This is a genomic window from Streptomyces sp. NPDC048734 (assembly GCF_043198675.1).
Taxonomy (GTDB): domain Bacteria; phylum Actinomycetota; class Actinomycetes; order Streptomycetales; family Streptomycetaceae; genus Streptomyces.
Genome location: NZ_JBICUZ010000004.1, coordinates 1 through 57671, shown reverse-complemented (window position 1 = coordinate 57671; position 57671 = coordinate 1). Strand labels below are relative to the sequence as shown.

The 57671-nt window shown below is 74.6% G+C and carries 48 protein-coding genes and 2 pseudogenes (1 of these 50 running past the window's edge); 27 read left to right on the top strand and 23 right to left on the bottom strand.

Annotated elements, in window-relative coordinates; all coding sequences use genetic code 11:
- From ACGFQC_RS12670 to ACGFQC_RS12655, 4 genes are all read right to left on the bottom strand, one after another.
- Window positions 1–312, bottom strand: the 5' end (the start) of a protein-coding gene (locus ACGFQC_RS12670; protein WP_363090061.1) for a hypothetical protein. It extends 2508 nt beyond the left edge of the window; the window shows 312 of its 2820 coding nt (coding positions 1–312); its start codon is at window positions 310–312; its stop codon lies beyond the left edge, outside the window.
- 210 nt (window positions 313–522) lie between these two features.
- Window positions 523–939, bottom strand: coding sequence for a zinc ribbon domain-containing protein (locus ACGFQC_RS12665; protein ID WP_363090060.1), 417 nt, complete (start codon window positions 937–939; stop codon window positions 523–525).
- A 164-nt stretch (window positions 940–1103) separates the two neighbouring features.
- Window positions 1104–1829, bottom strand: coding sequence for a TetR family transcriptional regulator (locus tag ACGFQC_RS12660; RefSeq protein WP_363090078.1), 726 nt, complete (start codon window positions 1827–1829; stop codon window positions 1104–1106).
- Window positions 1830–1959: 130 nt separating this feature from the next.
- On the bottom strand, window positions 1960–2808 hold the full coding sequence (locus ACGFQC_RS12655; protein ID WP_363090059.1) for a bifunctional methylenetetrahydrofolate dehydrogenase/methenyltetrahydrofolate cyclohydrolase: 849 nt from the start codon (window positions 2806–2808) through the stop codon (window positions 1960–1962).
- 220 nt (window positions 2809–3028) lie between these two features.
- Between ACGFQC_RS12655 and ACGFQC_RS12650 the strand changes: the two genes are divergently transcribed.
- Together ACGFQC_RS12650 and ACGFQC_RS12645 are read left to right on the top strand one after the other, a co-directional pair.
- Window positions 3029–3856 carry a hypothetical protein gene (locus ACGFQC_RS12650; protein ID WP_363090058.1) on the top strand — a complete coding sequence of 276 codons (828 nt, stop codon included), beginning with the start codon at window positions 3029–3031 and terminating at the stop codon, window positions 3854–3856.
- A gap of 80 nt (window positions 3857–3936) precedes the next feature.
- On the top strand, window positions 3937–4575 hold the full coding sequence (locus ACGFQC_RS12645) for a peptidoglycan-binding domain-containing protein (RefSeq protein WP_363090057.1): 639 nt from the start codon (window positions 3937–3939) through the stop codon (window positions 4573–4575).
- Window positions 4576–4581: 6 nt separating this feature from the next.
- Here ACGFQC_RS12645 and ACGFQC_RS12640 read toward each other — a convergent pair whose 3' ends face one another.
- From ACGFQC_RS12640 to ACGFQC_RS12620, 5 genes are all read right to left on the bottom strand, one after another.
- Entirely contained in the window at window positions 4582–7005 is a 2424-nt protein-coding gene (locus tag ACGFQC_RS12640; protein ID WP_393288143.1) for a SpoIIE family protein phosphatase, read from the bottom strand.
- A 64-nt stretch (window positions 7006–7069) separates the two neighbouring features.
- Window positions 7070–7444 carry a hypothetical protein gene (locus ACGFQC_RS12635; protein ID WP_363090055.1) on the bottom strand — a complete coding sequence of 125 codons (375 nt, stop codon included), beginning with the start codon at window positions 7442–7444 and terminating at the stop codon, window positions 7070–7072.
- 327 nt (window positions 7445–7771) lie between these two features.
- Entirely contained in the window at window positions 7772–8695 is a 924-nt protein-coding gene (locus ACGFQC_RS12630) for a MurR/RpiR family transcriptional regulator (RefSeq protein ID WP_363090054.1), read from the bottom strand.
- Between the two features lie 320 nt (window positions 8696–9015).
- A complete protein-coding gene (locus ACGFQC_RS12625; RefSeq protein ID WP_363090053.1) occupies window positions 9016–10938 on the bottom strand; it encodes a phosphatase PAP2 family protein in 1923 nt (640 codons plus the stop codon).
- Between the two features lie 379 nt (window positions 10939–11317).
- A complete protein-coding gene (locus ACGFQC_RS12620; RefSeq protein WP_363090052.1) occupies window positions 11318–12226 on the bottom strand; it encodes a BadF/BadG/BcrA/BcrD ATPase family protein in 909 nt (302 codons plus the stop codon).
- Between the two features lie 348 nt (window positions 12227–12574).
- Between ACGFQC_RS12620 and ACGFQC_RS12615 the strand changes: the two genes are divergently transcribed.
- The 5 genes from ACGFQC_RS12615 (at window position 12575) to ACGFQC_RS12595 (ending at window position 19187) form a co-directional block, all read left to right on the top strand.
- Window positions 12575–13708: an ROK family protein gene (locus ACGFQC_RS12615; protein WP_363090051.1), complete on the top strand. Its 1134-nt coding sequence runs from the start codon at window positions 12575–12577 to the stop codon at window positions 13706–13708.
- 270 nt (window positions 13709–13978) lie between these two features.
- Window positions 13979–15310: an ABC transporter substrate-binding protein gene (locus ACGFQC_RS12610; protein ID WP_363090050.1), complete on the top strand. Its 1332-nt coding sequence runs from the start codon at window positions 13979–13981 to the stop codon at window positions 15308–15310.
- A 154-nt stretch (window positions 15311–15464) separates the two neighbouring features.
- Window positions 15465–16442 (top strand): sugar ABC transporter permease, encoded by a 978-nt coding sequence (locus tag ACGFQC_RS12605; protein ID WP_363090049.1) that lies wholly within the window; start codon window positions 15465–15467, stop codon window positions 16440–16442.
- A 33-nt stretch (window positions 16443–16475) separates the two neighbouring features.
- Window positions 16476–17354, top strand: coding sequence for a carbohydrate ABC transporter permease (locus ACGFQC_RS12600; protein ID WP_363090048.1), 879 nt, complete (start codon window positions 16476–16478; stop codon window positions 17352–17354).
- Window positions 17355–17360: 6 nt separating this feature from the next.
- Window positions 17361–19187 (top strand): hypothetical protein, encoded by a 1827-nt coding sequence (locus ACGFQC_RS12595; protein WP_363090047.1) that lies wholly within the window; start codon window positions 17361–17363, stop codon window positions 19185–19187.
- A gap of 78 nt (window positions 19188–19265) precedes the next feature.
- Here the strand turns inward: ACGFQC_RS12595 and ACGFQC_RS12590 are convergent, their stop codons facing one another.
- Complete coding sequence (locus ACGFQC_RS12590; protein WP_363090046.1) at window positions 19266–19946, bottom strand: nucleoside/nucleotide kinase family protein; 681 nt, start codon at window positions 19944–19946, stop codon at window positions 19266–19268.
- 73 nt (window positions 19947–20019) lie between these two features.
- Here ACGFQC_RS12590 and ACGFQC_RS12585 point away from each other — a divergent pair, with 73 nt between their 5' ends.
- The 5 genes from ACGFQC_RS12585 (at window position 20020) to ACGFQC_RS12565 (ending at window position 26297) form a co-directional block, all read left to right on the top strand.
- A complete protein-coding gene (locus ACGFQC_RS12585) occupies window positions 20020–20415 on the top strand; it encodes an SgcJ/EcaC family oxidoreductase (protein WP_363090045.1) in 396 nt (131 codons plus the stop codon).
- A gap of 110 nt (window positions 20416–20525) precedes the next feature.
- Window positions 20526–21287, top strand: a complete 762-nt coding sequence (locus ACGFQC_RS12580; protein WP_363090044.1) for a beta-phosphoglucomutase family hydrolase — start codon at window positions 20526–20528, stop codon at window positions 21285–21287.
- Window positions 21284–23629 (top strand): glycosyl hydrolase family 65 protein, encoded by a 2346-nt coding sequence (locus ACGFQC_RS12575; protein ID WP_363090043.1) that lies wholly within the window; start codon window positions 21284–21286, stop codon window positions 23627–23629. The genes ACGFQC_RS12580 and ACGFQC_RS12575 overlap by 4 nt, the downstream gene beginning before the upstream one ends.
- Before the next feature lie 155 nt (window positions 23630–23784).
- A complete protein-coding gene (locus tag ACGFQC_RS12570) occupies window positions 23785–25290 on the top strand; it encodes a hypothetical protein (protein WP_363090042.1) in 1506 nt (501 codons plus the stop codon).
- 533 nt (window positions 25291–25823) lie between these two features.
- Window positions 25824–26297, top strand: a complete 474-nt coding sequence (locus ACGFQC_RS12565) for a DUF5709 domain-containing protein (RefSeq protein ID WP_363090041.1) — start codon at window positions 25824–25826, stop codon at window positions 26295–26297.
- A 346-nt stretch (window positions 26298–26643) separates the two neighbouring features.
- On the opposite strand, the gene ACGFQC_RS12560 is transcribed toward ACGFQC_RS12565, so the two are convergent.
- Window positions 26644–26850, bottom strand: coding sequence for a hypothetical protein (locus ACGFQC_RS12560; RefSeq protein WP_363090040.1), 207 nt, complete (start codon window positions 26848–26850; stop codon window positions 26644–26646).
- 779 nt (window positions 26851–27629) lie between these two features.
- Between ACGFQC_RS12560 and ACGFQC_RS12555 the strand changes: the two genes are divergently transcribed.
- On the top strand, window positions 27630–27908 hold the full coding sequence (locus ACGFQC_RS12555; protein WP_363090077.1) for a GlsB/YeaQ/YmgE family stress response membrane protein: 279 nt from the start codon (window positions 27630–27632) through the stop codon (window positions 27906–27908).
- A 22-nt stretch (window positions 27909–27930) separates the two neighbouring features.
- Here the strand turns inward: ACGFQC_RS12555 and ACGFQC_RS12550 are convergent, their stop codons facing one another.
- The 3 genes from ACGFQC_RS12550 to ACGFQC_RS12540 all read right to left on the bottom strand — a co-directional run bounded on the left by ACGFQC_RS12550 (window position 27931) and on the right by ACGFQC_RS12540 (window position 30644).
- Entirely contained in the window at window positions 27931–28818 is an 888-nt protein-coding gene (locus tag ACGFQC_RS12550; RefSeq protein ID WP_363090039.1) for a Gfo/Idh/MocA family oxidoreductase, read from the bottom strand.
- A 120-nt stretch (window positions 28819–28938) separates the two neighbouring features.
- Window positions 28939–29154, bottom strand: a complete 216-nt coding sequence (locus tag ACGFQC_RS12545; RefSeq protein ID WP_363090038.1) for a hypothetical protein — start codon at window positions 29152–29154, stop codon at window positions 28939–28941.
- A gap of 80 nt (window positions 29155–29234) precedes the next feature.
- Window positions 29235–30644, bottom strand: a complete 1410-nt coding sequence (locus ACGFQC_RS12540; RefSeq protein WP_363090037.1) for a diaminopimelate decarboxylase — start codon at window positions 30642–30644, stop codon at window positions 29235–29237.
- A gap of 254 nt (window positions 30645–30898) precedes the next feature.
- On the opposite strand from ACGFQC_RS12540, the gene ACGFQC_RS12535 reads away from it, so the two are divergent.
- The 11 genes and pseudogenes from ACGFQC_RS12535 (at window position 30899) to ACGFQC_RS12485 (ending at window position 45183) form a co-directional block, all read left to right on the top strand.
- A complete protein-coding gene (locus ACGFQC_RS12535) occupies window positions 30899–31831 on the top strand; it encodes a dienelactone hydrolase family protein (RefSeq protein WP_393288139.1) in 933 nt (310 codons plus the stop codon).
- A 223-nt stretch (window positions 31832–32054) separates the two neighbouring features.
- Window positions 32055–34742: a LuxR C-terminal-related transcriptional regulator gene (locus tag ACGFQC_RS12530; RefSeq protein ID WP_363090036.1), complete on the top strand. Its 2688-nt coding sequence runs from the start codon at window positions 32055–32057 to the stop codon at window positions 34740–34742.
- A 144-nt stretch (window positions 34743–34886) separates the two neighbouring features.
- Window positions 34887–36152, top strand: a complete 1266-nt coding sequence (locus ACGFQC_RS12525) for a helix-turn-helix domain-containing protein (RefSeq protein WP_363090035.1) — start codon at window positions 34887–34889, stop codon at window positions 36150–36152.
- A gap of 488 nt (window positions 36153–36640) precedes the next feature.
- Window positions 36641–37435, top strand: a complete 795-nt coding sequence (locus tag ACGFQC_RS12520; protein ID WP_363090034.1) for an ABC transporter ATP-binding protein — start codon at window positions 36641–36643, stop codon at window positions 37433–37435.
- The gene (locus tag ACGFQC_RS12515; RefSeq protein WP_393288136.1) at window positions 37432–38412 is read left to right on the top strand and encodes an ABC transporter ATP-binding protein; all 981 of its coding nucleotides are present in this window, start codon (window positions 37432–37434) and stop codon (window positions 38410–38412) included. Before ACGFQC_RS12520 ends, ACGFQC_RS12515 begins: the two co-directional genes overlap by 4 nt.
- Window positions 38409–39305 carry a branched-chain amino acid ABC transporter permease gene (locus tag ACGFQC_RS12510; RefSeq protein ID WP_363090033.1) on the top strand — a complete coding sequence of 299 codons (897 nt, stop codon included), beginning with the start codon at window positions 38409–38411 and terminating at the stop codon, window positions 39303–39305. The genes ACGFQC_RS12515 and ACGFQC_RS12510 overlap by 4 nt, the downstream gene beginning before the upstream one ends.
- Entirely contained in the window at window positions 39298–40455 is a 1158-nt protein-coding gene (locus ACGFQC_RS12505; protein ID WP_363090032.1) for a branched-chain amino acid ABC transporter permease, read from the top strand. Before ACGFQC_RS12510 ends, ACGFQC_RS12505 begins: the two co-directional genes overlap by 8 nt.
- Complete coding sequence (locus ACGFQC_RS12500; protein WP_363090031.1) at window positions 40452–41720, top strand: ABC transporter substrate-binding protein; 1269 nt, start codon at window positions 40452–40454, stop codon at window positions 41718–41720. The genes ACGFQC_RS12505 and ACGFQC_RS12500 overlap by 4 nt, the downstream gene beginning before the upstream one ends.
- 162 nt (window positions 41721–41882) lie before the next feature.
- Window positions 41883–42761, top strand: a pseudogene (locus tag ACGFQC_RS12495) (aldo/keto reductase).
- Between the two features lie 169 nt (window positions 42762–42930).
- Window positions 42931–44700, top strand: coding sequence for an ABC transporter ATP-binding protein (locus ACGFQC_RS12490; protein WP_363090030.1), 1770 nt, complete (start codon window positions 42931–42933; stop codon window positions 44698–44700).
- Between the two features lie 177 nt (window positions 44701–44877).
- The gene (locus ACGFQC_RS12485) at window positions 44878–45183 is read left to right on the top strand and encodes a DUF5133 domain-containing protein (RefSeq protein WP_363090029.1); all 306 of its coding nucleotides are present in this window, start codon (window positions 44878–44880) and stop codon (window positions 45181–45183) included.
- A 21-nt stretch (window positions 45184–45204) separates the two neighbouring features.
- Here ACGFQC_RS12485 and tgmB read toward each other — a convergent pair whose 3' ends face one another.
- The 7 genes from tgmB to ACGFQC_RS12450 form a co-directional block, all read right to left on the bottom strand.
- Window positions 45205–46191, bottom strand: a complete 987-nt coding sequence (tgmB, locus tag ACGFQC_RS12480; protein WP_363090028.1) for an ATP-grasp ribosomal peptide maturase — start codon at window positions 46189–46191, stop codon at window positions 45205–45207.
- 14 nt (window positions 46192–46205) lie between these two features.
- The gene (gene tgmA, locus ACGFQC_RS12475; RefSeq protein ID WP_363090027.1) at window positions 46206–46397 is read right to left on the bottom strand and encodes a putative ATP-grasp-modified RiPP; all 192 of its coding nucleotides are present in this window, start codon (window positions 46395–46397) and stop codon (window positions 46206–46208) included.
- A 236-nt stretch (window positions 46398–46633) separates the two neighbouring features.
- Complete coding sequence (locus ACGFQC_RS12470; RefSeq protein ID WP_363090026.1) at window positions 46634–46915, bottom strand: YkvA family protein; 282 nt, start codon at window positions 46913–46915, stop codon at window positions 46634–46636.
- Between the two features lie 461 nt (window positions 46916–47376).
- Window positions 47377–49482 carry a xanthine dehydrogenase family protein molybdopterin-binding subunit gene (locus ACGFQC_RS12465; RefSeq protein WP_363090025.1) on the bottom strand — a complete coding sequence of 702 codons (2106 nt, stop codon included), beginning with the start codon at window positions 49480–49482 and terminating at the stop codon, window positions 47377–47379.
- Window positions 49479–50489 carry a xanthine dehydrogenase family protein subunit M gene (locus tag ACGFQC_RS12460; protein ID WP_363090024.1) on the bottom strand — a complete coding sequence of 337 codons (1011 nt, stop codon included), beginning with the start codon at window positions 50487–50489 and terminating at the stop codon, window positions 49479–49481. Before ACGFQC_RS12460 ends, ACGFQC_RS12465 begins: the two co-directional genes overlap by 4 nt.
- Entirely contained in the window at window positions 50486–51046 is a 561-nt protein-coding gene (locus ACGFQC_RS12455) for a 2Fe-2S iron-sulfur cluster-binding protein (RefSeq protein WP_363090023.1), read from the bottom strand. Before ACGFQC_RS12455 ends, ACGFQC_RS12460 begins: the two co-directional genes overlap by 4 nt.
- A 223-nt stretch (window positions 51047–51269) precedes the next feature.
- The gene (locus ACGFQC_RS12450) at window positions 51270–52415 is read right to left on the bottom strand and encodes a hypothetical protein (protein WP_363090022.1); all 1146 of its coding nucleotides are present in this window, start codon (window positions 52413–52415) and stop codon (window positions 51270–51272) included.
- A gap of 764 nt (window positions 52416–53179) precedes the next feature.
- On the opposite strand from ACGFQC_RS12450, the gene ACGFQC_RS12445 reads away from it, so the two are divergent.
- Window positions 53180–53680, top strand: a complete 501-nt coding sequence (locus ACGFQC_RS12445) for a roadblock/LC7 domain-containing protein (RefSeq protein ID WP_363090021.1) — start codon at window positions 53180–53182, stop codon at window positions 53678–53680.
- A 70-nt stretch (window positions 53681–53750) separates the two neighbouring features.
- Here the strand turns inward: ACGFQC_RS12445 and ACGFQC_RS12440 are convergent, their stop codons facing one another.
- On the bottom strand, window positions 53751–54353 hold the full coding sequence (locus ACGFQC_RS12440) for a hypothetical protein (RefSeq protein WP_363090020.1): 603 nt from the start codon (window positions 54351–54353) through the stop codon (window positions 53751–53753).
- A gap of 202 nt (window positions 54354–54555) precedes the next feature.
- Between ACGFQC_RS12440 and ACGFQC_RS12435 the strand changes: the two genes are divergently transcribed.
- Both ACGFQC_RS12435 and ACGFQC_RS12430 read left to right on the top strand, forming a co-directional pair.
- Entirely contained in the window at window positions 54556–56199 is a 1644-nt protein-coding gene (locus ACGFQC_RS12435; RefSeq protein WP_363090019.1) for a serine/threonine-protein kinase, read from the top strand.
- 232 nt (window positions 56200–56431) lie between these two features.
- Complete coding sequence (locus tag ACGFQC_RS12430) at window positions 56432–56686, top strand: hypothetical protein (RefSeq protein WP_363090018.1); 255 nt, start codon at window positions 56432–56434, stop codon at window positions 56684–56686.
- A 106-nt stretch (window positions 56687–56792) separates the two neighbouring features.
- On the opposite strand, the pseudogene ACGFQC_RS12425 reads toward ACGFQC_RS12430, so the two are convergent.
- A pseudogene (locus ACGFQC_RS12425) lies at window positions 56793–57671 on the bottom strand (glucose-6-phosphate isomerase); the annotation flags it as partial.

Genomic DNA, 57671 nt, shown 5'->3' with positions numbered 1-57671 from the left:
CTCCCGCTCCGGGGCGCCGAGCACCCGCTCGCCGGCGCGGAACTCCACGCGGGCGTCGCCCATGGGCACGGGGGTGGGGGAACGCCACACCAGCTCGCGCGCGGCTCCCCCGCCGCCGATCCGCCAGCCGGGCGGCAGACCGCTGTCGGAGGACACGGTCGACGTTCTCGTCTCGGCCGTTCTCGTCTCGGCCGTTCTCGTCTCGGCCGTTCTCGTCTCGGACGGTTGCTGGGCTTGTGCCAGTCCCGGTGTCGCCGCCAGGGCCGCGAGCGCGGCCACGGCGGTGACACCTATTCGCCGGGCACGGATCAAGGGTCCACTCCTCAACGTTCGGAGCGCGGGGGCCCGTCCGTATCCGGAGCCCCTCACGCCACGAAGGAAGGGAAAGAGGACCTGTGGGTTGCCTGTGCGACCGTTGCGTGTCGCATTTTGCCCGTGCGGGGGCAGGAATCCGGTCACCCGTGACTGCCCGTGCCGTGAACGTACTTGACCGGCCCGTCCGCGAGCGGGCGCAGCGAGGGGTCAGTGCCAGGCCCGGTACGGCTCGTCGAGCAGCTGGAAGACCGGCTCCCCCCGCACCGGGTCCTTGGCCGTGGACAGCCGGACCCGGTCGCCGCTGTGGATGCCGATGAGCGGGCCCGTCACCCGGCCGCGCACCACGAAGCCCTCGGCCATCTCGACCAGGGACACGTTGCGCGCGGACGGGGTGTTGCGGTGCACCACTGTCGCGTGGCGGACCGTACCCGTGCCCTCGCTGCGTTCCGTGCGCAGGTCGCTGCCCTGGCACACCGGACACAGCAGCCGGTGGTACATGGCGGTGCCGCACCAGGTGCAGCGCTGGAAGAGGATCGCGTCCGTGTCCGTGGCGGCCCTGCGGTCGAGGAGGCTCGCCGAGGTGCCCGCCGCCTGCTGAACGGCGCTTCCTGAGTGGTGGTACACGCTGGTCAACTCCCTGCACTTCGGCCGGAATGCGCCGTGCGCGGCTCACCCGGGCACGGGCGTGCGCGGTTCGCCGTGCCACCGTGCACGCCCACAGGGTATGGCACTCAGTGCCACCCGTAAAGGCACTGCGTACCCCCAATCTGGCGGGGCCCGTTGCCGCCCTACCCGCGCCCGAGGGTCGTCTCGATCTCCTGCACCACCCGCCACAGGGGCGCTCCGCGTCGCGACACGACGACGACCACGTCCTCCGGGTGTGCGGGCCCCTCGACGCCCCCGGGGTGCCCGGGGCGCTCCGGCCGCTCCGGCGCCGTGGCGGCGGGCGAGGCGGCGGGCGGGTCGCCGAACGCGGACTGCACGTAGCCGAGGGCGTGGTCCACCGTCGTGCTCGCGTCGCCCGTGCCGTCCGAACGCAGCCAGGAGCGCAGCGCGTTGTTGTGGGCGGCGACCACGGCGGCCGCGATCACCTCGGCCCGCAGGTTTCCGTCGGGCCGGCCGGTGAAGCTGCCCCGGAGGTACTCGGCGAGGGCGCGCTCGTAGCGCCACACCACCGACAGCTCGTACGCGCGCAGTCCCGGCACCTGTTTGGTGAGCAGGTAGCGCTGCACGGAGAAGGAGGGGTTCTCGGCGTACATCCGCAGCACGAGCCGGGCGGCGTCGCACACCCGGCGCACCGGCTCGTGTCCCTCGTCGCTCGCGGCGAGGAAGGCGGTCATGTCGGCCAGGCAGCGCTCGTGGTCGGGGAAGACCACGTCCTCCTTGGAGGGGAAGTAGCGGAAGAACGACCGTCGTCCCACCCCCGCGAGGGCCACGATGTCGTCGACGGTGGTCTGTTCGTAGCCCCGCTCCAGGAAAAGCCGGAAGGCCGCCGCGACCAGGGCGTCCCGCATGGGCGGCTTGGCGCCGGCCGCCTCGGCGCTGTCACTGGAGCTCATGGCAGGGAACGTAACACCCGGTCGACAACGATGGCACTCAGTTCCCTCTTCCGGGGAACCGAGTGCAGTCGCCGGGGTGACGCCGTCAGAACCGTTCGGCCGCCTCGACCACGTTGGTCAGCAGCATCGCCCGCGTCATCGGGCCGACCCCGCCGACCGGCGGCGCGAACGACCCCGCGACACCGCTCACGTCCGGGTGGACGTCACCGAGGATGCCCTCGACGGTGCGGGTGAGACCGACGGACAGCACGGTGGCGCCCGGCTTGATCCAGTCCGGCGTCACCATGTGCGCGACCCCGGCCGCAGCGACGACCACGTCCGCCACGCGCGCGTGCGCGGCGACGTCCTGGGTGGCCTCGTGGCACAGGGTCACGGTGGCGTGCTCGGAGCTGCGGGTCAGCATCAGGCCCAGCGGCCGGCCCACCGTCACCCCGCAGCCGATGACGCAGAACTGCTGGCCGGTGATGGCCACGTGGTTGCGGCGCAGCAGATCGATGATGCCGCGCGGGGTGCAGGGCAGCGGCGCCGGTATGCCGAGCACCAGCCGGCCCAGGTTGGCCGGGTGCAGACCGTCGGCGTCCTTCACCGGGTCGATCAGCTCCAGCACGGCGTGCGTGTCGATGTGCGCGGGCAGCGGGAGCTGCACGATGAACCCGGTGCACGCCGGGTCGGCGTTCAGCCGCAGCACCGCCGCCTCCACGTCGGCCTGCGAGGCGGTGGCGGGCAGCTCGACGCGGATCGACGCGATGCCGACCTGGGCGCAGTCGCGGTGCTTGCCGCCGACGTAGGAGCGGCTGCCCGGATCGTCGCCGACGAGGATCGTGCCGAGCCCCGGGGCGATGCCGCGCTCCTTCAACGCCTGCACGCGCAGGGCGAGTTCGTTCTTGATGTCGGCCGCGGCGGCCTTGCCGTCCAGGAGTGTTGCGGTGGTCACGAAAGTCGCGAGCCCTTCAGGAGTACCGAAGACGTACAGCGGAGACGACGGGGGGAGACGACGCTGTCCCGGACCGGTTCCTACGGTCCGATACCCGACCCCGTCATCGTACGTCCCGCCCGCACCGGACCCGCCCCGACGAGGACGCCCGCCACCGGGCCCCGGGCGGAACCTCCCCCGGCCCCCGACGTACGCTGCCCGCACCGCCGAGGAGTCCCGCATGTCCGCCGTCCGCCGCCGTCTCCTCTACGTCACCGACCTCGCCTACGAGGCCCGCGGGCGCCGCTACGGCGACGAGGACGTCTTCCTCACCTCCCGGCTGCGCGCCCACTTCGACCTCGCCCTGTGCCACCCCCGGGAGGCGGCCGCGCTGATGGACGCCTTCGACGCCGTCGTCGTCCGCAACAGCGGCCCCGTCCTCGGCTACCGCGAGGAGTACGACGCCTTCCGTGAGCGGGCGCTGAGCGCCGGCACCCGCGTCTACAACCCGCTCACGGGCCGCGCGGACATGGCGGGCAAGCAGTACCTCCTCGACCTGAGCGCCGCCGGTTTCCCGGTGATCCCCACCGTCGACCGCCCCGAGGACCTGCACCTGCTGCCCGAGTCCGACCGCTACGTGGTCAAGCCCAAGCTGGGCGCCGACTCCATGGGCCTGCGGATCGTCGGCCCCGACGCCCTGCCGGCCCTCGCCGACGGCGCCACCCTCGTCCAGCCGTGCGTCGACTTCGTCCACGAGATCTCCTTCTACTTCGTCGACGACGACTTCCGGTACGCCCTGTACGCCCCGCACCCCGACCGGCGCTGGCAGCTGGAGCCGTACGACGCCACCGCGCGGGACCTGGAGTTCGCCCGCCGCTTCGTCGACTGGAACGGCCTCCCGCACGGCATCCAGCGCGTCGACGCCTGCCGCGCCCCGGACGGCGAGCTGTTGCTGGTCGAGCTGGAGGACCTCAACCCGTACCTCTCCCTGGACGTCCTGGACGACAGGACGCGGGACGCCTTCGTCGCCGCCGTGACCCGTTCCCTGCACGGCTTCCTCGCCGGCTGAACCCCGCCGCCCCCGCGCCCGTATCCCTCCCCGGGAACGCGGGGAGACCCGTACGGAACCCGGTACGGAGGGAGAGCAGCGTGCCGACAGCGGACGAGCCCGGAAAGCCGCACGAACGCCCGGTCCTGGAACCCGTCCGGGTCCTCAGACCGCGCAACACCGACGCCCTCGCGGAGCTGTTCCGCGAACTGACCGACGATCCCGACGGCGTCGGGGCCACCGCGGGCTACGAAAGCGTCCCCCTGCCGGCCGGGGAACGGACCCAGGAACTCCCGCCGGTACCGGTCGCGAAGCCGCCCGCCGCCCGCGGTCCCGGACCCCGCCGGGCCGCCGTCGCCGCGGCCGCCGTGCTCACGGCGGCGCTCGTCGGGTTCGGCTGCGCCCTCCTGCTGCCGGACGGCGGCCGGGAGACCGCCGCCCGGACCCTCCCGGGCGCCACCACGCCCGTCACCACCGTGCCCGTCACCACCGTGCCCCCGGCCGACCCCGACGGCCCCGGCACCCTGCGCGAGGGCGCCGCCGGCCCCGAGGTCGCCGACCTCCAGCAGCGCCTGCGGCGCATCCCGAACGTCTACGACGACGGCGCCACCGACGGCCGCTACGACACCGTCCTCACCGAGGCCGTGGCCCGCTTCCAGCTCTGGTACGGCATCCGCGGCGACGAGAGCGGTGTCTACGGCGACGACACCCGCCGCGACCTGGAGTCGCGCACCGGCTGACCCGCCCTATGCCGCCGGGTGTTCGTCCTCCTGGGGCACCCGGATGTCCAGCACGCACACGTCGTCCCGCCGCTCCGGCTCCAGCAGCGCCCCGAGCAGCCGGTCCGAGCCGCCCCCGTCCGGCAGTACGGCGGCGCGGGCCAGCCGCTCCAGGCCGCGGTCGATGCACTCGGAGGGCCGCTCGACGAGGCCGTCGGTGTACAGCACCAGGCGGTCGCCGGGCGCGAGGCGGCACTCGGACTCCTCGTAGCGCGCGGTGTCGGTCGCGCCGAGCAGCATCCCGAAGGGCCGGTCGAGGTAGCGGGCCTTGCCGTCCCGCACCAGCAGGGGCGGCGGATGGCCGGCCTGCGCCCACACCAGCCGCCGTTCGCGGGGGTTGTAGCGGGCCAGGACCATGGTCGCCGTGCCCTGTGGATCGCGGGAGTGCAGCAGCAGGGCGTTGAGCCGGGCGAGCGCGCCGGTCAGCGACGAGCCGGTGATGACCATGCCCTTGGCGGTGAAGCGCAGCAGGGCCATCGCGGCGACCGCGTCGACGCCGTGCCCGGCCACGTCGCCCACCACGAACAGGGCGTCGCCGTCGGGCAGTTCGATGGCGCTGAACCAGTCGCCGCCGACGTTGAGGCCCGACTGGGCGGGCAGGTACGCGATGTCGACCCGCAGTCCCGAGAGTTGTACGGGCTGCTTCGGCAGCGGCAGCAGCGCGTCCTGGAGCCGGGCCGCCATCGTGCGTTCGGCCTGCAGCACGCCGTGCTGGGTGAGGATGGCCCGTTCGCTGGCGACGAGGGCGAGTTCGGCGCTGCGTTGTGCGGTGATGTCCTGGACGAAGCCGTGGACCTCGACCGGGGTGCCCCGGTTGTCCGGCACGGCCTCGGCGACGACCCGCAGATGTCTGGTCCCGTCGCGGGTGGCGATCCGGAACTGCACGTCGCACGGCCGCCCCTCCAGCATCAGCTCCGTGACGGCGCGGGCCACCGCGGGCATGTCCTCGGGCAGCGCCAGGCTCGACAGCTGCGGCAGCGGCACGGCGCCCTGTGCGGGGTCGCGGTCGAGGATGGCGAAGACCTGGGAGGACCAGTTCACCTCGCCGGTGACCAGGTGCCAGTTGGCCCAGCCGAGGTTGCCGAGTCGCTGCACGTCCGCGAGGCGCTGTTCCTGCCGGTCCGAGGGGGCGTGCCGGATCCAGTTGAGGACCAGCCCGTCGCCCAGCCGCGCCACCCGCGCCGAGTAGGTGGCCAGCTCGCCGACCCCGGCCACGACGTGCTGCTGGGCGAACGGCTCGCTCTCGTAGGGCTGTCCGGACGTCAGGGTGTCCAGGCAGCCTTGCCACAGGGGTTCCCCGGCCGTCCCCGGCCAGCACTCCCGAAAGCGCAGACCGAGCAGTTCCCGGCCGCGGCGGCCGACGGTGTCGGAGGTGTCCGCGGTGGCGGCGTCGATGCGGAAGTCCTCGACGTCCCCGGACGGTGAGCGCAGCGGGGTGAGCAGTACCGAGGTCCCCGGGAGCCGTTCGAACACGGTCCGCACCGCGTCCGCGTCCGCGCCGATCGCGGGGTTCTGCCGGATGCCGAACATCCGCAGCGGCCCCGCGCACAGCCGGGCGGCGGCCAGCAGGTGCTGACGGACGTCGGGGGCGAACGGCTCCGCGCGGTGCCGGAACACGCCGATGGCGACGTCGGCGGACCGTGCCCCGTCGGTCACGGGCAGCCAGGCGCGGGTCGGCCACCGCTCGGCGGGTTCCCCGATCAGCTGGTAGCGCCACCGGTCCGCCTGCGCGTTCTCCAGCCAGCGCGCCTCACCGGAGTCGAGGACGTCCAGCGCGGCGATCCCGCTCAGCGGCGGCACCCGGCGCCACTGTTCGACGAGCACGTCGTCCACGCCCGCGTGCCCGACGAGTTCGAGTCCGCCCACCGGCAGCCGCGTGTAGATCATCACGGCCTCGGCCCCGGTGCCCGACGGGAGGTGGTCGAGCAGACAGCGGGCGAGGTCCTGCGGTCCGCCGACCCGGACCAGCGCCCGGGCGAAACGGGCCAGGGCCTCGCCGTCGGGTCCCGCGCCGTCCGGCGCGGGCGACGGCGGGCGGTCGGTGACGGCGTCGGCCCGGGGCGGCCGCACGGCCGTGCGGCCGGACGGGGCCAGGCTCCCGAGCGTGATCCAGCACTCCTCGAGCAGGGTCCGCCGGGAGTCCTCGGCCCGCTGCCGGAGCTCCTCGTGGGCGGCGTCCAGGGAGCAGCCGGTGCGGGCCATGAGGGCGCCCTTGGCGCGTTCCAGCACCACCGAGGTGGCGGCCGTCTCCTGGAGCCGGTCGAGCTCGGCGCGCTGGCGCGCCACGACCTTGGCCAGGGCGGCCAGATCGGGTACGGCACCGGCCTCGGGGGGCCGCGCGGCTTCGCTCGTCACGTCTTGAGGATCGCATACCGGCCGGGGTCCGGGCATGGCCTTCCGGCATCGCTCCCGCCAGCGGTGATGCCGGGCGGGGCGAGGAAGCGGAAGGTGTTCCTCAGCGTCCGGGGCCGCCCTCCACGAGCGCCTCGGAGACCGCGCGGACACTGCGGGCGATGTGCTGGAGCTGCATCACCTCGGCGGCGTACAGCTTGATCGTGTGCTCGATGACGGACTCGGGCAGACCGAGGCGCGGCAGGTCGGCGCGGGCGGTCTGGAGCGCGGTGCGGGCCACCCGGATCTCGTGCTGGACCTGGATCTGCGCATGGCGGGCGAGCAGCACCGGGTGGCGCAGCAGCGCGGGGTAGCTCGCATAGCGCGCGGGTACCAGCTCGCGCAGCCACTTGGCGGCGGAGCGTTCCCAGTCGTAGCTGCCGGGGGTCTTGACCTGGCACGGCCAGTCCGGGCTGATGCGCGTCGTCGTCAGGGGCATGGTGATCGCTTCCGGGTGTGTGTCGTCGTGACGGGTGGTCCGACGGTTCTGGGCGGCCCCGGCCCAGGGGATGACCGGGGCCGCCGCGGGCGCTCGCTCCGGCGAGGCCCCGGGCACCCTCGGCGCCGACGTGGGTAGGGGACGGCGGCTTCGGGTGCTCGTTCTGGTGCCCTTGGCGGGCGGGTGCGGCCGTCAGCAGTATTTATATATGCCGTTCGCTTTGCAAGGCGTATGAAAACATTCATACGCGATTTGTTCGCAATGATCCGCCGATGATTCCGAGGGGCGGGGGAGGCGGGGCTGGGGAAGCCGGCGGTCGGCGCCGGGTCAGTCCCGCAGGAAGAACTGGTGCTGTTCGGCGATCTGCTCGTACTCCTCCAGCCGCGCCTGGGTCCGTTCCGGACCGGCGTCCGTCATGGCCTGGAGCAGCGCCGCGGCCATCACGCCGGGGGCGGCGTAGGAGTCGAACACCAGCCGTGAGCCGGTCCCGGTGGCGAACGTGACGTCCGCCTCGTCGGCCACCGGACCCAGCGCCAGGTCGGTGACCAGCGCGACCTTGAGGCCGGCGCTGCGCGCGACCCGCACAGCGGTCAGCGTCTCCTGCGCGTGCCGGGGCATCGAGAACGCCAGCACCCACGTCCCGCCCGCCTCCCGGGACTGCAACAGGGCGTCGTACGCCACGCTGCCGCCCCGGGTCACCAGCCGTACGTCCGGGTGGATGCGGCGGGCCGCGTAGGCGAAGTACTCCGCGAGCGAGGCCGAGATGCGCAGGCCCAGGACGGTCAGCGGGGTGGAGGCCGACAGTTGCCGGCCCACGTCGATGACCCGGTCCGGGTCGGCGAAGTCACGGCGCAGGTTCTCCAGGTTCTCCAGCTCCGCGTCGACCGCCGCCTGGAGTTCGTTGCTCCGGTTCTCCTCGGCCGCCGCCGGACCGCCCGAGAGCGTGCCGAGCGCGATCGCCTGGAGCCTCTCCCGCAGCGCCGGATAACCGCTGAAGCCGACCGCCGCCGCGAACCGGGTCACCGAGGGCTGGCTGACCCCGACCCGCTCGGCCAGGTCGGTGATCGACAGGAACGCCGCCTCGGTGAGGTGCTCGATCAGGTACTGGGCGATGCGCCGCTGCCCCGGGGACAGGTGGGGCCCGTCGAAAAGCGCCCTGAGCCGGGAGGTCGCGGACACCTCCGCCTCCGGATCGGTCTTGCCCGAGGTGATCGTGGTCGCCTGTGCGCGTGCCTGCTGAGGCGATGGCACCGGTCCTCCTCCGTGTTCTCCCACGAGGCTCAACATAGCTCACGGACCGTGCCCGGCCGGGTGCGCGAGAGGGCGGGACCGGGCCCGGGAGAGGGCGGCGGACCGGAGGCGGGCGGGTCGCGCCACGAGGCAAGGCGCGCGGGCGGGAGGGGGCCGGGGGAGCGGAGCGAGAGGGTGCGGGCGGGGCGGGCGGGGGCGGTGCGGGGGAAGGGTCCGACGGCGTGCGGGCGGGAGCGATTCGCAGGTGCAGGTGCAGGTGCAGGTGCAGGTGCAGGTGCGGGCGTGGGCCCGCCGCCGGACCGCTCCCGCCCGTCAGGGCGTCAGCGCCGCTCGATGCGCACGGACAGACCGTCCGCCGTGTACACCGGCACGGCCCGCAGGTGGTCGGGGCCCGAGCTCAGCTCGACCCGGTCGAAGCGGCCGCGCAGCGCCGGGGTACCGATCACGCGGACGGTACCGCCCACGGCCGGCGGGTGTTCCTCGTCCAGGCGCAGCGACAGCACGCTGTCCGCGCCCAGCACGACCCGGCGCGTCACGGTCAGGACAGCCTTGTGCCGGCCCGCGCGCAGGGTCGGCTCCAGCGTGCCGGACTCCTGGGCGAACAGGCCGTGCACCTGGACCGGTTCGTCGACGCGGAGGGTCCCGCCCAGCACCCGGACGTCACCGTGGCCCAGTGCGTGCGCCGACGCCGACACCAGCACGCCGTCCCGCACGACGGTCCCGCCGGTGTACCGGTTGCGGCCGGTCAGGGTGAGCGTGCCGGTGCCCCCCTTCGTCAGACCGCCCCGGCCGCCGATGTCGTTGCGCCAGGCGTCGGCAGCCTGGAAGCCGCCCGCCGACGCGTCCGGGGCGACCGTCACGTCCGTGTCGAAGGAGCCGTAGCCGTCCGCGGCGGTGAACAGGTCCAGGCGGCCCCACTGCTCGAAGCCGTCCAGCAGGACGTACCCGGCGGGCAGTGCCGTCGTGCGCAGCACCTCGCGGCGCTGGGCCGCGGTCAGGTACGGCAGCCGTGTCTCCAGCAGCACCTCTGCGCCCTTGGGCACGGTGAGCGGCTCGTCGCGGCCCTCGCGGGTGAGCACGTACGTCAACCGGTCCCGCACGGCACGGTGGTTGGCGCTCCGGTCGGCGTAGCGGTCGCCGGCGTCGGAGTGCGCGTGGGCGTACAGGGTGTCGGCCGTGGTGCCGGTCCGCTGCGTGAAGTAGGCCAGGGCCTGCGCCCGCGCGGCCTTCTTCAGCTCGGCGTTGGCCGGGTCGGCCAGCGCGGCGGCGGCGAGGGCGGTGGCCATGACGCGCCCGCCGATGACGTCGACGGTGGAGTGCATGCCGGAGACGATCCGGGTGTGGCTCAGCTCGAAGGCGCGTGTGACCAGTTCCTGGAACCGCTCGGGCACCGCGTACGCGAAGGCCAGCGCGGCCAGGTGGAAGGCGTTGGTGTGCCCGCTGGGGAAGCCGCCGTCGTCGACGGGGGAGGTGCTGCGCTGGCGCAGCAGCTGGGTGACGACGACCACCTCCGAGTCGTAGACCGGGTAGCCGAGCGCGTCGGTGCGGCCGGTGTCGACGACCTCGCTGTCCTCGTTCATGCGCCACGGGCGCGGGTACTGGAAGGCGTACTTGCCGGGGTTGCCGGACGCGAACGGGCCGCGCACGGTGTCGACGAGCCTGGCCACCTGCCCGAGGTCGGAGGTGTGCGACCCGGCGCCGAGCGCGGAACCGGCCGGGGCGTCGGCGGGAACGGCGTCGCTGATCGTGGTCGGGGGAGTGGTGTCCGGGGCGGTGGTGATCGAGGTGACCGCTCTGGCACCCGCGCGGTAGAGGTCGGCGAGTGGGCCCAGGCCGCCGATCATCGCGTAGCTCTGGTGCTGACGGTCGTGGACGAACGCCTCCCTGGTCTGCGCCTCCGTGCGGGCGGCGGTGACGCGGGCGCAGTAGTGCATGTTGGCGCGCAGCACGTCGGGCCGCAACGCGGTGCCGGTGTTCCAGGCCGAGCCCGTCTTCCAGACCTGCGCCATGCCGCCGAGGACGCGCACCACGGCGTTGGTCCCGGGCGTGAGGTTCGCCATGACGTTGCTCTTGTAGTCGTCGACGAACGCCGGTGCGGCCGTGGCGGCCTTGGCGTCGGCGGCGGCGAGCCAGGAGACCAGGGTCGGGGCGGCGAGCAGCGCGGCGGAGCCGCCCAGCGACGCCTTGAGGAAGCCGCGTCGGTTCACGGCGGACGGCGTGCGGGGCCCGGCGGTTGACGGCATGGAGGTGCCTCTCTGGGATGGTTCGGCCGTGCGGCCGGGGAGGTCGGACGATCGGGTGCGGCTCTGGGCGGTCGTGTCGGTCCGTGAGCCGATCTGTGCGTACGTGTGAAGACCTACGGCCGTGTCGTGTCCCGTCGGCGAGGCTCCGGCGACCGCTGCGTGTCCCGCGGGTGAACGCGGCGCAGGGGTCCCGGGGCGTGAGCGTGCGGCGGAACGCGGTGCCGGGGTCCCCGCGCGTGAGCGTGCGGGCGGGGTGAACAGGGGGCGAACAGGGAGGCCGGGGAGACGGGGGCGCGACGAGGACTGCGGCGACCGCCGGAGCGCGGACGCCCCGTCACGACAGCCCCCGTCACGACAGCCCCCGTCACGACAGCCCCCGTCACGACAGCCCCCGGGCCAGCGCGATCGCCCCCTGCACGGGCGGTACCCGCAGCGCTCTCGCCCGGGCCCCCGGCAGGGTCTTCGCGAGTGCCGTGGTGAACGCCTCGAACAGCGCCGGTTGTGCGAGCACGGTGCCGCCCGCGACCACGACGTCGTCCACGACGACCCCGCGGGCGGCGAGCCGGGCGACCAGTGCGGCGAGCGCCCCACCGGCCCCGGTGATCACGGTGCGGGCGAGCGGGGAGCCGTCGGCGGCGGCCGCGAAGACGGCGGGGGCGTGCCCGCCCCATTCGGCGGAGAGGTCGGCGGCGGCCTCCAGCGCCGCGCCGAGCGCCGGCACCTCGGCCACCCCGAGCGAGTCGAGCAGCCCGCGCGCGAGGCGTTCGGGAGGCTCCCCGCGGTCGTGGGCGGCCAGGACCGCGCGGGCCGCCTCCCGCACCAGACCGGCGGCGCCGCCCTCGTCGCCGAGGACCGCCCCCCAGCCGCCCACCTGGACGGCGGTGCCGTCGGGCAGCCGGCCCACGGCCACCGAGCCGGTGCCGGCGACGAGGCCGACGCCCTTGTCGAGTCCGGCGGCGGGCACGAGGAGTTCGGCGTCGCCGACGATCCGTGCGGGCACGCCGAGCAGGGTGCTGACGGCGGCACCGATCGCGGCGCCCTGGCGGGGGGTCTCGCAGGCGTGGGCGCCCACGCCGAGGGCGGACGGGCGGGCGCCGGCGGGCAGTGCGTCGCGCACCAGCGCGGCCAGCCAGCCGGCGGCGGCGGCCGGGTCGTGCGGCCGCCAGCCGCCGCTGGCGCGGACGTGGTCGGCGACGAGGTCGCCGCCCGCGAGCGCGCGGAGATGTGTCTTGGTGCCGCCCACGTCGATGCCGACCAGCAGGGGGCACGCGGGAGGGGATTCCTGCACGGATCCTCTTTCGTCGTTGCGCTGGGCTGCGACGGCGGGCGAACCGTGTCCTGGGACAGGAGAAGAGCAGGAGAAGGGGAAGGTGGCGAAGCCCCGGGACGGGCCTCTGGCGGAGCACGGCAGGCGAGTACCGTGATGTTCGTTAGGAAGTTAACTAACGAAGTACAGTGCGTCAAGAGTCGTCGCGCGCTCGGGTCCGGGTGCGTTCCGGCCGGGCCGGGAACGTGCGACGCCGGCCCTTCCCCGGCCGTGTTCCGCGGGGCCGATCGCAGGGATGATCGCCTCCGTGAGCGCGGCCCGTGACCTGAGTGGCCCGTGACCTTGACTGGGGGAACCGTGGAACACGTCGTGGCAAGAGCCCCCCGCCTGACCGAGAGCGCGGGCGCGGTGTTCGCCGTGCTGGCCGAGGCGGGCAGCGCCACCCGGCCGCAGCTCGCGGCCATGGCGGGCCTGTCCAAGCCGACGGTGTCCTCCGCCGTCGCGGAGCTGGAGGGCGTCCGCCTCGCGGCCCACTCCGGCACCTCCTCCGGCGGTACGGGCCGGTCCGCGGCCGTGTACCGGCTCGGTCCCGCCGCCGGGGCCGTACTCGCCGTCGATCTCGGCCCGGCCCTGACCCGGGTGCGCGGCTGTGCCCTGGACGGCACGCCGCTAGCCGAGGCCACCGGCCCGCGGGCGGGCGCCGCCGACGTCGTACGGGAGGCGCTCGACGCGCTGCCGGCGGACGCCCCGCTGCGCACGATCGTCGTCGCCGTGGGCGATGTCACCGCGCTCGGGGAGCGGGGCGGCGGCATGCGCCCGGCGACGGCCAAGGCCGGTCCGCTCTTCGACGCCGTGGCCGTGGCGCTGCCGCCGGGGGTGCCGGTCCACCTGGAGAACAACGTGAACTGCGCCGCGCTGGCGGAGCTGCACGAGGGTGCGGCGCGGGGCCGGCACACCTTCGGCTACCTGCGGATCGGGGTCGGCATCGGCCTCGGCATCGTGGTGGGCGGACGGGTGCTGCGCGGGGCGAACGGGGCCGCCGGAGAGCTGGCCCGGCTGCCCTACCCCTGGGCCGACGGCCGCGAGCCGCGGCACGAGGCCCTGGAGGAGTACATGGGCGCCCGCGCCCTGCTGCGGCGTGCCGCCGAGGTCTGGGGCGAGGACGACGGGCCGTGTCCGCGCACCACGGACCGGCTGCTCGCCCTGGCCGGGAAGGGCAGCGCCCCGGCCCGCGCCGTCCTGGACCGGCACGCCGTGGACGTGGGGCGGCTCGCCGCCGCCGTGATCGCCGTACTGGACCCGGGGCTGGTCGTGCTCGGCGGCAGCACCGGCGCCGACCCGCGGCTGCTGCCCGGTGTGCGGGCAGAGGTGGAGCGGCTGAGCTGGCCCACCGAGGTGGTCAGCAGCACCGTCGGTGACCTGGGCACCGTCGTCGGCGCGGCCCGGCTCGCGGTGGCCCGGGGAGTCCAAACCGTGACCGAGGCGGCGCGGACGAAGGATTGACGGCCTCCGACTCGGTCTGCCAATGTCCGGACAAGCGCTTTCTAAGTCGGCCGGGACGTCGACTTGGGGGAGGCGTCCCGCCCGTACCCGAGGTACGGCAGCCGCACGAGGGCGTGCTCGTGTGACGACGGCCATGGCAGCCGGGGATCCCCACCCGTCAGGATGGCGCGGCCGGGCGAGGCCGCACTTCCGGAAGGCGTCATTCCGAGCAGCATGCCCGTGCCGCATCGACCGGTCGGGACGTCCATCACGCACCTCAGGGAGGACCCGGTGGGTCACCAGATCTCGCGCAGAACCCTCTTCCGCACCGCGAGCGGTCTCGCCGTCGCCGGCGCGCTCGGCAGCTCGCTCGCGGCCTGTTCCGGCGGCACCGGGGCCGGCAGCACCAGCAGCAAGCTGACCATGACCTGGTGGGGCAGTGACGAGCGGCACGCGGCCTACGAGAAAGCGCTTGCCGCCTTCCGGAAGGACAACCCGAAGATCGAGATCCAGGAGACCTACTCCGGGTACGACGGGTACTTCGACAAGTTCAACACCAACGTCGCCGGCGGCAGCGCGCCCGACCTCATGCAGATGGACACCGCGCTGGTCGCCCAGTACGCCCGCAAGGGAGTCCTCGCCCCGCTCGACGAGTACGTCGGCAAGGACCTGGACCTCACCGGCTTCTCCAAGACGCTCCTGGCCAACGGCACCGTCGACGGCAAGCTCTACGGCGTCCCGTCCGGCATCGGCGTCAACCAGCTCACCGTCAACCGCAGCGGCCTGGAGGCGCTCGGCCTGAAGCTGCCGGACCGCGAGTGGACCTGGGCCGACCTCAGGGAGGTCGCCCGGCAGGTCCACAAGAAGAGCGGCGGCAAGACCTACGGCGTCGACGACGGCGGCGGCGGCACCCTGCAGTGCTTCGAGATCTTCGCCCGGGAGAAGGGCCAGACCTTCTTCTCCGAGGACGGCAAGGAGATCGGCTTCACCGCCGACACCCTCCAGGAGTGGTGGGAGTACTGGGCCGAGATGCGCAAGCTGAACGCCTGCCCGCCGCCGGCCGTCACCTCCGCCGCGCACAACGACCTCACCAAGAACGCGGTCGTCATCGGCAAGGCCCTGTTCACCTTCGACTCCGGCGTCTACGGCGCGGGCGGCTCGATCACCGACGCGCAGCTGGACTTCCTGCCCACCCCGCAGGGTGACTGGTCGGGGGCGCGCGAGGGCAACTTCGTCAACGGCGGTGTGCTGCTGAGCGCCACGAAGAAGAGCGAGCGGGTGTCCGACTCCGTCAGGATCATCTCGTTCATCGCGCAGGACGAGGCCGCGATCAAGGACTTCCAGCTGCTGCGCGGCATCCCGCCGACCGACAAGGCCCGCAACCTGATCTCCGCCGGCCTGTCCGAGACGGACAAGCTGAACATGGCGAACGCCGACTACATCTCCCGGCGGGTGGCCAAGGCCACCGACGCACTGCCCAACCCGGTGCCGCCGCCGCAGGGCGCCGACCAGGTCTGGGACCTGCTGTTCCAGTCCAACCTCGCCGTCGCCTTCGGCAAGAAGTCGATCAAGGCGCAGTCCGGCGAGTTCTTCGACCAGGCGGCGGGCGTCCTGTCCGCGTAGGCGTGTCCGACAACGCGGCGTGGGGGTACCGCCCCCGGCCGAAGGCCAAGGGAGTGCCTGCCGTACCGGGCGTCGCGCGCCCGGCGGGAACCGTCGGACACGCCCCCACCCGCACCGCACGCAGGAAGACCGGGAGAGGGTCAGGGAGATGAGTATGACCACCGCGAAGTCCGACGAGGTCGTGAAGGAGACGCCGGCCCCGGCGACCCCTTCCGGCCACCGGGAGCGCGAACGGATGCGACGCCGCCTCGCCAGGAAGCGGGGCGGGGGCTGGTGGCCCTACGTCTTCCTGGCCCCCTGGTTCGTCGGCCTGTTCGGCCTGACGATCTACCCGATGCTCGACTCGCTGTACCTGTCCTTCACCGACTTCGACCTGCTGACGCCGCCGCAGTGGGCCGGCACCGGCAACTACGAGCGGATGTTCGCCGACGACCCGGTCTTCTGGGACACGGTGCACGCCACCCTCCTCTACGTCGCCGTGTCGGTCCCGCTGAAGCTCGCGCTGGCGCTCGGGGTGGCGATGCTGCTCAACCGGGACCTGAAGGGCATCGGCCTGTACCGGGCCGCCTTCTACCTGCCCTCGCTGCTCGGCGGGGCGGTGGCCGTGGCCATCGTGTGGCGCCAGGTCTTCGGCGGCGACGGCCTGTTCAACGACTTCCTCGGCTGGTTCGGCGTCGAGGGCCAGGACTGGATCTCCAGCCCCGACACCGCGATCTACACGCTGATCCTGCTCGCCGTCTGGCAGTTCGGCACCCCGATGGTCATCTTCCTCGCCGGCCTCAAGCAGTTGCCGAAGGACGTCTACGAGGCGGCCGCGATCGACGGCGTCGGGCCCGCCGCCCGCTTCTTCAGGATCACCCTGCCGTTGCTGACCCCGATCGTCTTCTTCAACGTGGTCCTCCAGATCATCGACGCGTTCAAGACGTTCACCCCCGCCTTCGTCATCAGCAACGGCAGCGGCGGACCCCTGAACTCGACGATGCTGTACTCCCTCTACCTGTACAAGAAGGGCTTCACGGACCTCCAGATGGGATATGCCTCGGCCCTGGCCTGGGTGCTGTTCCTGGTCATCGCAGGCTTCACGGCGGTCAACTTCGTCGCCGGCCGTTACTGGGTCCACTACGACGACTGACGCCCGGCGTCCGAGCGAGGAGTCCTTCCCACCATGTCCGTCACCACCCCCGCCGCCTCGCCGCTCCAGAAGCTGCGCTCGGCCACCGGCCCCCGCCGGATCTTCCTCCACACCCTGCTCATCGGCGTCGCGGTCGTCATGCTGTACCCGCTGCTGTGGATGCTCAGCAGCTCGATCAAGCCCGACACCGAGATCTTCACCCACCCCGGACTGATCCCGAACGAGCTGAACCCGCGGAACTACGCCGACGGCTGGAGCGGGTCCGGCAACTCCTTCTCCCTCTACATCACCAACTCGCTGATCGTCACGATCGGCGCGGTGATCGGCAACGTGATCTCCTGCTCGCTGGCCGCCTACGCCTTCGCGCGCTTCGAGTTCCGCGGCAAGAAGATCTGGTTCGGCCTGATGCTCGGCACGCTGATGCTGCCCACCCAGGCCGTCCTCATCCCGCAGTACACGATCTTCTACAACCTGACCTGGATCAACACCTACCTGCCGCTGATCGTCCCGAAGTTCCTCGCGGTGGACGCCTTCTTCATCTTCCTGATGGTCCAGTTCATCCGCTCCATCCCCCGCGAACTCGACCACGCGGCGATGATGGACGGCGCCAACCCCTGGCAGATCTACTGGAAGATCATCCTGCCGCTGATGAAGCCCGCCCTGGTCACCACCACCATCTTCACCTTCATCTGGACCTACGACGACTTCCTGCACCAGCTCGTCTACCTCCAGCAGAACGACAAGTTCACCGTCCCCCTCGGCCTGACCCTGTTCCTGGACCAGACCAGCGGCTCCTCCTACGGCGCCATGTTCGCCATGTCGACACTCGCCCTCCTGCCGACGCTCATCTGCTTCCTCGTCTTCCAGAAGCGGCTGGTCGAAGGCCTGGCGACCTCCGGCATGAAGGGCTGAACGGACATGCGCCTCCCGCACCAGCGCGGCCCGCTGCACGACCTCCCGGACACCCCCGAGGCCTACGACGCCGTCCTCGCCGACGTCACCGAACAGGCCCTGGCCCGGCTGACGCCCGAGGGCAGCCTCGAACACCCCGACTGCGCCGACGACGTCGGCGACACCTCCCTCGGCGTCACCTCCCTGCTGGCCCTGGCCTGGCAGCGCTCCGGGGACCCGCGCCTGCCGGAGGCCGTGCGCCGCAGCACCGCCTTCCACCTGCGCGAGCGGGTCTACCGCGAGGACAACCCCGGCTACCCGAACCTGAGGATCCGCGACTCCGGCCTGCCGTACGCCCGTTACACCCTCGCGCCGGGCGCGCACCCGATCGGGGACTGGCCGAGCACCGTCTGGGCGCTGCTCCAGGCGGTGAACGTGACCGACGCGGCGGCCGGCCTGCTCGACGACGGGCCGCGGCACGAACTGCTCCGGGTCGCGCACGGCTACTGGCGCTGGCTGACCGAGGCGACCTTCTTCAACCCGCAGGAGGCCGCCAACCAGGCCATCGGCTGCGTCGTCGGCGGTCTCATGCTGGCCCGGCACCTGCCCGGCCCCGACGGCGAGTCGGTGCGCGCCCGCGCCATGGAGCTGTACGAGCGGGAGATCCGCGCCCACCGCGTGCGCGACCGCGGCGCCCTCCTGCCCCCCGAGCACGGCGGCGCCTACGACAACAACTACGGCCCGATCTCCCTGTCCTTCCTCGCCCAGGCCCACCGGGTCAGCGGTGAGGAGGTCTTCGCCCGCGACGGCGACGCGCTCGCCCGCTACCTCGACGCCCGGCTGACCAATGGCGGCTTCGACAACGGCGGCCCCCGCTACAGCGAGCAGCACTCCGGCTTCGAGTCGGTCCTCGGCCTGCGCTACTTCGGCCACCGGATCGGCTCCGACCTCGGCCGCTACCGGGGCGACACCCGCTGGGGCCGGCACGCGGTGAAGGCCGACGGCGGCGTCGACGGCCACTTCGCGTGGATGCTGGTCTGGCAGATCCAGGACACCACTCCCTGGCACCGTGCGCCCGCGGAGGGCACCGCGCGCCACCAACTGCGCGCCGGCAGCGTCTCGGTGGCCTTCGACGACCGGATGACCCCCTCCCTCGTCGAGGCGGGCGGCACCTACTGGCTGCCCGCCGCCGTCGCCCGGCAGCACGGCTTCGGCCCGGTCACCGACGGCTTCCTGCTGTGCCGCCCGATGGGCGGGGTCAGGGTCCGCGACGTCCGCGCCGACGGCCTGACGGCCAAGCTGGTCACCAAGCCGGTCGTCGGCCGCGACCACGTCCTGCGCCACGTCCGCTCCCTGTACGTCACCGACGGCACCCTGCTGTGGACGACGGTGACCGTCGAACGCCTCGACGGCGCCCCGTACCTGCTGGCCGGCCTGCCGTACGCCGAGGACGACGGCGACCGGGTGCGGCGCACGGCACGCGGCGCGGCCGCCTCGGCCGGCTCCCTGCGCCTGACGCACCCGGCGGCCGAGGGCGCGGAACACTTCGACGCCCGATCCGAACTCACGCAGGAACAGGCCGCGTTCGCCCTCGCCGCCGACCCGCGCGGCTACGGCGACCCGGACGAGGGCTGGCGGCACCTGGTCGACTCCACGGCCCTGGAGGCCGGCCCCGTCCCCGAAGCCCCCGAGGACCTGCACGTCTTCGCCGTGCGGTACGGCTCGTCCGACCCGCTGACGGTGTCCGTCACCCGGGACGGGACGGACCTGGTCATCCGCACCGCCGCCTTCACCGCCGTCCTCGGCGGCGACGACGCCCACGGGGAACCGGAGCTGAACCTGCGCGCGCCCTGACCGCGCACGACCGGCCGCCGGCCGTCCCGCGCGGCGTCGTACGTCCCGCGCGGGCCCCCTCGACAGGGGGCCCGCTGTTCAGCCGGCGGGATCCACTCCCGCCCCGGGGCCGTCCCGCCGCCCCAGAGGGTCCCGCACCACCAGATCGGCGCGGTCGCGCGTGGCCGCCACCAGGTCGGCGTTGCGCCGGTCCGGGCCCCGGACCCAGGCCACCGCCTCCGCGGGGGACTTGCCGAACTCCTCGTGGCGGGCGACCAGTCGGCGGACGCGTTCCTCCTCGTCGGTCTCGCAGAACCACACCGCGTCCAGCTCGGAACGCACGCGCGCCCACGCGCCCGTGCCCAGCAGCAGGTAGTTGCCCTCCGTCACCACGAGACGGGCGCCCGGCGGCACCGGTACGGCGCCCGCGACCGGCTGCTCCAGGACCCGCTCGAAGCCGGGCGCGTACACGACGTCGTCGCCGTCCGCCTCCTCCCGCAGCCGGCGCAGCAGGGCCGCGTACCCGGCCGCGTCGAACGTGTCGGGCGCCCCCTTGCGGTCGCGGCGGCCCAGCCGGTCCAGTTCGGCGTCGGCCAGGTGGAAGCCGTCCATCGGCACGTGCGCCGCCCAGGGCTCCCCGGTGCCGTTCAGCTCCCGCACCAGGCGCTCCGCGAGCGTGGTCTTGCCCGAGCCGGGAGCGCCGGCGATGCCGAGGATCGCGCGCCGCCCCGGCCGGGTGAGCGCACGCGCGTGGGGCAGCAGGTCGTCATAGGTGAGCACACGGCAGAGTCTCGCAGCCCGGAAGGGGAACCGGAGGAGCCGGAGGCCTCGGAGGAAAGGAGCGGGACGGAACATGTCGGAGGACGAGAGGCGGATCCGCGCGCTGATCACGCGCTGGGCCGACGCGGTCCACCACGGCGACCTGGAGGCCGTGCTCGCCGACCACGCCGAGGACCTCCGGCTGTACCACGTGACCCCGCCCGACGACGGCCTGCGCGGGCTCGCCGCCTACCGGGCGCTGTGGCCGCCGTTCTTCGCCTGGCAGGCTCAGGGCGCGCTGTTCGAGATCGACGTCCTCGACGTCGCCGCGGGTCCGGAGGTCGCCTTCGCGCACGCCCTGCTGCGCTGCGGCACCCCCGAGGAACTGGCCCGACGGCCCACCCTGCGGCTGCGGCTGACGTTCGGTCTGCGCAAGCGGCGCGGCCGCTGGCTGATCGCCCACGAGCACCACTCGTTCCCGCACGACTGACCACACGCGTGAACGCACGGTCGCACACGCGACCGCGCGTGCGACCGCACACAGCACCATGTGGCGCGCGCCACCCGGTGGGGAGCCCGCGGAGGGGGAACGGGACCGGTATGACGACGACGCTCGGTCTTCCGGACACGATCCAGGCCTGCCTCTTCGACCTCGACGGGGTCGTCACACGGACGGCCGTGGTGCACGCGGCGGCCTGGAAGGAGACGTTCGACGAGTTCCTGCGCGAACGCGACGGCGCGGACCACCGGCCGTTCGACTCCTCCCACGACTACGACGAGTTCGTCGACGGCCGCCCGCGCGCGGACGGCGTCCGCACCTTCCTCGCCTCCCGCGGCATCCGGCTGCCCGAGGGCTCCCCCGACGACCCGCCGGACGCGGCGACGGTCCACGGCCTCGGCAACCGCAAGAACGAGCTGCTCCTGGCGAAGATCCGCGCCGACGGCGTCGAGGCCTACGAGAGCACCCTCGGCTACCTGCGGGCCGCCCGCGCGCGGGGCCTGCGCACGGCGGTCGTCTCCTCCAGCGCCAACACCCGTGACGTACTGCGCTCGATCGGCGCCGAGGACCTCTTCGAGGTGCGCGTCGACGGCGTGGTCGCCGCCGAGCGCGGCCTGCCGGGCAAGCCGCACCCCGACACCTTCCTCGCCGCCGCCCGCGAACTCGGCGTCGCACCGGACCGGGCCGCCGTCTTCGAGGACGCGCTGGCCGGCATGGACGCGGGCCGCGCCGGGCACTTCGGTTACGTGGTGGGCGTTGACCGGGTGGGGCAGCGCGACGCCCTGTACGCCCACGGCGCGGACGTCGTCGTGAAGGACCTGGCCGACCTGGCCGCACCGGGGGAACTGGGGGAGCACGAGTGATCGCCGACCGGCCCTACACCGTCGAGCCCTGGCGGGTGCGCGAGACGCACCTCGACCTCGACGCCCTCGCCCGCAGCGAGTCGGTGTTCGCCCTGTCCAACGGGCACGTCGGCTGGCGCGGCAACCTCGACGAGGGCGAACCCCACGGCCTGCCCGGCACCTACCTCAACGGCGTGCACGAACTGCACCCCCTGCCCTACGCCGAGGCGGGGTACGGCTATCCGGAGTCCGGCCAGACCGTCATCAACGTCACCAACGGCAAGATCCTGCGGCTGCTGGTCGACGACGAGCCGTTCGACCTGCGCTACGGCCGACTCGTCTCCCACGAACGCGTCCTCGACCTGCGCCGGGGCGTCCTGGAGCGCACCTGCGAATGGACCTCGCCGGCCGGCTCGACGGTCCGGGTGCGCTCCACCCGGCTGGTCTCCCTCAGCCAGCGCGCCGTCGCCGCCGTCGCCTACGAGGTGGAGGCCGTCGACAGCCGCTGCCGCGTCGTCGTCCAGTCCGAACTCGTCGCCAACGAGAGCCTGCCCGAGCCCGCCGCCGACCCGCGGGCCGCGCGGGCGCTGAAGTCGCCGCTGGAACCGGAGGAGGACGTGGCCGTCGGCCGTCGGCTGCGGCTGGTGCACCGCACCCGGCGCAGCGGACTGCGGGTGGCCGTCGCAGCCGACCACACCATCACCGGCCCCGGGAGCACCACCACCGACAGCGAGAGCAACGTGGACGTCTCCCGCCTCACCGTCACCTCCGTGCTGGAGCCCGGCGAGACGCTCCGGGTGGAGAAGCTGGTCGCGCACGGCTGGTCCGGCGCCCGCTCCCGGCCCGCGATGAGCGACCAGGTCGAGGCGGCGCTCGCGGCGGCCGGGCACAGCGGCTGGCAGGGCCTCCTCGACGAACAGCGCGACTACCTCGACGACTTCTGGGCCCGCGCGGACGTGGAGGTCGACGGCGACGAGGAGATCCAGCAGGCCGTCCGCTTCGCCCTCTTCCACGTCCTGCAGGCCGGCGCCCGCGCCGAGCGGCGCGCCATCCCCGCCAAGGGACTCACCGGCTCCGGCTACGACGGCCACGCCTTCTGGGACACCGAGACCTTCGTCCTGCCCGTCCTCACCCACACCGCGCCCGACGCCGTCGCCGAGGCCCTGCGCTGGCGGCAGTCCACCCTGGACGCCGCCCGCGAGCGGGCCGCCCAGCTCGGACTGGGCGGCGCCGCGTTCCCCTGGCGCACCATCGAGGGTTCGGAAGGATCGGCGTACTGGCCGGCCGGCACCGCCGCCTTCCACGTCAACGCCGACATCGCCGACGCCGTCGTCCGGTACGTCGCGGCGACCGGGGACACCGCGTTCGAGCGGGACACCGGCGTCGAACTGCTCGTGGAGACCGCCCGCCTGTGGCGCTCCCTCGGCCACCACGACGCGCACGGCGTCTTCCACATCGACGGCGTCACCGGCCCCGACGAGTACAGCGCGGTCGCCGACGACAACACGTACACCAACCTCATGGCGCGGGCGAACCTCCTGGCCGCCGCCGACGTCGTCGAGCGCCACCCGCGGGAGGCGGCCCGGCTCGGCGTCGACGAGGAGGAGTCCGCCACCTGGCGGGACGCCGCCGCGGCCGTGCACATCCCCTACAACAGGGAACTCGGCGTCCACGAACAGCACGCCGGGTTCACCCGCTACCAGCGCTGGGACTTCGACGGCACGCGCCCCGACCAGTACCCCCTGCTGCTGCACTTCCCCTACTTCGACCTCTACCGCAAACAGGTCGTCAAGCAGGCCGACCTGGTGCTGGCGATGTACACCTGCGGCGACTTCTTCGACGAGGAGCAGATCGCCCGCAACTTCGCCTACTACGAGCCGCTCACCGTCCGCGACTCCTCCCTCTCGGCCTGCTGCCAGGCCGTCGTCGCCGCCCGGGCGGGCCATCTGGAACTGGCCTACTCCTACACGGCCGAGGCCGCCCTCATGGACCTCGCGGACCTGGAGCGGAACACGAGCGACGGGCTGCACATCGCCTCGCTGGCCGGCACCTGGATGGCGCTGGTCGCCGGGTTCGGCGGGCTGCGCCGGGACGGCGACCGGACCCTGTGCTTCTCGCCCCGGCTGCCGGAGGCGTTCAGCCGCCTGGCCTTCTCCCTCCAGTTCCTCGGCCGCCGCCTGCACGTGGAGATAGGCCCCGAGAAGGTCACGTACACCCTGCTCTCCGGGCCGCCGCTGACGATCGCTCACCACGGCACGCCGGTCCACCTCAACGGCGACGGACCCGCGGTGCGGCCCGTCCCGCCCGCCCCCGTACGTCCGGCCCCCGAACAGCCGCGGCACCGCCGCCCGCACGTCCGCTAGGGCCTGTCGTTCGGACCGGGCCGCGGGAGACCGGCGGCTCGGTGTGCGCGCACTTGGCCGTACATCACCCTGCGTGGCCGCTCCCCGCGCGTTAGTTTGTCCATGTTTTTCCGATCACGGGCAATCGATGGGCAATCGACGGGCAAGGGGCGGACATGGCCGACGGCAGGAACGCCACGCTCGTCGGCGCGCGACTGGGTGCGCGACGGGGTGCGCCGACGAGCACGTCCGGCGCGCTCTGGCGGGCGCACGGCTCCCGGCCGCTCGCGGCCGTCGCCGCGGCCTTCACCGTCGCCCAACTGGTCCTCGTCGGGCCGGGCCTGGGCCTCGGCTGGGACGAGACGGTGTACGTCAGCCAGATCTCCGCCCAGGCCCCGCCCGCCTTCTTCAGCGCGCCGCGCGCCCGGGGCGTCTCCCTGCTGGTCGCGCCGGTGACGTCCTGGTCGACCTCGACCGAACTGCTGCGCGTCCACCTCGCCGTGCTGTCCGGGCTCGGGCTCTACCTCGCCCTGCGGGTCTGGAGTCCCTTCTTCCCGCCCCGCGTCCTGGCCGCCGCGGGCGCCCTGTTCGCGTCCCTGTGGGTGACGCTGTTCTACGGCCCGGCGGCGATGCCCAACCACTGGGTCGCGATCGGCGCCCTCGCCTGCGTCGGCTGCTTCCTGCGGGCCCGCGTCGACCGCGCCGACCGGGCGGCCCTGTGGGGCGTCGCGGCGGGCGCCGCCCTCATGGCCTGGATGCGTCCCACCGACGCCGTCTGGACCACCATCCCGCTGCTCGTCCTGCTGATCCCGGCCCGAAGCGGCCGCCTGGCCCTCGCCCTCCTCGCGGGCCTCGCCACCGGCGGCGGCCAGTGGATCGCCGAGGCGTACCTCAGCCACGGCGGTCTCGGACAACGGCTCTCCGAGGCCTCCCGCATCCAGGGCGGCCTCGGCTGGAACATCGCCGTCGACGACCAGATGCGCAGCCTCGTCGGCCGGACCCTGTGCCGCCCCTGCACCGGCTCCATGCCCGACCCGGTGATCGTCGCCTGGTGGTGCCTGCTGCCCCTGGCGGCCGCCGCCGGTCTCGCCGTCGCGGCCCGGGCCCGCCGCACCACGCCGACGCTGCTGCCGCTGGCCTGCGCCGCGACCGCCGCCGTCCCGTACCTCTTCCTGATCGGCTACGCCGCCCCGCGCTTCCTGCTGCCCGTGTACGCGCTGCTCGCCATCCCGGTCGCCGACGCGCTGTCCCACCTGGTCACCGCGCCGGGCGGCCGAGTGCGCCCGGTCGCCGCCGGGCTCCTCGCGCTCGGCCTCGCCGGACATCTGGCGGTGCAGTGCGTCGTCCTGGACCGGGTCGTGGACCGGATCGCCGCCGACCGCCGCGACTGGGCCCGCACCGCCGCCGACCTGCACCGGTTCGGCGTACGCCCGCCCTGTCTGATCACCGGCACGCAGGCCATCCCGGTCGCCCACTACGCCGGCTGTGCCTCGGCCAACCCGCGCGGCCACAACGCCAACACCACCGAGGCGGGCATCGCGCGCACCGCCGGCCGGGTCCCCACCGCCGCCCTCTCCCCGCCCGGCGGTCCACCGCCGCCGTACGCCCGCCACTGGCGGACCCGTCCGTCCGCCGGACTCGACCTGCACCTCGCGCCGCCGCCCGGCGACCGGACGCGCTGACCTCCGAGCGGACGAGCGGGGCACCGCCGGGGCGGCCGTGCGGGAGCCGGCGCCCACGGGCAGTCGGCGCTCACGGGCAGTCGGCGCTCACGCTCGCCGTGCCGGCGGCCGCCGTCCTGCCCGGCCCACCGGCATCGGCTCGTGCCGCACGCCGGGCTCGTGCCGCACGCCGGGCTCGTGCCGCACGCCGGGCTCGTGCCGCACGCCGGGCTCGTGCCGCACGCCGGGCTCGTGCGGCTCGCCGGGGCGGACCGCCGCTCGCCTGGGTGGACCACCGGGGGACGGGGCGAACCACCGGGGGACGGCCTCGCGGCGCGGGCGGGGAGGGCGCGAAGGACACCGTCCCGTCCCCGCCTCGGGGACGGTCACCCAGGGTCTGCGAGTGGTGACCGCCCCGCCGTTCGGTCTTTCAGGAGGGACGGACGGGTGACGTCCGCGTCCGCTCGTGCGGTGGGCATGTGCCACGGTTGGGGCGCGTGCGACGGGATACGCGGACGGGGACAGAACAGCCGGACCAGCCCCGGGAGGCATTCATGGGCACGGAGCCCGAGACGACCGCCGACGACGCCTATCAGCCCACCGGCACCAACGAGGAGCAGCAGGACGCGGCGCCGCTCGACCTCCAGGACGCGCTCGACGAACGTACCTACGACGACATGCTGGACGAGGGCTACTCCCCGCCGGAGAAGCCGCTCGGCGTCACCAAGTACGGCACCACCGCGGCCGAGCAGCACGAGGGGGAGAGCCTCGACCAGCGCCTGGCGCAGGAGGTCCCGGACGTCTCCGAGCCCGCCGGGGACGGCGTCGGCGACCTGCCGCGGGGCGAGGGCGAACCGGTCGACCCGGAGGCGGGTGCGGCCCGGGCCGGCCGCCTGGTCGCGCCGGACGAGGGCGCGCATCCGGACGCCACCAAGGAGGAGATCGCCGAGGACGTCGGCATCGACGGCGGCGCCGCGGGCGCGGAGGAGGCCGCCGTGCACATCGTGGACGACCACGACCTCCCCTAGGGTCTCCCGGCCTCCGACGCGGTCCGGCTCCCGCCGCCGGTCGGTGGCGTCGGGGGCGGTGGCCCTGCCGGAGCCGGCGGGCGTCGGGCGGGTGAGGGCCGCGGAGAAGGAGACGCCGCCCGGCACGCCGGGGCGGTCGACGACGGCCACGCGGCTGCCGGGCCGGTCGCGGTGACGGCGGCGACGGCGGCCCTCCGGCCGTCGGGGCCGGGTCCGAGAACGCACATGCCTACGAGCATGCCGAAGACGGGCGCCTCCGGGGTCCGGCAGTCCGGAGGGCCCGTCGAAAGAGGGTGAACCGGCGGCGTCCGGCACCGGGCGGGAACCGGTTCACCACGGGGTCGGGTCAGGGAAGCATCTTCTCGATGCAGTCCGGCCCCTCCGCCTCCAGCTTGCGCCGGGCCCACTCGAGGTTGCGCGGGGTGAGGTCCCGGCCGGTGGCCAGGACCATGTCCTCGGGCGACACCTCGGTGCCGGTGCGGGTGTGGAGCAGGTTGTCCGGGGTGGCGCGCTCGGAGGGCGGCCGGGAGGGATCGGGCTCGGTGGTCGGCATGGTCACGGCTCCTCGGTCCGGAGGGCTGCTGCGGCCCCGGTGCGGTCATGGGGTCCACTAACACCATTCATCGCGAGAGCGAAGTGTGCATCCCGGGAGCCCCGGCGCCCGCCGGACGGGCCGCGAGCAGGCCCCCTCCGGCGTTCGGGGCGCGGGGTCCGGTGCGGAGCGCCGAGTCGGGACAGGAAGGGGCGGGGACGGGGGCGGGCGAGGGCCCGTCCACCCCGGACGCCCACTTCGACCGACCGGCGTCCAACGGGTCGTACCGGGGCACGGCGAACCACTTCCGGCAGCGGAGGCGTGGCCCATGGATCCCGGCGGGACGCCGCGAGGCGGCGCACTCCGGCGGCTCGGCACCTGGTGTGCCGCCACTTCCTCGCCGTCACCGTCGTCCCCGTCGTCACCGGCGCCCTCACCCCGGTGCCCACCCTGCTCGGCCTCGGCGGCCGGCGCATCCACCGCTACCGGGCGCGCACTCCCGTCGCGGAGACCGCCGGCACCTTCGACGCCCCGCGCCGTATCCGCTCCGGCACCCTCGACGTCCGCGCCCGCAAGGCCGTCGCCGAGTGCACCCGCCACCTCGTCGCCCGCGGCGCGGAGTTCATCGACGGCGCGACCGGCCGGGGTGGCTTCCCCGCCGCAGCTCCGGGGGCGGCCGGGCCTGGTTCCGGTGGAGCGGGGAGCCCTTGGAGGACGGCTCACGCACACTGGCAGGTTTGCGATTCCCCTCGCCGCGCATTCGGAAGACGTACACGCTTTCAACGGAGATGGGAGGAACCGTGGGCATCATCGCCTGGATTCTGATAGGCCTGCTCGCCGGTGCCATTGCCAAGATGCTCCTGCCCGGGAAGGACCCCGGCGGCATCATCGTCACCATGCTGATCGGCGTCGTCGGCGGTCTGCTCGGTGGCTGGCTCGGCAAGGTGATCTTCGGCGTGGACTCGATCGACGGTTTCTTCGACCTGTCCACCTGGATCGCCGCGATCGTCGGCTCGCTCATCCTGCTGGTCCTCTACCGGGCCGTCACCGGCAACAAGCGGACGCACCGGCACGCCTGACCGGCCCTTCGCGGCCGTGGGCTCACCCGGAGCCGGGGCCCAGCAGGCTCTCGGCCTCGGCGAGGATCTCGGTGACCCGCAGGCCGAACGCCGCATCGCACGGATGCGGACGCCCCCCACGGGCCGCGGCGCACAGCGCGTCCGCGGCCCGGCCGAGCGCCGTCCCGGCGTCCGCGGCACTCTCCGGGAGACGCGTCACCGCGGCCTCCCCGCGGATCTCCACGCTTGAACCTGCCGCCGCCGACGGGGCGGTCAGACTGAGCGTCAGCGTGCTGGAGGCACCTCCGCGATGGTCCAGGACCAGGTGGACGGTGTCACCGGGCCCCGGAGCCGCGGCAGCCACCCGGCGGACGTCGCCGAGGACCGGCAGCAGCACGGACAGCGCGTGCGGGCCGACGTCCCACAGGGCGCCCTTCTCCCGCCGCCACGGGGTGGCGAACGGATGGTCCCCGCCGGTGAACACCGAACCCAGCCACTGCGCGTGCCCCGTGAACCAGCCGCCCGCCTCCGCCTGTTCGGCGATCCACGCCTCGGGCTCGGGGAGGAAACGGGTGGTGAAGAAGACCACCGAGGCGACCCGCGCCTCCCGCACGGCGCGCACCACGTCACGCGCCCCCGCCACCGTCGCGGCGAGGGGCTTGTCCAGCAGGAGATGACGACCGGTCCCGGCGGCCCGGACCGCGAGGTCCGCCTGCAAGTCCGGCGGCAGCGCCACCGCCACCGCCTCGACCTCCGCGAACAGCTCGTCCACGTCGTCGAAGGCCCGGGTGCCGTGACGGTCCGCCAGTTCCTTCGCGGCGGCGGGACGCCTGCCCCACACCCCGACGAGGTCGAGGCCCTCGTGCGCGCTCAGAACGGGCGCGTGGACCATCCGCGCCCAGGGGCCGGTGCCGAGCAGACCGATACGCATGCCGCTGACTCTCCCTGCTGCCGGTCGGGGTGACGCCGGATGCCGTCCACGGCGAGCCTCGCACACGAACGGCGCCGGAACGCATCCCTCGGGGAGATCACGGCGGCCGTGACCCGGCCGTCAGGCGGCGCGGGTGCCCGCGGTGGCCTTGTGGGCGCCCTTGCGGGCGGCCGTTCCCGTGCTCCGCGACGCGTCCCGGACCAGGTGCAGGTGCCTCCTGCGCCCGGCATGCCGCCGCCTGTGCCGGACGGGGGCGAGCACCCGGTCCTCCACGCGGTCCAGGACCACCAGCAGGGCGGACAGCGTCGGCAGCAGCAGTACGGCGACCCAGAGCACGGCGTTCCTCCTCGTCCGGCGACCCGCTCCGGGTGCACCGATGCGCGTCGTTGATGCGTGGAGACCCCCGGGAAACGCCGTCAGGGACGTGAAGGATCCGTGAAACCGTCCAGCAGCGCGTCCGCCTGGGCCAGCCCGCTCTCCTGCGACACCTCCCGCAGGGTCTGGGCCGGCCGCACCGTGACGAACCCGACGCCGCCGGCCCGGAACGCGAAGCCGTACACCCCCGGCCGGGGCAGGCTGTTGTACGCCCAGGGCGCGGAGAAGCAGTAGGCGCCCGCGTCGTGCAGGACCACCAGGTCGCCCTCGGCGAGTTCGGGCAGCGGGCGGTCGTGCGCCACGACGTCACCGGCGAAGCAGAGCGGCCCGGTCACGTCCTGGCGCAGCTGCGGCGCGTCCTTCGGCGTGCCGTCCGGGCCGTACGCGGACACCCGCAGCGGCCAGGCCCGGGGCATGAACACCGTGCGCGTGGCGACCTGGGCGCCGGCGTGGGTGAGCGCGACCCGGCGGCCACCGGCGTCCTTGACGTACTCGACGCGGGCCGCGAGGAAGCCGTTCTTGGCGAGCAGGGAACGGCCGAACTCGGTGACCAGCCGGTAGCGGCCGTCCAGCACGGCCGGCCGGACGGCGGTGAGCGCGGACACGTAGTCGGCGTAGGTGGGGGTGACGGTGTCGCCGTCGAAGTTCACCGGCAGACCACCCCCCAGATCGAGACTGGTGACCTGCCTGCGGCCGGACCGGGCGTCGATCTCCTCGGCGAGGTCGTGCAGGGCCGCGACCCCCTCGGCGATCAGCGGGAGGGGACAGCCCTGCGACCCCACGTGCGCGTGCAGCCGGGTCAGCCACGGGCGGCGCACGAAGGCCTCGACGACGCGCTCACGGGCCCCCGGGTCCCGCAGGGCGACACCGAACTTGGAGTGCGCCGTCGCCGTGCTCATCGGGCCGATGCTGCCGCCGCCGACCTGCGGGTTCACCCGCAGCCCGAGGACGGAGGCGCAGCCGGGCGGGCGCAGGGCGTCCACGCGCTCCAGCTCGGCCAGGTTGTCGGCGTTCAGCGCCACGCCCAGGGCGAGGGCCTCGCGGATCTCCGCGCGGGTCTTCGCGGGCGAGTCCAGCACGATGCGGGCCGGCGCGAAACCGGCGTCCAGCGCCAGCCGCAGTTCGCCCGGGCTCGCCGCCTCGCAGCCCATCCCCGCGTCGGCGAGCAGCCGCAGCACGGGCACCAGCGCGCACGCCTTCGCCGCGAACGTGTGCAGCACGTCGGGGACGTGCGCGAACGCCCCGTGCAGGGCGTCGACGCCGTCGCGCACGCCCTGCACGTCGACGAAGGCGGCCAGCGGCCGGTCCTCGCCGATCAGCCCGTCGGCGACGGCCCGGCGCAGGGCGGCCGGGACGCGGGCGGAGCGGCCGGTGCCGGTGGGCCGGCCGGTGCCGGTGGTCGGGGTGTCGTCGTCGGTGGGGCGGATGTCGTCGTCGGCGGGGAGCACCACGTGAGGGCCTCCTTCGGTGCCGGGCGGCGCCGGGCGGGGCGGGACGGCGCCGGGTACGGGCGGTCACCTCCAGCTTCGTCCCGCGCGGGGGAGTACGGCGACCGCGGCCGACGCCGTGGGCGGCGGGCCGTCGTCGCACGAGACCGGCGACATTGCCGGTCCCCTCGCGGCGACCTTGCCCCAGAGTGGCACGGCCATCCCCCACAAGGGCCCGCCCGGCAGGCGGGCCGTCACGGCAGAGAGGACGACTCGTCGTGCAGCAGCAAGCGCGCACCGGTGCCGCCCACCGGGTGCCCACCGGTTCCCCCCACCGCGGACGAGGCCGGTTCGCCGGCCTGGTGACGGCGATCGCCGCGGTCGTCGGCCTCACGACCCTCGGCCAGCCCGCGGCGCAGGCCGCGGACAACCCCTACGAACGCGGCCCGGCGCCGACCACGTCGAGCATCGAGGCGGCACGGGGCCCGTACGCCGTCTCGCAGACCACCGTCTCCTCCACCGCCGTCACCGGCTTCGGCGGGGGCACGATCTACTACCCGACCAGCACCGCCGACGGCACCTTCGGCGCGGTCGCCGTCGTGCCCGGCTTCACCGGCACCCAGTCCTCCATCTCCTGGCTGGGCCCGCGGCTCGCCTCCCAGGGCTTCGTCGTCTTCACCATCGACACGACCTCGACGCTCGACCAACCCGCCTCGCGCGGGCGGCAGTTGCTCGCGGCCCTGGACTACCTCACCGGGCGCAGCTCGGTCCGGGCCCGCGTCGACGGCACCCGGCTCGGCGTGATGGGCCACTCGATGGGCGGCGGCGGCAGCCTCGAGGCCGCCAAGACCCGTCCCTCCCTCCAGGCGGCCGTCCCGCTGACGCCGTGGAACACCGACAAGACGTGGCCGGAGGTCAGCACGCCCACCCTGATCGTCGGTGCCGACGGCGACACCGTCGCCCCCGTGTCCAGCCACGCCGAGCCCTTCTACACCTCGCTGCCGTCGTCCCTGGACCGCGCCTACCTGGAGCTGAACGGGGCCAGCCACTCCGCCCCCACCAGCTCGAACACCACGGTCGCGAAGTACAGCGTCTCCTGGCTGAAGCGGTTCATCGACAACGACACCCGCTACGAGCAGTTCCTGTGCCCGCTGCCGAGCCCGAGCTCGACCATCGAGGAGTACCGGGGCAACTGCCCGCACACCTCCTGACACCCCGGCGCCGCACGACGACGGCGGCGGCGGTCGCGCCCACCCGCGCGACCGCCGCCGCCGTTGTGCACGTTCACGGCGCGGGCGGGCGGAAGTTGGGCACCCGCACAAGCCGTACCCCTGGCCCCACCCCCGAACGCCCAGGTGGCAGGCCGGAATCGGGGCCGCGTACACCCGGACGTGTGACTTCCGCCTTACGTTACGCGTGCGTAACGTCACGGGGATGACCGGACAGACGACCACGATCCCGGGCCCGGCGTCGCACCGGGCGAGCGCCCCCGCGGACCTGCCCGGCGGCGTGCACGTCGTCACGGGCGAACCGGGCTGCGGCCGCACCCGGTTCCTCGAACGCGCCGCCCGCGCCTTCGCCGGCCCCGCCGTGCGGGTACGGGCGGACCCCGCCCGGTCGGCCGTGCCCGGCGGGGGCCTGCGCACCCTGCTGCGCGCGCTCGGCGACGCCACCGGCCACACGCCGGCCGGTGGCTTCGGACCGACCCTGCTCGACACGCTGTCCGCCGCTCCGGCCCCGCTGCTCGTGTGCGTCGACGACGCCCACCTGTGGGACCCGGTCTCCCGCGCCGTCCTGGGCGCCGCCGCCCGGCAGCTGTGCCGTACGACGGGGGCGGCGCGCCTGCTGCTCACGGTCCCCGGACACCGCCCGCCCGCCGCGGAGTTCGCCGGACTGCCGGTGGTCAGGATGGACCCGCTCACCCCGCCCGAGTCGGTGGCGCTCCTCGACGAGGTCACCGGCGGAGCCCTCGACGGGGGAGTCCGGGACGCGATCGTGGACGCCGCCGAGGGCAGCCCGGCCCTCCTGCTGGCCCTCGTCCGGCGGCTCTCGCCCGCCCAGCTGCGCGGGGACCGTCCGCCGCCCCGTCCGCTGCCCGTCGCCGAGGTGCTGACGGGCCTGGCCGGCGGGTACCTGGACGGACTCACCCCCGGCCGCCGCGACCTGCTGCTGACCGCGGCGGCCGCCGCCCGCGACGACGAGGACACGGGCGCCGGCCTCGGGCTCGTCCTGCGGGCGGTCCGGCACCTCGGGCACGACGGCGCCGTACCGCTGCCCGACCTGCTCGCGGTCACCGACGACGAGGTCCGCTTCCACAGCGACCTGCTGCGCAGGACGGTGTACGCGGCGGCGCCGGACGAGCGGCGGCGGGCCGTGCACCTCGCGCTGGCCCGCGAGCTGGGGGACCTGGAGGGAGGGGACCCGCGGGCCCTGCTGCACCGGGCCTGGGCCGGAGCCGTACGCGGGGACGACGTGGAGGCGGTCGCCGGGGACCTGCCGTCCCGGCGGCTGCGCTGTGCCGCGTACATCCGCGCCGCCGAACTGTGCGACGACGGCCCGCGGCGCGCCGAGCGGTACACGGCCGCCGCCGGCCAGGCCCTGCTCGGTGGACGTTCCCACCAGGCGCTGCGGCTCCTCGACACGGCCCGGACCGGCAGCGCACCCGCCGGCGTGCGCGGCAGTGCCGCACTGCTGCGCGGTACGACGGCGCTGCGTGACGGACCCGTCGACGAGGCCCAGGCCACCCTCCTGCTCGCCACCTCCCTGCTCGCCGAGCGCTCCCCGGCCGACGCCGCGACCGCCGCACTGGCCGCCTGCGACGCGGCGTGGGCGGCGGGCGACCCGGCGGGATGCCTCGCCGCACTCGAACGCTGCGGGCAGGTCACGGCCGTCACCGCCCCGGGCGATCCCCGCGCCGACTACCGGCTGGGGGTGCGGGCCCTGCTGGAGGCCCGGTTCGAGGAGGCCGCGGTCCGGCTGCGGCGGGTGGTGCCGGACCCGGACGGCTCCGGCGACCCGGAGGACGGTCTGCGGGCCGCCGCGGCGGCACTCATGCTCGGCGACCTCGCCGGCGCCCGCAGGGCGGGCGCGCGGGCCCTGGCCGCCGCCCGCGCCCTGGACATCGTCGCGGCCGTGCCCCGGGCGCGGGAGTACCTCGCCTACGCCGAACTGCGCGCCGGACGGCACGGGCTCGCCCGCACCCACGCCGAGGAGGGACTGCGCGCCGCGCACCGGGCCGGGCAGCGCAATACGGCCGCCCACCACCACGCCGTACTGGCGCTGGCCGCCTCGATCGAGGGGGAGACCGAACGGGTCGCCGGGCACGTGGCGGCCGCGCTCGGCATCGCCCGCCGGCACGGCCTCGCGCAGGCGGCGACGCTGGCGGAGTGGGCGGCGGCCCGCGCCGACCTGGGGCTCGGCCGGCCCCAGGAGGCCGCGGACCGGCTCGGGCCCCTCGTGCGGCCGGGCGCCCGGCGCGGGCACTTCGCGCTGTGGATGCTCGCCGTCCCCTGCTACGTGGAGGCCGCCGTCTCCGCCGGACAGCCCGAGGACGCCCGGACCGTCGTCGAGGACTTCGCCGGGTGGGCGGACTTCGGCGCCGACCCCCAGGCCCCCGCCCAGCTCCTGCGCTGCCGCGCCCTGCTGGCCCCGCCGGACCGGGCGGACGCCCTCTACCGGCGCGCCCTCGACCTGCACGAATCGGCCGGCGGCGACTTCGAGCGGGCCCGCACCGAACTCCTCCACGGCAAGTGGCTGCGCCGCCGGCGCCGGCTGCGCGAGGCCCGCGACCGGCTCGGCGCCGCCCTCGTCGGCTTCGAACGGTGCGGGGCCCGCGCCTGGGCCGAACAGACCCGTGACGAGCTGCGCGCGGGCGGCGCCGCGGCCGGCGGAGCGCGCCCGAACGGGTCCCCCGACCTGGCGGTACTGACCCCGCAGCAGCTGCGCATCGCCCGCCGGGTCGCCGAGGGCGCGACCAACCGGGAGGTCGCGCTGACACTGTCCGTGAGTACCCGCACCATCGACTACCACCTGCGGAAGGTGTTCGCCACACTCGGCGTGCGGTCCCGGCTGGAACTGGCCCGGCTGGTCGAGCAGGTGGAAAAGACCGGTGCACACCCCTAGGGACCGACCGGACGGTATGTCATCCTTCGGGGCAGGACCCGCCGGCCGGCGGGACCCGCGCGGACCTCCACGGCCGGCCCGGAGCCGGACGGAGCACCGCCGCGCGGGAGCCGCCGGGCCACCGACCCCTGGGGGAGGACCGCGATGCAGCACGCCCTTCGGTCACGGATTGCGGTGCGCCCGGCACCGGCGGGGCCCGCCGGACCGGGCCCGCGGCCGCGGCCGCGCGTCCGGTCGCTGATCGACGCCGACGCCCTGCGCGTGCTGCACCGTGCCGCGCGGGTACTGCTCGACGACCTGCCCGACCTCACCGACCGGCTGGTCGCCGCCCTCCAGGACCAGGAGCCCGCCTACCGCACCGCCGTGGAGAGCGACCCCGCCGCCACCTGGCAGGAAGTCCACCGCTCGCTGCGGCACAGCATCAACTCGCTCCTCGACCCGCGCGGCAACCGGGACGCGGCCCGCCGCTGCTCCTGGAAGATCGGCGCCACCCGGGCCGAACAGGGCCTGCCCCTGGACGCCCTGCTGCACGCCTTCCGGCTCGGCGGCTCCCTGGTCTGGCAGGGCCTGGTCGAGGAGACCTCCCGCTCCGCCCCCGAGGACGTACGCCTCCTCGTGCACGTGGCCGCCGACGTGTGGAACTTCGTCGACGAACACTGCACGCTCGTCGCGGACGCCTACCGGCAGGTCGAACGACAGCTCGCCTGGCGGCGCGAGAACCGGCTGAGGCTGCTCGCCGCCGCCCTCCTGGAGGGCACCAGCCGCATCGCCGACCTGCCCGAGGCCGCACAGGCCCTGGACCTGCCCGAGCAGGGCCGCTACGTCGTCGTCGCGGTGTCCGGCGGCTCCCCGGCCGAGGCGGCCGGTGCACGTGCCGCGGTGGGACGCGGCGCGCGTGTGCACTGGCACACCGGGGTCGAGGTGGACTACGGCATCGTCCTGCTCGGCGACGGCCAGGACGGGACGGCGATCGACGGCGGCCCGCCCTCGGGCGCGCGCGTCGGCGTCGGTACGGCCGTGTCCGGTCTGGCCGCCGTCGGCGACGCCCGCCGGCTCGCGGACACCGCGTTGCGCATGTGCCCGGGGACCGGCGGCACGATACGCCTGACCGAACACCTCCCCGCGGCCCTGGTGATCTCCGCGCCCGACCTCGCCACCGCCCTCGCCGACCGGGTGTTCGGTCCCCTGCGGACCCTGGAACCCGCCGACGCGGCCGTCCTCCTCGACACCCTCGCCACCTGGCTGGCCTGCGACGGCTCCGCCCAGCGGGCGGGCGAACGCCTCTACTGCCACCGCAACACCGTCCTCAACCGCCTCCGCCGCTACGAACAGCTCACCGGCCGCAGCCTCTCCCGTCCGACGGACGTCGTCGAGATCACCCTCGCCCTGGCGGCCCGGCCCGCCCGCTGACGGGCGCCGCGGGGAGGCGGTGCGGCGGCGCGGGCCGCCGCACCGTCACGGGCTCGGACCCGTGCCCGTGTCCCCGCGTGCGCGCCCCGGCCCTGGGGCGGGGCGGGTTCAGCCGGTGCTTCCCGGCGGGTGCTTGCCCACGGCGCTTCCCGGCGGGTGCTTCCCCGTGGGTCCTCCCGGCGGATCCGGCCTGGTCCCGGTGGCCCGGCCCGCCCGCCGACGGGTGCCGCGGGGAGGCGGGGCGGCGGCGCGGCGATGCGGGCCGTACCGCCTCTCACCCGTGCCCGTGATCCACTCCCCCCTCCTCCCGCCCGCCGCGGCGGCCCGCGTTCCTCGCCTGGGCACCCGCACAAGCCCCCGCCCCCCGCACTGGGCCCGCGCAGCGACCCCGTCCCCGCGCCTGTACCGGCCCCTCGGCCCCGTGTTGTGGTGAGCGCCCCCGTCCCCCGAAGTGCCGTGACCGGCCGGCACGGACCCGAGGAGCCGCGATGCCCGAAGCACCACCGCAGGATCCGCCCGCGCTGCACGTCGAAGGGCTCGACGTCATGTACGGGCGGGCCCTGTCAGCCCTGCGTTCCGTGTCCCTGACCGTTCCGCACGGCGCGGTCGTCGCACTGCTCGGCGCGAACGGCGCCGGCAAGACCACGCTGCTGAGGGCCGTCTCGGGCACCCTGCGCCTGTACCGCGGCACCGTCACCGCGGGCCGCGTCCGCTACGGCGACACGGAACTCGACGGACGCGACCCGGTCGCCGCGGTCCGGGCCGGAGTCGTCCAGGTCCCCGAGGGCAGACGCGTCTTCGCCGGCCTCACCGTCGAGGAGAACCTGCGCGCCGGCGGCCTCGGGCTCGGCCGGCGCGCCCCCGCGCTGGTCCGGGAGTCCCGCGACCGTGTGTACGGCCTGTTCCCCGTCCTCGCCGAACGCAGCCGGCAGGCGGCCGGCCTGCTGTCCGGGGGCGAGCAGCAGATGCTCGCCATCGGCCGCGCCCTGATGGCCGCCCCCCGCCTGCTCCTGCTCGACGAGCCGTCCCTCGGCCTCGCCCCGCGCATGGTGTTCCGCATCGCCGAGGTCGTCCGCGAGATCAACGAGCAGGGCACCGCCGTGCTGCTGGTCGAGCAGAACGCCGGCATGGCCCTGTCCCTCGCCGACCACGCGCACGTCCTGGAGGTGGGCGAGATCCGGCTCTCCGGCCCCGCCGACGAACTCGCCCGCACGGACGCCGTGCGCCGCCTCTACCTCGGCGAGAGCGCCGACGAACCGGCCGGCGAGCAGGGGGCCGCGTGAACATCCGCACCACCGGCCCCGCGGCCGCCCGCGCCACCGCCGGTTCCCCGGCCGCACCCCCCGCGCTCCACGTCCGCGACGTCACCGTCCGCTTCGCCGGCCTCACCGCCCTCGACACGGTCTCCTTCACCGTGGCCCCGGGCTCGGTGCACGCCCTGATCGGACCCAACGGCGCGGGCAAGTCCACCTGCTTCAACGTCCTGTCGGGCCTGTGCCGCCCGGCCGCCGGCCAGGTCCTGCTCGGCGACACCGATCTGACGGGACTCGCCCCGCACCGGATCGCCGCGCTCGGCGTGGCCCGCACCTTCCAGAACATCGTCACGACCGAGGGCACGGTCGCCGACAACCTCATGCTCGGCCGGCACGCCCTGTCCCGCGCCGGCTTCGCCGCCAGCGCCCTGCGCCTGCCGAGCGCCGTACGCGAACAGCGCGCCCACCTGGACCGGGTCCGCGAGATCGCCGAACTCACCGGCCTCGCCGCCCACGTCGACACCCCGGTGGCCCTGCTGTCCTACGGCGACCGCAAACGCGTCGAACTCGCCCGCGCGCTCTGCCTGGAACCGCGCGTGCTGCTGCTCGACGAGCCGGTGGCCGGCATGAACGGCGCCGAACGCGCCGCCACCGCCGACGTCGTGCGCACGGTCCGTGAACAACTCGGGCTGTCCGTCGTCCTCGTGGAGCACGACATGGGCCTCGTCATGCGCCTCGCCGACGAGGTCACCGTCCTCGACTTCGGCCGCCGGCTCGCCCACGGCACACCCGAGGAGATCCGCCGCCACCCCGAGGTGCTGCGCGCCTACCTGGGCACCGGCGCCCCCGACGAGGCCGACGGAACCGACGGAACCGACAAGGCCGACGGAACCGACAAGGCCGACGGGGCACAGCCCAGGACCACCGACGCGACCGACGCCACCGACGCGTCCGAGACCCACGAAGAGACCGACGTGACCGAACCCCCCGGGGAGAACGCTCAGTGACCACCCTCCTCGACACCCTCCTCAACGGCCTCGCCCTCGGCGCCGTCTACGCCCTCGTCGCCCTCGGCTTCGTGGTCATCTTCAAGGCCTCCGGCGTCCTCAACTTCGCCCACGGCTCGCTGCTCCTGCTCGGCGGCTACCTCGTCGCCGTCCTCCACGACGACCTCGGCTTCGCCGGCGCCCTCGCGGTGGCCGTCCTGGCGACCGGGGCCGTGGCCGGCGCCCTCGACCGGCTGCTGCTGCAACGCGGCGATCCGGACCCCAAGGCCGCCCACGTGCAGACCATCGTCACCATCGGCGTGGACATCGTGCTGGTGACCGACTTGGCCCGGCGCATCGGCGGCGACCTCCTCACCCTCGGCGACCCGTGGGGCGACGCGGTGACCGGCCTCGGCCCGGTGACCGTCGCCGACAGCCGGCTCGCCGCGATCGCCGTCTCCGCCGTCGTCATCGCCGCCGTCTTCGCCCTCTTCCGGTTCACGCCCTGGGGCCTGTCCCTGCGCGCGGCGGCCGAGGACGTGGAGGCCGCCGCCCTGATGGGCGTACGGCTGAGCCGGGTCCGCATGCTCGCCTGGTGCCTGGCCGGTGCGCTCGCCGCGCTCGCCGCCGTGTTCCTCGCCGCCTTCCCGGCGCCGGGCCTGGAGCGCACCACCGGCCAGATCGCCCTCAAGGCCTTCCCCGCGGCCATCCTCGGCGGCATGGCCTCACCGCCCGGCGCCCTCGCGGGCAGTCTGCTGATCGGCCTGACCGAGGCCCTCGTGGCGGGCTACCAGTCCGAACTGCACGTCCTCGGCGAGGGGTTCGGCGACGTCGCGCCCTACGCCGTGATGGTGGTCGTCCTGCTGGTGCGGCCCACCGGCCTGTTCGGCGCGAAGGGAGCGGTCCGTGTCTGAAGTCGTCCCGAAGTGGGCCAGGCTGCTGCTGCCCGCCCTCCTCCTGTGCGCGCTGCCCTTCTACCTCGACGCCTTCTGGCTGCGCATCGGCCTGTTCTCGCTGGCCGCCGCCATCGGCGCCGTCGGCCTCGGCCTGCTCAGCGGCACCGCCGGCCAACTCTCCCTCGGCCACGCCTTCTTCCTCGCCGTGGGGGCGTACGGCTACACCTGGCTGGCCGGCGACCCCGGCCCGGCCCTGCCGCCGGCCCTCGCCGTAGTCCTCGCCGTGCTGCTGGCCGGTGCGGCGGGCGGCCTGTTCAGCCCCGTCGCCGGACGGGTGCGCGGCATCTACCTGGGCATCGCCACCCTCGCGCTGGTCTTCCTCGGCCACCACCTGCTGCTCACCGCCGACTCCGTCACCGGAGGCTTCAACGGCCGCTCGGTGCCCCCGCTGACCCTCGGAGGCTTCGGATTCACCGCCGACGACCCCGAACTCACCGTGCTGGGCGTGCCGTTCGGCGCCGAGGAACGCCTCTGGTACCTCGGGCTCGCCCTGTTCGCCCTCACCTGGTTCACCGCGCGCGGACTGCTGCGCGGCCGCCCCGGCCGGGCCCTGGCGGCCGTACGCGACAGCGAGACCGCGGCCGCCGTCATGGGCGTGAACGTCGCCCGCTACCGCTCGGCCGCCTTCGTCGTGTCGTCGATGTACGCCGGCCTGGCCGGGGTCCTGCTGGCGCTCTCCTTCCGCCGGGTGGTGCCCGACTACTTCGGTCTGGCCCTGTCCGTCGACTACCTCGCCATGATCGTCATCGGCGGCCTCGGCTCCGTCGCCGGAGCCACCGCGGGAGCCTTCTTCGTCACCGCGCTGCCCCTGTTGATGACCCGGTACGCCGACCAGCTCCCGCTGGTCGCCGCCCCCGGCACCGGCGGCGAGGGCGCCGTCGGCCCGACCGAGGCCGCCCGCTACCTCTACGGCGCCGCGATCGTCGTCATCCTCCTGTACGCCCCCGACGGACTGCACGGTCTGACCCGTCGCGTACGCGCCCGCCTGCGGCCCGCACGCCCACCCGGCCGGACCCCGTCCGCGCCCCCGCCGACCACCACCGACGCCGCACCCGCCTCACCGGACTCACCCGCCTCACCCGCACGAGCCAAGGAGCACACCCCGTGAACCCCAAGCACCGCACCCGCGGCACCGCCCTCACCGCGGCACTGGCTGCCCTGCTGATCGCGGCCACCGGCTGCAGCTCCAAAGCGGACGGCGGCACCACCTCCGACGGCGCCGACGGCGTCACCTCCGGCCCCGGAGTGACCGACAAGACCATCAGACTGGGCGCCCTCACCGACCTCACCGGCCCCTACGCCACGCTCGGCAAGTCCATCGTGCAGGCCCAGCAGATGTGGGCCGACGAGACCAACGCCAAGGGCGGCATCTGCGGCCGCAAGGTCGAGATCGTCGTCAAGGACCACGGCTACGACGTCCAGAAGGCCGTCACCGCCTACGCCGACATCTCCCCGGACGTCGTCGCCCTGCCCCAGGTCATCGGCTCCCCGGTCGTCGCGGCCCTGCTCGACGACATCGAACGCGACCACCTGCTCACCTACCCCCAGGCCTGGGCCGCCTCCCTGCTCGGCAAGGACTCCGTCCAGGTCATGGCCACCACCTACGACCTCGACATGATCGCCGCGGTCGACTTCCTCACCCGCACCAAGGGCCTGGCCGAGGGCGACACGATCGGGCACGTCTACTTCGAGGGCGACTACGGCGCCAACGCGCTCGAGGGTTCCACCTGGGCGGCGAAGAAGGCCGGGCTGAAGATCTCGGGCCAGAAGATCAAGGCGACGGACACCGACCTCTCCGCCCAGGTGACGGCGCTGAAGAAGGACGGCGTGAAGGCGATCCTGATCAGCGCCGGGCCCGCCCAGACGGCCTCCCTGGTCGGCGTCGCCGCCTCCCGCGGCCTGCGCGTCCCCGTCGTCAGCAGCGCGCCGGGCTTCGCCCCGCAGCTGATGAAGACCCCCGCCGCGCCGGCCCTGACGGCCATGCTGAGCATCGTCAGCGGCGCCCCGGCCGTCAGCTCCGACATCCCCGGCGTCAAGACGATGGCCACCGCCTACACCAAGAAGTACCCGGCCTCCCCGGTCGACTCCGGGGCCCTGTCCGGCTACAACGCGGCCCAGCTCCTGGGCGCCGCCCTGAAGAAGGCCTGCGAGGGCGGAAGCCTCGCCCGCGAGGACGTGGTGAAGGCGCACCGCTCGCAGAAGAACGTCGACACCGGCCTCGGCAGCCCGCAGGACTTCTCCGACGCCGGCCGGCCCGCCGCGCTGTCGACGTACGTGCTGAAGCCGGACGCGAAGGCGACCGGCGGCGTGGTGGGCGTCGAGGACGCGCACCAGGCGCCGGGAGTGGAGGAGTACCTGACCTCGAAGTCCTGAACCGGGCCCGCATTCAGCGGCCCCACTGCTGAATGCGTTCGCTTTCTTCCATTGGACCTCCGAGGCCCGCCGGGGCCAGGCTGGAACGCGTCCGGTGCACCGCGATCACCTTCCGGTGCACCGGACTTCGTCACGCCCCACCGCCGAGAGAGGTCACGAGCCATGCACACCCGCCGCATCGGTGACGTCGAGGTCGGCGCGATCGGGCTGGGAGCCATGCCCATGTCGACCGAGGCCCGCCCCGACGAGGCACGCTCCCTCGCCACCGTGCACGCCGCGCTCAACGCCGGCGTCACCCTGATCGACATCACGGACGCCTGCCACCTGCACGCCGACGAGGTCGGCCACGACGAGACCCTCGTCGCCAAGGCCCTCGCCCCCCCCACGAGCGGGGCGCCGATGTGCTGGTCGCCACCGAGGGCGGTCATCCGTGCCCCGGCGACGGCAGCCGGACCCTCGACGGCAGCCCCGGCACCTCAGGAAGGCCTGCGGGGCCTCGCTGCGCCGGCTCGGCGTGGAGGCGATCGGCCTCTACCGGTTCCACCGCCCCGACCCGCGCGTCCCGTACGCCGACTCGGTCGGCGCGGTGCGCGAACTGCTCGACGAGGGAACGATCCTCGCGGCCGGCGTCTCCAACGCCGACCCAGGCCGGATCAGGCCGGATCAGGCCGGATCAGGCCGGCGAACGAGATCCTGGGCGGCCGGCTGGTCTCCGTGCAGAACCAGTTCTCGCCCGCCTTCCGCTCCAGCGAGCCCGAACTACGCCTGTGCGACGAGCTGGGCATCGCCTTCCTGCCCTGGAGTCCACTCGGCGGCATCTCCCGCGCGGGTGAACCCGGCTCCGCCCACGCGCCGTTCGCCCGGATCGCCGAGCGGCACGGGATGAGCCCGCAGCGCGTGTGCCCGGCCTGGACGCTCGCCAGGTCGCCGGTGGTGGTGCCCATTCCGGGCACCGGCCGCCCGGAGACGATCCGCGACTCGGCCGCGGCGACCGAACTGGTCCTCACGGCGGAGGAACTGACGGAGCTGGACGCGGCCTGACCGGGCGCGCCGACCGGGTGCGGGAACGGGGTGCGGGAACAGGCCGGACCACCGGGCACGCCACCCGGGTCCCTCCTGTCGACCGGGATAGAAAGCGCTTGCCCTACGCTCGGGACCCGCACCCCCCACCTGATTCCCGCATCCCGCACCCGGGGAAGGAACACCGCCGATGGCGTCGTCGCTCGACAGACCCCTCGACCACCGCTACCGCGACGAGCACCCGATCCGCACGCTCGCCTACCTCTTCCGCGCCGACCGGCACCGGCTGGCCGGCGCGGTCGTCGTCTTCACCGTCAAACACAGCCCCATCTGGCTGCTGCCGCTCATCACCGCGTCCATCATCGACACCGTCGTCGAGCACCGGCCCATCGGCCGCCTGTGGACCAGCACCGGCGTCATCCTCTTCATCCTGATCGTCAACTACCCGCTCCACCTGCTCTACGTCCGCCTCCTGTACGGCAGCGTCCGCCGCATGGGCACCAGCCTGCGCTCCGCCCTGTGCACCCGCATGCAGCAGCTGTCCATCGGCTACCACTCGCGGGTGAGCGCCGGAGTGCTCCAGGCCAAGGTCGTCCGGGACGTCGAGGCCGTCGAGCAGATGGTGCAGCAGACCGCGGAGAACGGGCTCGGCGCGATCACCGTGCTCACCGGCGGCCTCGTCATCATCGCCGTCCGCACCCCCGAGTTCGTGCCCGTCTTCCTGGTCGTGGTGCCCGTCGCCGCGTTCGTCGTGGCCCGCCTGCGGTCCCGCCTGCGCACCCACAACGAGCACTTCCGCCACGAGGTGGAGACCCTCTCCTCACGCGTCACGGAGATGACCCGGCTGATCCCGGTCACCCGCGCCCACGGCCTGGAGGGCAAGGCCATCACCCGTATGGACGGCACCCTGCGCCGCCTGCTGAACTCCGGGATGCGCCTCGACCTCGTCAACGGCCGTTTCGGCTCGATCTCCTGGGTCGTGCTCAACGTGGTGGGCGTGCTGGTCCTGACGGGCGCGGCCCTCGTGTCGTACTACGAGGTCTGGGGCGTCACCCCCGGTGACGTCGTCATGCTCAGCGCCTTCCTCACCACCCTGACCAACTCCACGACCACGCTGACCGGCCTGGCCCCGGTCATCACCAAGGGCCTGGAGTCGGTCCGCTCGGTCGGCGAGGTCCTCCAGGCGCCCGAACTGGAGGACAACGAGGGCAAGGCCGAACTGACGGCGCTGCACGGCGCGGTGGACTTCGAGGGCGTCGGGCACGCCTACGAGGGCGGCCGGCCCTCGGTGCGCGACTTCACCCTGTCCGTGACGCCGGGCGAGACCGTCGCGCTGGTCGGCGCCTCCGGCGCGGGCAAGTCGACCGTGCTCAACCTCGTCATCGGCTTCATCCGGCCGACCGAGGGCCGGCTGCTGCTGGACGGCACCGACATGAACACCCTCGACCTGCGCACCTACCGGCGGTTCGTCTCGGTGGTCCCGCAGGAGTCGATCCTCTTCGACGGCACCGTCCGCGAGAACGTCGCCTACGGCATGGAGGACGAGGCCGACGAGGAGGCGGTCCGCGCCGCCCTGCGCGACGCCAACGCCCTCGAGTTCGTCGACCGGTTGCCCCAGGGACTCGACACCCTGGTCGGCGAGCGGGGGGCACGCCTGTCGGGGGGACAGAAGCAGCGGCTGGCGATCGCCCGCGCGCTGATCCGGGACCCCAAGGTGCTCATCCTGGACGAGGCCACCTCCGCGCTCGACACCCGCTCGGAGGCCCTGGTCCAGCAGGCACTCGCCCGGCTGCTGCGCGGACGCACCACCTTCGTGGTGGCGCACCGCCTGTCCACGGTGCGCGGCGCCGACCGGATCGTGGTCATGGGGGAGGGACGGATCCTGGAGACCGGCACGCACGAGGAACTCCTGCGCCGGGGCGGTGCCTACGCGGCCCTGCACAGCGGGCAGGCGGCCTGACCCCACGGGGCCGCTCTCCGGGGCGGCACGGGATCGGTGGGACAGGACCGGGGCCCGAGGATCACTGGGCCGGATGGCGAAAAACATACCCCCGGAGGGTGACACGCGCCCCATCCGTGCATGAATCACCCGGGCCCGGGCACACGACGCCCACCACACCTGGAGAAAGGGGCGCTCGTGATCGTTCCGGACCCGAAGACCGTCAGGACGCTGCTCACCCGCTACGCGACGCTGAGGATCGCTCAGGCGGAGCGGGAGACACCGCAGACGGCTCGCGAGTTGGAGGACGTCACCTACACGCTGTGCGTCCTCATGGCCACGTCCGACGTCCGTGAGGCGGTCGCCGCCGCGGACGCCCTGCTGGCCGCCGAGGTGCGGTCGCCGGCGGCCCGGCTGCCGAAGCAGGAGAAGGACGCGGCGAAGGACGTCACGACGGGGGACGGCGAGCGGGACGAGGAGAGCGGACTGTCCCTGGCGGTCTGAGGGCGTCGCCCCCGGCCCGGCTCACGGCACCGCCGAACCACAGCGGTCCGCGTGCCGGGCCTGCCGTCGCGGGGGAGTTCCGGCCAGCCATCCCGCGATGGCGTGGGCGATCGGCTGGCCGGTGTCCACCTCGACGAAGCCGAACTGGCCCGACTGGTTGCACTCCAGGAACCACCACGTGCCGTCGGAGTCCTCCGCGAAGTCGAAGGCGCCGTAGGCCAGTTCCGCCTCGCGCAGATAGGTCCGCACGGCCTCGGCCAGGCGCGGCGGGACGTCGACCGGGCGCCATGGCGTGGTGGACGGCGCGAAGCGCACGTCCACCACCTCCGGGTCGCCGTCGCCGCAGGCCTCCTTACGGGCGGCCAGCAGCTGCTCGCCCACCGCCGTCAGCCGGATGTCGGCCCGCTTGGCCACCCGCCGCTGCAGCAGGGTCGGGCCGTAGGCGACGGCGGCGAAGTCGGTGCCGGGCGGGACCCGGGTGGTGGGCACCGCCCGGGGTGGGTCCTGCGGATGCGCCCCGGACACCGGCTTGACCACCAGGTCGGGGTACCGCTCGGCGAAGTCCCGCGCCGCCTGCGGGAACGTGGTGATGAGGGTGGCCGGCACGGGCAGCCCGCTGCGCTGGGCCAGCCGTAGCTGCCACGGCTTGTGCCGGGCCCGCCGGGACGCGTCCGGATGGTTCATCCAGCGTGCCTCACCGCCGCGCAGCATCCCGTACAGCGCCTGCGAGGCCTCCTCCGTGAGCCACGCGGACGGGTCGGGGGCGCGGGCCGCCGCCGCGCCGGGCCGGCGGACCCACACCGAGCGCAGCGAGTCGATGCTCACCAGTCGTCCCGCGGACGACAGATGGCCCCGGAAGGCGCCGTGCACGTACTCCCCGGAGAGCGCGACGGAACCGGTCAGGTCGGCGGGATCGAGCCGCACGACGGGAACGCCGGCGGCGTTCAGGTGCACGACCACCATGTCCGCCGTGACGTCCTCTTCACTGGTGAGGATGAGCACGGTCATCTCGGCCGCCGCTCTCAGTCGTCGAAGTGCGTCTTGGAGCCCGCTGTGGAGGTCGTCGTCCCGAGCTCTCTCAGCAGGGCGTGGTCGCGGGCGGCGATCCGGCCGTCGAGGAGCACGTTCAACTGCATTCCTGGGTCATAGGCGTACGGAGTGGTGAACTCCAACTCCGCTGCCGGGCGTGCGTAGTTGAGCGCGAACGGTTGCATCGTCTCTCCCTCGTCGGTACTGCGTCGATCAAGCGGTGCCGCCGTGCGACGTCACTCGGGCCCGCTGCTGTGGTGCGACCTTCAGTCACTCGGTGGTGTGACCTTCAGTCACTTATACGAATCGAACGGGTGGTTGGTTTCCTTACTCTCCGTGACCGCTGCCGGGTCGGGCCGGGCACAGGGAGCTGAGCAGGGGCGATGAGCCTCGTGCAGGGTGAAAACGTCTTCCCGAGCGGTCAGTTGGCGGTGTCCGCGGGGCCGGGGGTGCGGCGCAGCGAGCGCAGGGCGAGGAGCAGGACACCGATGTCGTCGAGGTAGACCGGGTCGGGCAGCAGGTCGGCCGGGAGGACGAAGTACGCGACCGCGCCCCAGAACACCCAGCGCGGTCCGGTCGGCAGACCCGCCTGCCGGAGGCCGCGCCGGGCCCGGACCAGCCGCACCATGACGGTGGCGGCCACGGCGAACAGCGCCACCGCCACTACCGCGGCGACGGTGACGAGCGTGGTGGTCGCATCCACGGGCCCTCCCTGTGCGCGGTCCCTCGCGCGGTGTCCGGTGGTTCCCCGACTGTCGATTTCCCCGTTCTCGTCTGCCGAATGCCCCGACGGAAGGAGGCGAATCGCGCCGACCGGGTGTCGTTCGACACGCCCGTGCGCCCGCCCCGGACGGCCGCGACGCGCTCACACGGCTGCCGCGTCCCAGCGGTGGGAGGCGACGGGGCCCGTGGCAACGGTCGGGGGCACGCGGCGTGTCGCTCTCGGCTCCCTCCGCGGGTGACGGCCGCGACCCGCGGAGAGAGCCGAGCACGATCACCCGCTCCGTACGGCCACCCGGTTCGGACGGTGCCGTTCCGCCCCTCACACCCCTCACCGGCGCGGACCGCGTCTCCCGCCGGCAGACGCCACGCGGTCCCCGGCAAAGGACGTCCGCACCACCCGCCCCGCCCGCGCGGACCCACGTGGCCGGGGCGGGCGCCGCCTCAGTGGCCGGACTCCAGCAGCGCGGTGAGCACCACGTCCGGGGTGAGGGGGAGTTCACGGAAACGGACACCGGTGGCGTGGTGGACCGCGTTGCCCACCGCGGCGGCCGTGCCGACGACGCCGATCTCCCCGATGCCCTTGCTGCCCATGGGGTTGAGGTGCGGGTCGTCCTCCTCGACCCAGTGCGCCTCGACGTCCGGCACGTCCGCGTGCGCGGGCACGTGGTACGACGCCAGGTCGGACTCCGCGAAGTCGCCGAACGCGGCGTCCACCGTGCTGCCCTCGGTCAGCGCCATGCCCAGGCCCATGACCATGCCGCCGACGAACTGGGAGCGGGCGGTGCGGGCGTTGAGGATGCGCCCCGCCGCGTACACCCCGAGCAGTCGGCGGGCCCGCACCTCGCCGGTCACCGTGTCCACGGCGACCTCCGCGAAGTGCGCCCCGAACGCGTGCCGGGCGTAACCGGAGTCCGCGTCGGCCGTACCGGTGGTGTCGGCGTGTTCGACCAGGCCGTGCTCGGACACGGGCCCCGGGAAGGCGGCCAGCCGGTGCGCGAGCCGGACGCACGCCTCGTGGACCGGCCCGCCCCAGGACGCCGTACCGGAGGAGCCGCCGGCCAGCGGGGCGGACGGCAGGTCGCTGCTGCCGAGCCGGACCCGGACCCGCTCCAGGGGCACGTCGAGGGCGTCCGCCGCGATCTGCGCGAGGACGGTACGCGCCCCGGTGCCGATGTCGGTGGCGTTGACCTCGACGAGGAAACTCCCGTCGGGCAGGGCGCGGGCCGCCGCGGTCGACGGCGACACCAGCACCGGGTAGGTAGCGGCGGCCACGCCCGTCCCGACCAGCAGCGGGCCCCGCCGGCCGGAGCGCGGCCGCGGATCGCGCCGCTCCCACCCGAACCTGCGCGCCCCCTCGCGCAGGCACTCGACGAGGTGACGGCTGCTGAACGGCCGGCCGCTGTCCGGTTCCGTAGCCGGCTCGTTGCGCACCCGCAGCTCGACGGGGTCCATGCCCAGTTCCACCGCGAGTTCGTCCACGGCCGACTCCAGCGCGTACATGCCCGGCGCCTCCCCGGGCGCCCGCATCCAGGAGGGGCTCGGCACGTCGAGGGGGACCACGCGGTGCGCCGTACGGCTGTGCGGGGCGGCGTACATGACGCGGGCCGGTACCGCCGCCTGCTCCACGAACTCCTTCACGCGGGAGGTGTGCGTGGTGACCTCGTGCTCCAGGCAGGTCAGCCGGCCGTCGGCGTCCGCGCCCAGGCGCAGCCGGTGCAGGGTCGGCGCCCGGTGCCCGACCACCGAGGGCAGGAAGCGGCGCGGCAGCGCGACCGTGACCTGCCGCCCGGTGTGCCGCAGCGCGGCCATCACGGCGAGCACCACGTCCGGCCGGGGCGTGCCCTTGGAGCCGAAGCCGCCGCCGACGTGCTCGGCGACGACGGTGACCCGCTCCCCGGCCAGACCGAACAGAGCGGCGAGCACGTCCCGTACGGTCGTGGTGCCCTGGCTGGAGGTGCGCACCGTGAGGTGCTCCCCGTCCCAGTGCGCGGTGCTGGCGTGCGGCTCCATGGGGTGGTTGTGCAGGGGCGGCACCCGGTAGCCGACGTCGACCCGGACGGCCGCCGACGCGAACGCCTCCCGCGGCCGTCCGCGCTCGCGGACCGCCGGGTGCCCGCCGTTGGCCTCCTCGGGCTCGTAGGCGTCCGGGTGCGCCACGGACAGCGCGACGTCGTGCGGCTCCGCCGCACAGTCGACGCGGACGGCGGCGGCGCCGGCCCGCGCGGCCTCCGGGCTGTCCGCCACCACCAGGGCGACGAACCAGCCCCGGTGCGGCACACGGTCGTCCTGGAGCACGGCGAGGATCGGATCGTCCGGCTCGGCGAGCCGCGGCGCGTTCTCGTGGGTGAGCACGGACACGACGCCGGGCAGGCCGAGCGCGGCCGAGGCGTCCACCCCCGTCACCCGGCCGCGGGCGACCCCGGCGGGCACCGGACGGGCGAACAGCCGCCCGGGGGCGGGGAACTCGGCGGCGTAGCGGGCGGTGCCGGTGACCTTCTCGCGGCCTTCGCGGCGCTCGGCCGGAGCGCCCGTGGCGGGTGGCCTCACGCGTCCTCCCCGTGCGGTGCCGGGCCGCCGTGCGCGAGCCGGTCGAGGACGTCGACGGCGAGATTCCGCGCGAGGGACACCTTGTAGGCGTTGCCGGGCAGCGGCCGGGCCTGCTCCAGTTCGAGGCCGACGGCACGCTCGCACGCCGCCCCGGTCGGTGCCGCCCCCACGAGCGCCTCCTCGGCCCGCCGGGCCCGCCAGGGCCGGTGCGCCAGCCCTCCGAACGCGATCCCCGCGTGCGCGACCACGCCGTCCGACACCCCGAGGACCACCGCCACGGAGGCCAGCGCGAAGGCGTACGACGCCCGGTCGCGCGCCTTGCGGTACGCGGACGGCACCCCGGCCGCGGCGGCCGGCAGCAGGACCGCGGTCACCAGCTCGCCCGGCTCCACCACGGAGTCCCGCTCCGGGTGGTCCCCGGGCAGCCGGTGGAACTCCGCCGCGGGCACCCGCCGTACGCCCGCGAGGCCGTACAGCTCGACCTCGGCGTCCAGCGCGGCCAGGGCGACCGCCATGTCCGAGGGATGGGTGGCGACGCAGTGCTCGGAGTGGCCGAGCACCGCGTGATCGCGGTGCACACCGGCCAGGGCGCCGCAGCCACTGCCCGGCTCCCGCTTGTTGCAGGGCTTGGACACGTCCTGGAAGTACGGGCAGCGGGTGCGCTGGAGCAGGTTCCCGCCGGTCGTCGCGGCGTTGCGCAGCTGACCGGAGGCCCCGGCGAGCAGCGCCTGCGACAGGACGGGGTAGCGCTCGCGGACCAGCGGGTGCGCCGCCAGGTCGCTGTTGCGCACCAGCGCGCCGACCCGCAGCGAACCGTCCGGCAGCTCCGTCACCCCGCCCATGGGCAGCCGGGTGACGTCGACGAGGGCGGTGGGCTGCTCGACGCCGAGTTTCATCAGGTCGACGAGGTTGGTGCCGCCGCCCAGGTAGCGGGCGCCGGGGTGGGAGGCGTAGGCGTCGGCCGCCTCGGCGAGACTGCCGGCCCGTACGTAGGCGAAGGGCTTCACCGGATCACGTCCTCGACCGCGTCGACGATGCGGGGATACGCCCCGCACCGGCACAGGTTGCCGCTGAGCCGCTCGCGGATCTCGTCCCGGTCGAGCGGCACCGGACCGCGGACCGCTCCCGCGCCGGTGACGTGCGAGGGATGGCCGGCCTCCGCCTCGGCGAGGGCGCCGACCGCGGAGCAGATCTGCCCCGGCGTGCAGTAACCGCACTGGAAGGCGTCGCGGGCCAGGAAGGCCCGCTGGAGCGGGTGCGGCTCCTCGCCGTCACCCGACAGTCCCTCGACGGTCGTCACGTCGCAGCCGTCGGCGGCCACCGCGAGCAGCAGGCAGCTGTTCACCCGCCGGCCGTCGACCAGGACCGTGCAGGCGCCGCACTGGCCGTGGTCGCAGCCCTTCTTGGCGCCGGTGAGGTCCAGGTCCTCCCGCAGGAGGTCCAGCAGGACGCGCCGGTGGTCCACCGTCAGGGTGTGCGGCTTGCCGTTGACCCGCAGGGTCGTCCCGGAGCGGTGCGGAGGCGGTGCGCCGGCGCCGTGCGCGGGTTGCTGCTCGCTGCCCATGTCGTGGACCCCTTCGCTCGTGGATCCCTGATCCCCTCAAAGACCCGTCGTGCCGTGGGGACCGCGTATCCAGCGGACGGCACTCGACACGTCCCGGAAGGCGGGAAACGGCCGCCGGGCGGGCCGGGGCGGGCGGGCCCCGGGCCAGGGTGGGGCGGGCAAGGGTGGGGCGGGCCAGGGCGGGGGCCGGCACCGGGCAAGGGCGGGCGGGCCAGGGCTCGGGCTATCCGGCCTCGTCGCCGGCCGGCCCCCGCTCCCGCGGGCTCTCGGCGGTGGCCGGGCGCAGGCCCTTCGCCGTCTCGCGGAGGCGTTCCAGGGTCCGGCCCAGCTGCTGGAACGGCGAGCCGGCGGGCCTGGCGGCCGGCTGCGCGGGCTCGCCCGGCCCGGCCGCCTCCCGGTAGGCCTTCAGCGCCTCGTGCGCCTGCTCGGCGGCCTCCCGGTACAGGTCACGGGACTGCGTCATCGCCTCCAGCGCCTCCCGGTACCTGACCACGAGGCCGCGCTCGCGGGCCAGCTCCTCCTCCAGCGTCAGCAGCCGCCACTCGTCCCGCAGCGCGGTCAGCGCGGCCTCGCCGCCGTCCGGGAGCGACTTGGGCAGGGCGGCGAACCGGGTCACCGCGTCCAGCAGCTCGGTGGGGTGCGTGCCGTCCAGGAAGACGCTGCGCACCGTGAAGTCGGCGGCCTCGTACCCGGCCGGGGCCGGGGACCCCGGCAGCACCAGCGCGCCGCCGCGGGGCAGCTCCACGCCGAACTCGCGCAGCGCCCAGTTCGCGGTCCGCAGCTGGTGCGGTGCCGCACGGTGCTCCACGACCCGGTGGTGCAGTCCGGGCGGCAGCAGCGGGATCAGGGAGCGGCGGCCCCGCTCGTCGGGGGTCATGGCCTCGTGCACCAGCAGGTCGATGGTCCAGGCGTCCCGCTGGGCGCCGCGCAGCACCCGCCGCAGTTCCTTGTCGTCCGCCGGGAGCGGGCTGACGTCGAGGTAGCGTCCGCCGGTGACCGTCTCCTGGCCCCACGGGGAATCCTTCTCCCAGGACCAGAACATGCCGGCCGGCGACGGCCAGCGCAGGTCCCACGGCCGCTCCGCCTCCGCGGCCAGCGTCCATTCCTGTCCGCGCCCGGACCACTCGCCGAGCGTCAGCCGGGCCCGCACGGTGATGTCGTCGAGCACCTGCCAACGGGCTTCGAAGACCAGTTCGCCCTCGGCGGTGTCGGCGTCGGGGACCTCCAGGAAGTCCTGGAGCGTGCCGGCGTCCTTGAGCGACCGGAGGTTCTTGCGCAGGACGTCCGGCGCGGTCGGACCGGTGTGGCGGCCGCGGGTCAGCCACACCGTGGAGGGCGTCGGGGCCGGGACGGTCGGGGAGGTGAGCATGAGTCCCTTCGTGAGGAGCGGGACGACGGGGGAGTGCCAGTATCGCCGTCGCGGCGGGCGGGTGATCAAGCGGGGGTCGGCGCAAAACAGGTCGTGGCGCGCATTCCCGCCCGGGCCCCGCGTCACGCGTGGAGCGGGGCACCTGGGCGACCCTCGCGCCACGTGTACGCGCCGACCCGGCGGGGCGGGCAGCGGCACGGCACCCGGCCGACCGTACGCAGGAGGAACGCACCGGTGGAACCCGGTCTCACAGGACGGACCGTGCCGGAGCCGGACCCCTCCCAGGGTATCGGCGCGGCGACCGCCACCGGCCCGGCCCACGCCGGAGCCGTCGTGGGTGTCGGCGGACGGGCGGCGCGCTGCGCGTGGACGGCCGGTACGGCTGCTACGGCCGGCACGTCGAGGCCGGTGCCGCCGCGACCCGTGCGCGGCCCGCGCACGGGGTGTGCGGCGTTCACCACGGACGCGGGCGCGCACCCGTGGTCCCCGCCGCGGCGGCCGCCGACAATCGACCCGGCGGACAGGGCTCGCCCACCATCCGCGTCGGGGCGGGCCCTGTCCCCGTGCCCGGAACAGCCTCCCGCGGGGCCCGCGGACCGCTTCCCGGGACCGGGCCGCACGTTCCAGAGGAAAATGCCAAAGCGTCCACCCGGGACCGCCACTTTCCGTAACCTCGGGGTCACGCCCTCGGTGGCCGCCCGCTGCCGGGCCCCGCCGGGCCGGTGACCGCCGCGCCGTCGACTCGCGCCGAAAGGAGACTGGTCATGGCCGTCGAGGCCGAGGTCCTCAACGAACTGCACCGGTTGCGCACCCGCATGCCCCAGCTGACGGGGGCGCTGGCGGCCAGCGTCGACGGGTTCGTCCTCGCCCAGGACATGCCCGGCGTGCAGCCGGAGAGCCTCGCGGCCCTCACCGCGGCCGCCCTCGGTGTCAGCCACCGCCTGGTGGACCTCACGGCGCGGGGCGAGTTCCGCGAACTCCTCGTGCGCGGGGCCGGGGGTTACGTCGCCACGTACGCGGCCGGCCCCACCGCCGTCCTCACCCTGCTCGCCGACGACCGCGCCAATGTCGGCCGCCTGCACCTCGAAGGCCGGCGCAGCGGCGCCCACATCGCCGGCCTGATGGCGGGCGGACCCACACCGGAACCGGCACACCCGGCCGTCCCCACCGTCCCGCCCCCACCCGAGAACCTCGCCCCGGGCGTCCTGCCGATGCGCATCCCCCGGCAGTTCAGACCCCAGCGGGGTTCGGAGTACGGCGGCTGAACCGGCCGCGGACCGCACCGCGGGGCGGGCCTGCGCCCCTCACCCCCGGCCCCCGCACCACGGAGCAGGCCTACGCGCCGCCGCTCCCCGCCCGTCCCCGGCGGCGGTCGGCGCCGCGCCGTCGGCCCACGACCCGCTCCGCGCCGCCCGGGTTCGCGCCGGGTGCGCTGAAGCCGCCGGGCACCAGCCGCGGCGGTGCCACGGCCGCGGCCGGCGGCGGGCCGACGTCCACCGAGCGTGGGCCGGCCGGGCCCGGACCGCCGGCGTGGGCGGGCGGCGGCGTCGCACGGCCGATGATCCGGGTGTGCGGCATCAGGGCGGCGCAGGCGGAGCAGACCTCGCTGAGCGTCCACACCTGGCCCACGGCCGGGTCGTGCCGCAGCACCAGCAGGACCGCGCCCGCGCAGACGATCCGCGTGTCCTCGTGCAGGGCGCACTGCTCGCGCCGGCACCCGCAGGCGGCGTCGTGGCGCACCGACGCCGCCCGTGCGTGCGCGGCGGCGTGGGCTTCGGCGAAGCGGCGCAGGGCCGCGAGATCGCGCGTGCGCGACGGCATCGCGCACGCGGAGGAACAGGTGACCGACGCGGTGCGGTCCCGGTGCCCGACCACACGAATGGTCCAGGAGCGGCCGGGACGGCGGGCTGACGGCGCCTCGGGGAACGTTTGAGCCAAGACCAGATGTCCTTCGTGCGACGCGGGCGGGGAGAGGGGAAGGGCACTGCGTTCCGGTTCCGGCACGGCCCACCGGAGGTGACCTCGTCCAGAGCATGCCCGTGCCCCCACGACGCCATTCGCGCCGAGCCCGTACGGCAGGCGCACGGGGAGGTCACACCGGGGCACGGGCGGGCGCGCCGAAGCCCTAAGCTGCCCTTCCATGAGCACAGGGGGATCCGACAGACGGGTCGTGGACGGCCGGTTCGAACTGGTCGAACGGCTCGGCGGCGGGGGAATGGGCTGGGTGTGGCGGGCGCACGACCTCGCGTTGCACCGCGACGTCGCCGTGAAGGAGGTGCGGCCCCCCGATCCGGACCTGGCCGAGTACGACCCGCAGGGCGCCCGCACGCTGCGCGAGCGCGTCCTGCGGGAGGCCCGCGCGCTGGCCCGCGTCCACCACCCCAACGTCGTCACCATCCACCACATCGTCGACGGCGGGGACGACACGTACCCGTGGATCGTGATGGAGCTGGTGGAGGGCGGTTCGCTCCAGGACCGCCTGGAGCGCGGCACCTTGACGCCCGCCGAGGCCGCGCGCCTGGGCCGCGAGGTGCTGTCCGCGCTGCGCGCCGCGCACGCCGTCGGCATCGAGCACCGCGACGTGAAGCCGGCCAACGTCCTGCTGCGCCCCGACGGCCGGCCCGTGCTGACCGACTTCGGCATCGCCGCCGTCCGCGAGTCCGTCGGCCTCACCGCCACCGGGGCCGTCATCGGCTCACCCGACTTCATGGCCCCCGAGCGCGTCAGCGGCAAGGAGGGCGGCCCCGCCGCCGACCTGTGGTCCCTGGCGATGCTGCTGTACGTCGCCGTCGAGGGCCACCACCCGCTGCGCCGCGGCAGCACGCTCGCCACGCTGGCCGCCGTACTCGGCGAGGACGTGCCCGCACCCCGGCGGGCCGGGCCGCTGACCCCCGTCCTGACCGCCCTGCTCGTGCGGGAGCCGCGGGGCCGCCCCGACGCGGAGCAGGTCGACCGGATGCTGGCCGCCGTCACCGACGGGCCGGCTCCCCGGGCGGCGGTGGACGACCCCGCCCCCTCGCGGACCTCCTATCCGCTCGCGCCCCCCGCTCCGGCGAACCCGGCCACGGGACCCCTCCCGGACCGGGGCACCGCCGTCCCCCACGGCACCGCGGTCCCCGGACCGCGCCGGCCGCGCCGCGCCCGCGGGGCGGTGATCGCCGCGGCCGCCGTGAGCACGGTGCTCACCGGTGTGCTCGTGTGGGCGCTGCTCCCGGACGCGGGCGGGGACACCGACACCCCGGCCGCGCCGCGCGGCACCGCGTCCCGGACCACCGGGACGGCGACCACGTCCCCGAGCGCCGCGCCCGTGGACGGCACCGGTGACCGCACCGACCTCCTCAGCGCCGACGGCCTGCGCGGGGCCGTGGCGAAGCTGACGGACGCGACGGGCGGCTCGAAGGTCACCAGCCTGGTCGTGTACGAGGAGTACGCCATCGCCACCGCCCCCGTGCCGGGCCGCCCCAAGCTGTACGACCGCTACATGTACCGGGGCGCGGACGTGGCGGTGAAGTTCGGACCCGGCGGCACGATCACCGACGGCTCGGTCCCCGTCGACCTCGACGACGTCACCTGGGACGCCGTGCCCGCGCTGCTCACCAAGGCCGCCCGCACCCTCGGCGTGTCCGACCCCACCAGCCGCTACCTGATCGTCAACCCGGCCTCCACCCTGTTCGACAGCGACCCGAACCTGAGCGTCTACCTCTCCGACGAGTACGGCAGCGCCTACCTGAAGGCCGACCTCCGCGGCCGGGTCGTCGAGACCCACCCGCGGGACGACGGATAGCCCCGGCGGCGTCCGTGACGCCGGTCCGCGGCCCTCTCCACTTGCGGTGCATCCGGCGCCGCGCTTCGGTTGAAGTGACCCGTCGCCGCACCGGGAGCTGCTCCTGTCGATGCCGTCGCCGGGTGGTGGTCCGTCCGGCGACCCGCGCGTCGCCGATGCGGCACGACTCCCTCCGGCGCACCGTGCGCAGCGGCCGCGCGGACGCGGCGGAGGAGAAGGAGGGCGAGACGGTATGACGCATCACAAATCCAACCGCGCCGTCGAGGGCGATCCGTACTCCGGCCACGGCAGAGGGCTGCCCCGGCGGCCCGACGACGAGGAACTCGCGCGGCGCACCACCCTGGACCGACAGGAGGCGGGCCTGCCGGACGGGCCCGCGGAGAACCCCGACCTCGTGTACCGGGAGGTGCACGAGGCGGTCGATCACGCGGTGGACAACGGGATGATCCCGGGAGCCACCGCCACCCGGCGGACGAGGGAGGACTGAGCGCACGGCGCGGGGGGGGGGGGGGGGGGGGGGGGGCCCCCCCCCCCCCCCCCCCCCCCCCCCCCCCCCCCACTCGTCGTCGGCCGTCACTCGACCGGGCCGGCCGTCAGCGGCCGCGCAGTTCCCGGTACGTCGCGACGAGGGCCTTCGTGGAGGGGTCCAGGCCGGGGACGTCGGTGCCTTCGGTGAGGGCGGGTTCGACGCGCTTGGCGAGGACCTTGCCGAGTTCGACGCCCCACTGGTCGAAGGAGTCGATGTCCCAGACCGCGCCCTGGACGAACACCTTGTGCTCGTACAGGGCGATGAGCTGGCCGAGCACCGACGGGGTCAGCTCGGCGGCGAGGATCGTGGTGGTGGGGTGGTCGCCCCGGAACGCCTTGTGGGCCACCAGGTGCTCGGGCACCCCCTCGGCGCGTACCTCGTCGGGAGTCTTGCCGAAGGCCAGCGCCTGCGTCTGCGCGAAGAAGTTCGCCATCAACAGGTCGTGCTGCGCCGCGAGTCGCGCGCTCAGCTCGCCGACGGGACGGGCGAAGCCGATGAAGTCCGCCGGGATCAGCTTCGTACCCTGGTGGATCAACTGGTAGTAGGCGTGCTGCCCGTTGGTGCCCGGCGTGCCCCACACCACCGGACCCGTCTGCCACCCCACCGGCCGGCCCTGCCGGTCCACCGACTTGCCGTTGGACTCCATGTCGAGCTGCTGCAGATACGCGGTGAACTTCGACAGGTAGTGGCTGTAGGGCAGCACCGCGTGCGACTGCGCGCCCAGGAAGTTGCCGTACCAGATGCCCAGCAGACCCAGCAGCAGCGGGGCGTTGGCCTCGGCCGGAGCGGTGCGGAAGTGCTCGTCCACCAGGTGGAAGCCGTCCAGCATCTCGCGGAAGCGGTCCGCGCCGATGGCGATCATCAACGACAGGCCGATCGCCGAGTCGAACGAGTACCGGCCCCCCACCCAGTCCCAGAACTCGAACATGTTCGCCGTGTCGAT

Coding starts and splice junctions, on each gene's coding strand:
- ACGFQC_RS12660 (WP_363090078.1), bottom strand. CDS start 1,829: ATGCGGGACGCCCTGGTCGCGGCGGCCTTCCGGCTTTTCCTGGAGCGG.
- ACGFQC_RS12650 (WP_363090058.1), top strand. CDS start 3,029: ATGTCCGCCGTCCGCCGCCGTCTCCTCTACGTCACCGACCTCGCCTAC.
- ACGFQC_RS12640 (WP_393288143.1), bottom strand. CDS start 7,005: ATGCCCGGACCCCGGCCGGTATGCGATCCTCAAGACGTGACGAGCGAA.
- ACGFQC_RS12635 (WP_363090055.1), bottom strand. CDS start 7,444: ATGCCCCTGACGACGACGCGCATCAGCCCGGACTGGCCGTGCCAGGTC.
- ACGFQC_RS12625 (WP_363090053.1), bottom strand. CDS start 10,938: ATGCCGTCAACCGCCGGGCCCCGCACGCCGTCCGCCGTGAACCGACGC.
- ACGFQC_RS12605 (WP_363090049.1), top strand. CDS start 15,465: ATGACCACCGCGAAGTCCGACGAGGTCGTGAAGGAGACGCCGGCCCCG.
- ACGFQC_RS12600 (WP_363090048.1), top strand. CDS start 16,476: ATGTCCGTCACCACCCCCGCCGCCTCGCCGCTCCAGAAGCTGCGCTCG.
- ACGFQC_RS12595 (WP_363090047.1), top strand. CDS start 17,361: ATGCGCCTCCCGCACCAGCGCGGCCCGCTGCACGACCTCCCGGACACC.
- ACGFQC_RS12585 (WP_363090045.1), top strand. CDS start 20,020: ATGTCGGAGGACGAGAGGCGGATCCGCGCGCTGATCACGCGCTGGGCC.
- ACGFQC_RS12580 (WP_363090044.1), top strand. CDS start 20,526: ATGACGACGACGCTCGGTCTTCCGGACACGATCCAGGCCTGCCTCTTC.
- ACGFQC_RS12570 (WP_363090042.1), top strand. CDS start 23,785: ATGGCCGACGGCAGGAACGCCACGCTCGTCGGCGCGCGACTGGGTGCG.
- ACGFQC_RS12565 (WP_363090041.1), top strand. CDS start 25,824: ATGGGCACGGAGCCCGAGACGACCGCCGACGACGCCTATCAGCCCACC.
- ACGFQC_RS12560 (WP_363090040.1), bottom strand. CDS start 26,850: ATGCCGACCACCGAGCCCGATCCCTCCCGGCCGCCCTCCGAGCGCGCC.
- ACGFQC_RS12550 (WP_363090039.1), bottom strand. CDS start 28,818: ATGCGTATCGGTCTGCTCGGCACCGGCCCCTGGGCGCGGATGGTCCAC.
- ACGFQC_RS12530 (WP_363090036.1), top strand. CDS start 32,055: ATGACCGGACAGACGACCACGATCCCGGGCCCGGCGTCGCACCGGGCG.
- ACGFQC_RS12525 (WP_363090035.1), top strand. CDS start 34,887: ATGCAGCACGCCCTTCGGTCACGGATTGCGGTGCGCCCGGCACCGGCG.
- ACGFQC_RS12520 (WP_363090034.1), top strand. CDS start 36,641: ATGCCCGAAGCACCACCGCAGGATCCGCCCGCGCTGCACGTCGAAGGG.
- ACGFQC_RS12490 (WP_363090030.1), top strand. CDS start 42,931: ATGGCGTCGTCGCTCGACAGACCCCTCGACCACCGCTACCGCGACGAG.
- tgmB (WP_363090028.1), bottom strand. CDS start 46,191: ATGACCGTGCTCATCCTCACCAGTGAAGAGGACGTCACGGCGGACATG.
- tgmA (WP_363090027.1), bottom strand. CDS start 46,397: ATGCAACCGTTCGCGCTCAACTACGCACGCCCGGCAGCGGAGTTGGAG.
- ACGFQC_RS12455 (WP_363090023.1), bottom strand. CDS start 51,046: ATGGGCAGCGAGCAGCAACCCGCGCACGGCGCCGGCGCACCGCCTCCG.
- ACGFQC_RS12450 (WP_363090022.1), bottom strand. CDS start 52,415: ATGCTCACCTCCCCGACCGTCCCGGCCCCGACGCCCTCCACGGTGTGG.
- ACGFQC_RS12445 (WP_363090021.1), top strand. CDS start 53,180: ATGGCCGTCGAGGCCGAGGTCCTCAACGAACTGCACCGGTTGCGCACC.
- ACGFQC_RS12435 (WP_363090019.1), top strand. CDS start 54,556: ATGAGCACAGGGGGATCCGACAGACGGGTCGTGGACGGCCGGTTCGAA.
- ACGFQC_RS12430 (WP_363090018.1), top strand. CDS start 56,432: ATGACGCATCACAAATCCAACCGCGCCGTCGAGGGCGATCCGTACTCC.